Genomic DNA, 57,671 nt, shown 5'->3' with positions numbered 1-57,671 from the left:
GCGATATTCTTCGATAGTACTTACGGCAGCAGTTATCCTTCGGCAGGTCCGGGACAGTTTAAGGATATCACGGTAAAAAATATTACCTGTGAAAACATCAAAACCTACGGTATCTACATTAACGGATTACCAGAATCCCAACACACCAATCTTTCCCTGAGCAACATTTCTATAGACGGCGCCAGGAAAGGCGGAGCTTACATCAGGAATTGCACAAACAGCACATTTGACGCGGTGAATATCAAAAATAGCGGGCCGGCATGGAATATTGATTCCAATTCAACTTCCGGCCTTAAGTTTACAGACTGTAACCCAATGCCGTAAGCTTTTAAATTTAAAACAATATCCGTCAAAAGGCTGCCCATTAATGGCAGCCTTTTTTATGTATATTATGCAAAAAAAAAGATGAAATTGCGCAATTTTTTATGTTTACTGTTTTCACATAAAAAAATTTGTTATGATGGCATCAGTTTTTTTACGGAGTATTGGCGTGAAAAGAACATTTTTTCTGGCGATACTTGTTTTGATTCCATTATTTTACACTGCCGCGGCAATGGCGACAGAGGCACCAGCCGGGGTTTTTGATGTTCGCCAATACGGCGCCAAAGGCGACGGCATAACAGTTGATACCGAAGCAATTCAGAAAGCGATAGATGACTGCGGCAAAGCCGGCGGCGGAATTGTCAGGCTTCCGGCCGGAGTATATTTAAGCAAACCGATTTCTCTTCGCAGCAAAACCACATTGCAGCTCGACGAGGGCGCCAAGCTGAAAGCAACGGACGACCCGCAGGATTTCCTTCGCCCCGGACGGACGCTGGAAAAAGCCGGCGGCAGCAGTGATTTTACGCCATTCGTCGGCGGTAAAAATTTGACCAATATCGCCATCACCGGCAAGGGAACTATCGACGGCTCGGGCGTGCGATGGTGGATACCCGCTGAGGAAGCCCGAAAAATTAAACCGGGTTATACTTCGCCCCGTCCCCGTTTAATCGTACTGGAAGGCTGCAAAAACGTAAAGATTCTCGGCGTTACGATTTGCAATTCGCCGAGTTTCCATCTTGTTCCCAAAAACTGTGACAATGTACTCATCGAAGGCGTGACTATCCGTTCGCCGTCAATCGCGCCGAATACAGACGCCATTGACCCGAGCGTCAGCCGTAATGTTCGCATTTCCAAATGTGTCATCGATGTCGGCGACGATAACATCGCGATAAAATCCGGCCGGCCGGACCCGGCGCACCCAAACGCAGCCTGTGAAAACATCACCGTTTCGGACTGCACGTTCCTTCACGGTCACGGCATGTCCATCGGCAGTGAAACTGCAGGCGGGGTTCGTAATCTTCTCGTTGAACGATGCAGGTTCGAGAATTTAGCCAGCGGCATCCGAATCAAATCCGCACGCGGTAAAGGCGGACTGGTGGAAAATCTCACTTACCGCGATATCACTATGAAAAACGTAAGAGTTCCGATTGATATTTCCTCCTATTACGAGGGTTCCAAAGACGATGCGCCTCAGCCTGTCAATGCTTTAACACCTGTCTTTCGCAATATCCGGATTAAGAATATAAATGCCCTCGGCCCGTATGGCGAAGCTGAGATTGTCGACCGCATTACTGATTTTGTCTATTATTATTACGCATATCACGCTTTTCTTGAGTCTCACAATGGCGGCCTGATTATAGGGCTGCCTGAGTGCGCGGTATCGGATGTCGTGATGGAAAATGTCAATATCTCCGCCAGTTCAGGTATGACAATTCAGAATGCCAAAAACATTAAACTAAAAAATGTAAATATCGAACCACAAAAAGGACCTCCGTTCATATTGAACAACACAGAAGTTGAAGGACTGGAGTAAAGAAGCGAAACATACTAAGATGATATTAAAAGACAATTTTAACCTTTTATGATATGTATATCTCTCGAATAAATTTTGTAAAAAAAGCCTTTTTGAGAACAGAAAATTGCGAAATAATACAAATTTCTATTATTTTCAATGCCGCTGGTGTTTTTGAACCGATATTTTTGGTATAATAACGTATAAGTCTAAGAAGAATTAAGGTTGTTGCTTAATTTAAAAGGTGCCGGTGATGAAAAAGAAACTTTGGTTAACAGGACTTGTTTTAGTCAGCCTGTTCTGTTTTGTATCATCTGCCTTCGCCGCAGACGGCTGGGCTTCGGTATCCGACACGAGCGGTACACCATACAATCTTACGGGCGGCGCCGCGGGAAGTACCGTCACTGTAACAACTGCTGCGTCATTTAACAGTTATGCCATATCTTCCACACCGTATGTCATACAGATTTCCGGGACTATTGATTTATCTTCCATTTCTAATCATACCGTGTATGTTAAATCGAACAAAACGATTGTCGGCATCGGAACATCTCCGACGATTTACGGACATTTGGATATTAAAAATGGGGTGAGCAATATCATTATTAGCCGTCTTAACATCAATTATAACGCTAATGAAGGCTCTGAAGACCCATGGACCGATGGCATCACAATCCAGGATGCTTCACACCATATCTGGATAAACCATTGTAATATCTATAACTCACCTGACGGCCTGATTGACATCGGCAACGCTTCCGACTTTGTCACAGTATCATGGTGCAAGTTCTACTACGAAACAGGAATCTATAATACTGACCACCACTTTACCAATCTAATAGGCTCATCTGACACCGAATATGGCGACAGAGGCAAACTGCATATTACTTTTCATCACAACTGGTGGGCTGAAAGATGCAGGGGAAGAATGCCCCGCGTCCGTTTCGGCCAGGTTCACATCTATAATAACTATTACGGCTGCACCGGAAATGATTATTGCATCCATCCCGGCAAAGAAGCGCAACTGCGCATCGAATCTAATTATTTCTACCAGGTCGATGAACCAATTGACGAACCAAACGCATCCGCATTGGTATATTCAATGGGAAATTTCACTTCCGGCTGTACTGGTATTCACTACATACCTAACAGTGAAGTTTTTACTCCGCCGTATTCCTATAATCTAAATCCTGGAAACCTGATTAAAAACATTGTTATGGCAGGTGCCGGTGCAGATGGTATCGAACCTGATATAACACCGCCCGCAGTACCGACAGGTTTGACAGCAGAGGCAAACGAAACCAAAGTGATACTTGATTGGGACGATAATACCGAAAGCGACCTGGCAGGTTACAACATATATCATTCCTTAACTCCAGGGACCGGATACAGCAAATTGAACGGCACTACACTTCTGACTGATTCGAACTTTGTGGATATTTATATTATCTATGGAAGAAAATTTTATTACGTTGTTACAGCCGTCGATACATCTTCGAATGCGTCCGTATATTCAAATGAAGTTTCTGCAATACCCAGAATTTACGGTGATTTTGTAATCGACCAGACCGTCAACACAAAAGACATTGGCTACTTCTCTGACCTGTGGCTGGTAAACGATTGCGACGCAACTGCCGATATGGATATCGACGATGACTGCACGGTTAATTTTCTCGAATTCGCAGCGATGGCAGAAAACTGGCTAATGCAATATAATCCATAGCTTACTTATTTTTCATCGTAAATATATGTTCTGCCTTTAACGGTCTTTGTTTCAACAATTTTATCACTATAACGGATTGTCAAATCATTTCCGAGAAGAGACTTTATTTCCGCCTGAATAAGTTTCCCGTTTTTCCATTCGATATTTACTTCAAAGCCGCCGCGTGCACGAAGACCTTTTACAGAGCCGCTCGGCAGTGCAGACGGCAGAGCGGGCAATAAATAAATTTCGCCTGAAAGATTTTTGCCATCAATCTTCGAGTAAGACTGCATCAGCATTTCGGTAATTCCGCTTGCCCCGCCGAAGTTGCCGTCAATCTGAAACGGCGGATGAGCATCGAACATATTCGGATATGTGCCGGTTGAAATAAGATTTGTCAGCATTTTAAAGGCGTGGTCGCCGTCCTGCAGTCTTGCCCAGAAATTAACCTTCCACGCCATCGACCAGCCTGTGCCGCCGTCGCCGCGTATCTCAAGAGATTTGCGGGCCGCCGCGAAAAGTTCGGGCGTTTGGTCTTTGCTTATCTGGCTGCTCGGGAAAAGGCCGTACAAATGCGAAACGTGGCGATGATGTTCTTCGGGGCCGTCAACGTCTTCGAGCCATTCCTGCAACTGGCCGTGTTTGCCAATCTGCATCGGAGCGAGTTTGCCGACTTCATCCTCGAGAACTTTTCGAAAACCTTCGTCGATGCCGAGTATCCGCGAAGCCCTGATGCAGTTATTGAACAGGTCGCGAATAATCTGCATATCCATAGTCGGGCCCGCGCAGATGCTTATATCGTCGAAAATTTTATTTTCAGGCGACATCGAAGGACAGGTAACGAGCCAGTGATATCTCGGATGTTCGACGAGTGTATCGACAACAAATTGCGCCGCCCCTTTCATTACCGGATAATATTTTTTAAGAAATTCCTTATCGCCTGTGTATTCGTAGTGATACCACAAATGCTGACAAAGCCACGCCCCGCCGCTGGGCCAGAAACCATAAAACGCACTGTCAATCGGCCCTGTCGCCCGCCACAAATCGGTATTATGATGACAAACCCAGCCGCCGGCGCCGTAATTTATTTCCGCGGTTCTGCGGCCTGTTACTGCAATATCCTTAATCATAGCGAATAAAGGCTCGCCGCATTCAGACAGATTTGTCGGCTCGGCCGGCCAGTAATTCATTTCCGTATTAATATTGATTGTATATTTACTCGACCATGGCGGTTTAACGCTGTCATTCCATAATCCCTGTAAGTTAGCAGGCTGGCCGCCCGGCCTCGAACATGAAATAAGCAGGTAACGGGCGAACTGAAAATACATCGCGACAAGCTGCGGGTCTCTATTTGCGGCAAAACCTTTTATTCTCACATCCGTTGCTAATTGGGCCGCATCTGTTGTGCCGAAATCAAGCCGAACGCGATTGAAAAGTTTCTGGTATTCGCTGATATGGTCGGACAGTATTTTTTCAAGAGGCCTCTTCGATGCGGCTTTAAGCTGTTTTTCCACGATTGCCTCCGGATTGCCGCTAACGTCTTTATAGTTAATATAATTTGTCGCTGACGCCAAAAACAAAGTTGCCGAATCTGCCCCTTCGATATGCAATTTATTATTTTCGAGCCTGACTTTGCCTTTTTGTGTAATGACTTTTACTCGCGAATGGCATCTCAATTTGCCATCAACACTGTTAGACGGTGCGCCGTAAACTTCAAGCGCAATAGTATCGTCTCCGATAATTTCAATTTTCTTTTTGTCCTGCATAGCATTAAAATCAGCGATGAAATTTATCATCCCCGGCTTATCAGCCGAAAGATGAATAACTGTAACCTGGTCAATCGGCGTACTGAATATCTGCCGTTTAAATGTTACATCACCAACTTTATACTCAACCGTTGTTACCGCGGTACTCAAATCGAGCCCCCTGCGATAATCCGTAACCTGCTGATGTCCGCCGAATGTGAGATTTAATAATCCTGCGGGCTGATACGCCGCCTGTTTTGGCGGAACAGCCATCATATTTTGATTGATTAAATCCTGTGCTTCTTTTGCCTTGCCTTCGAAGACAAGGTTTCTCGCCTGCGGCAGCATATCCAGGGCATTGGGATTGACAGGGTCGTAAGGCCCTTCTGCCCAGAAAGTATCCTCGTTGAACTGAATCAGTTCGTCGGCCGTTCTGCCGAAAACCATCGCTCCAATTCGGCCGTTGCCTATCGGGATTGCCTGTACCCATTCGGCGGCAGGGGTGTCGTAAAACAATATCATTGGCACTCCATCACAATCAGCGGCATTGACAAGACACAAAGGCAGGAATATTACAATCAATATCAAAACACAAGGAAAAGTTCTCATCTATATTGCTCCCGAACAATTCATTGCTCCTTAGCTCTCTTTACTTTCAATGCACTTGTATTTTTCAGGTTATATCATCATCTGTCAAGATTTTCCCGCGAAATTTGCGCGATATGACGTTCTTTTTTGCGCGGTTTTCTGGTGGACATATAATGCTTTTCCTGATATGGTCTTAGGTTTAATCAGGATACACCATTCTACGACCCGAATGAAAGGAATATCAGGATGAATATCGTTGGATTCAACATTATAGATATTTTGATAATCGTAGCATACCTGGCAATTATCACCTACATTGGAAAACGAAGCACCTCTAAAGTACACAATCAGGAAGACTTCTTTTTGGCCGGCCGCGGTGTCGGCAAAGTGTTCCAATTCTTCATGAACATGAGCACGATAACTGATGCCGGTCAGGCCGTAAATACCGCCGCTGCCGCTTTCAGCAAAGGACTCGGCGGCGTCTGGCTGCTGCTGGCTCCTATTCTTACAGGCCCTTACTACTGGTTTCTGGCAGGCTGGTTCAGGCGTGTCAGGCTCGTTACAATGGCCGAGCTTTTCGAAGAACGATTCAAAAGCAAATTTCTGGCAAGTATCTATGCTGTTGTCGGAATCTGGCTGAGTGTCATCAATATCGGTATCGCCAACAAAATATCACTCCGAACATTCCAGGCTATGACAGTCAAGCCGGCCCAAAAATATTCCGTGGAAGAAAAAGCACAGGTGGACATGTTTCGGGAATACGGCGACCTCGATAAACTCTACAAGGCTAAACAACTCGAACCTGAAAAAGTTGGAAGATATAAAACCCTCGATAATATGTACAAAAAAGACCAAATCAGCGCTTACATATCTTACACCAAAACATGGTGGTTCTACCTGATTTATATAGGATTTATGGGTGCATACGTAATAATGGGAGGACTTCAGGCGGCGGTCTGGAATACCATGCTGCAGGGAATCCTGATACTTATATTTTCAGGAATGATGATACCTATTGCGCTGGTGAAGTTGGGAGGCTGGAGCGGATTTTCCGCAAGAGTTCCCGAACATATGCTGTACTTTTTCGGCTCCGGCCTGAACGAGTTCTCTATATGGTCAATAGCGGCATATATGGTAGCCAACTATATTATCGGCATTACCGGACATCAGGGAAATATGTCGAATAACGGTTCAGCCAAGGATGAGCTGACCGCCAGAACCGGTAATATCGGCGGTTCTTACACGAAGCGTGTTCTGACTATTATGTGGGCGATGTGCGGCCTGCTTGCATATGCACTCTGCGTCAAAGGCACATTCTCAATCTCCGACCCCGATACCGCATGGGGCGTAATGAGCAACAATCTGCTTGGCGTCGGCCTGCGAGGCATTATGATAGCGGGCATTCTGGCGGCAAATATGTCAACTGTAGCCGGCGTCTCCATATATCTGTCCGCATTATTCGTTCGGCATTTGTACAAACCATTCATGCAAAACATGTCCGAGAGGCACTATGTTAATGTATCGAGAGTTTCAATTGCCGGCATCCTGCTGCTTTCTATTTATGTCGCAGTGGCAAGCGGCGGCATCCTCGATATACTTAAAATGCTTCCTTCACTGAATGTCATCTTCGGAGCGCCGATAATGCTTCTGCTGTTCTGGAAACGTCTGACGCTAAAGGCCGTATATGTACAGGTAATCATCTGCGCCCTTATATTCGGAATTCTGCCGGGATTATTACCCAAGTTCGATGCTATTAATCAATCAAAATGGCTGACTCAGCAAACCAAAGAAAAGACAGCTATACAAAATGCGCCGGCTACTGAAAAAGACGTCGAGTTGGGTCTTGCTCCCGAGGTCGGGAAAAAGATAAGAAAAGAACTTATTATTCCCGCTAAAAGTATATTCTTCGATAAGGTCGCAAGGAGCAATCCGGACGATGCAAATTCGCCAATGGCCGGCATCGGCAGGATAAACACAGAACTCGTCATAGCCAAAGCGATTGGTTTTAACCTGAAGGATATGAAACCTTCCGCCCTGCTGACGATAAGATATCTTGTCGACACGTTTCTGCCGTTTCTTATTCTGATACCGATAAGTCTCCTTACCCGCAATAAAGGACTGGAAGAAAATATAGCCCGGTTCTACGTCAAGATGAAAACCAAGGTTATCGCCGACCATGAACTGGACAAGGCCGAACTCGAGAAAAGCTATGCGGACCCGACACGTTTCGACCATACGAAACTGTTCCCGAAGTCCAGTTGGGAATTCTGCAAGTGGAACTGGGAAGATACCTGGGGCTTCTTCCTGAGCCTGGCTCTGACAGTCGGTATATTAGGAACTTTCTGGCTGTTGATTAAAATGCTTTAATCCGTTCTCCATAAGAAACCACGAGTGAAAGGTGTAAATTGGATATTTTTGGTTTCCATCCAATTGACGTGTTGACGATTGCGATTTACCTGGCAGTTATCACCTACATTGGCAAAAGAACTTCCAAAAAAATACACACCGAAGAAGACTTTTTTATGGCCGGCAGGACCGTCGGCAAAATCCTTCAGTATTTCCTTAATATGAGTACCGTCGTCGACGCCAACAGCGCGGTAAGAACCGCCAGTTTCGCCTTCAACAAAGGACTCGGCGGCGTATGGCTTATGCTGATTGGCATCTTTACCGGGCCTTATTACTGGTTTATGGCGGGCTGGTTCAGACGCGTTCGGCTGATTACTATGGCCGAGCTTTTCGAGGAACGCTTCAAAAGCAAATTCATGGCCTCTATCTATGCCTGTGTCGGTATCTGGCTGAGCGTAATTATCATCGGCGTCGGCTACAAAACCTCGCTTCGCACCTTTGAGGCAATGACAATAAAACCGGACGAAAAATATTCCGCTGCAGAAAAGCAAAAAGTAGAGCTGCATCAGGAATACCGCCAGCTCAACAATCTTTATAAGGAGAAGAAACTCACCGATGAGCAGCATTCGAGATATCAGATTCTGGACAGTATGTACAAAAAGAACCAGATAAGCGCATATATATCTTACACCGATGCCACCTGGTTTTATATTCTTTATACAGTTTTTGTAGGTATGTATGTAATAATGGGAGGTCTTGAAGCGACCATCTGGAACGACCTGATACAGGGAATTCTCATTTTCGTATTTTCGGCCATGCTGATTCCTATTGCACTGGCAAAACTCGGCGGCTGGGGAGCATTTTCAGCAAATATACCGGACCATATGTTAGAGATTTTCGGTTCAGGCTTAGATGAATTTTCCTGGAATTCCATCGCGGCGCTTACACTGGTTTCTATCATAGGCATGGCGGGCCATCAGGGAAATATGTCCAACAACGGTTCGGCAAAAGATGAACTTACCGCTCGAATCGGCAACATAGGCGGTGCTTATACTAAACGAGTTCTGACAATAATGTGGGCCTTTTGCGGCCTGCTTGCGTATGCACTCTACAAGGATTCGGTCTCCGACCCGGATGCCGCATGGGGCGTGATGAGCAATAACCTGCTCGGCGTGGGATCGCGGGGTTTTATGATAGCGGGAATTCTTGCGGCAAATATGTCCACACTGGCCGGCGTATGCGTTTACCTTTCGGCATTATTCGTTCGTCATTTGTATAAGCCATTCGTCAAAAACAAAAACGAGAAACATTACATCAACATATCGAGAATTTCCATTGTCGGCGTTCTCCTGCTCGGGATTTATGTATCTGTAAACACCAGCAGTGTTATCAATGTAATTGTTATGATGCCTTCATTAATGATTATATTCGGGGCACCGGTATTGCTGATGCTGTTTTGGAAACGCCTGACCCTGCCGGCCGTATATGCACAGGTAATAATCACCACGATACTCTTCGCAATCCTGCCGGAGGTATTAACTAAGTTCGATTCAGTCAAACAATTAAAATGGCTCACTCAGCAAACCAGCGAACAGACTGTTATACGGAATTTGCCGGCCAAACAGGAAGATGTTGAAAAGGGAATCGCGATTCAAGCAGGACAAAAAATAAAAAAGGAATTTATCATTCATCCTGTAAGTATATATTACGATTCAGTGGCGAGAAGCAATCCGGATGACGCAAACTCCCCGATGACAGGTATAGGCAGACTGCATACCGAACTTATAATCGCCAAAACAATTGGGCTGAACCTGCAGGAAATGAAACCATCTATGCTGTTGACGATACGATACCTCGTTGCTTCGTTTCTGCCGTATATTATTCTTATCCCGGTAAGTTTATTTACAAAAAATAAAGGGCTGGAAGAAAACATCGCCCGGTTCTATGTCAAAATGAAAACTCGAGTTATCGCGGACCGCCAATTAGATAATGCAGAACTTCAGAAAAGCTACGACAATCCGACAAGGTTTGACCATACTAAATTATTCCCTAACTCCGACTGGGAATTCTGCAAATGGACAAAAGAAGATTTTTGGGGTTTTATCATCAGCACCGCACTTACAATCGGCATTATGGCCGCATTCTGGGGACTGATTAGAATGATTGCGACATAACACCAGTAATACAAAAAAGTTAATAAAAAAACAACTCTAAGGAAAACTCCCGTTTCTTTCCGATATTAATATATATAAAATTATCTTAGAGCGGGAACATTCTCTTGATGCCAGCGTATTTTAATTGTACAACATAGAAGTATTCCTATGGAGTGGATATGAATAGTAGAATATTGGGGTTTTTAGTATTAGCGATTTTGAGCCAAATCAGTATTGCTGATGTCAATTCGCCCGATTCCAACAGTCTTAAAACTTTAGGGGATTACTTAACCTTCGCATCGCTTAATAACGCCGAGCTGAAATCCAAATTCGAGGAATGGAAAGCCTCTTTAGAGCAAATCCCGCAGGCCAAAGCCCTTCCCGACCCGCAGTTCAGTTATGGCAAATATGTCCGCCAGTCTGATATGCAGATGGGTCAGATGGCTTCCATTATGCAAACTTTTCCCTGGATAGGAAAAATAGAGGCACAAACGGATTCCGCTTCGGCAATGGCAAAAGCCGCGAGGCAGAGATTCGAAGCGGCAAAACTCAAACTTAACTGGCAGGTTAAAAAAGAGTTCTTTGAATTTCTATATCTAAAGGACGCCATCGATATCGCACAGCAGAATTTAGAACTGATTAAAAATTTCGAGCAGATTGCTCTTACAAAATATACCACAGCCGCAGGTACTCATCCCGATGTGATAAGGGCGCAGATTGAGCTTGCCAGACTCGATGAAATTCTCACCAGTCTTAGCGAATTTAAAAAACCCCAGACCGCCAGACTAAACGCGATACTCAACCGCCCTGCTCAGGACGGCCTCGATTGGCCGCAGACGCCTGTTATATCCAAACTCACGATTGATTACAATCAACTGATAAATTCGCTCAAAGAAAAAAATCCTGAAATTGCCGAATTAAAATGGATGATTGAATCGGCGAAAAATGAAATCAAACTCGCGCAAAAGAAATTTTATCCCGATATAGGATTGGGAGTCGAGTGGACTCAATTCGATAAAAGCGGCGGAAATAGCGGCCATGATTCCGTCGCCCTTGTTTTCCAGATGAACATTCCATTGTGGCGAGACAGCTATAAAGCCGCCGAGATGCAGGCGAAAATGAATGAAAGAAAAATTACCTGGCAAAAAATTAATACTGAAAACAATTTAACCGCTCAGGTCGCAGCGGTTTTATATGAAATAGAAGAAACCCAGAGAAAAATAAATCTCTACGGCGATATTATTCCGAAATCCGAAGAGCTTGTAAACGCATCGGAAGCGGCTTACAGGTCGGGAACGGTCGATTTTCTTTCACTTATCGATTCTCAGCGTATTCTGCTGCAATACAACCTCGACTATCGCAGGCTGCTGACGGATAATCAGCAAAAAATCGCGGAAATGGAAATGCTGGCCGGAGTCCCGCTGAATTAAAATTTCGACGACAGGAAATAAAAAAATGAAAAGAAAAACAATAATCATACTGATAATAGTTTTCCTCGCAGGTTTTTTGTCCAAGGGATTTATAAGCAGCTCAAAGAAAACCGAGACATCCGTATCCCAGCAAACCGGGCAGGCTAAAGAGCAATGGTGGACATGTTCAATGCATCCTCAAATCCATCAGCCAAATCCGGGGAAGTGCCCTCTCTGCGGAATGAATCTCGTACCCGTAAATCAGGAAAATCCTGGTGCGGCGAAAAGAGAAATCTCTTTTTCAAACGAAGCTTTAAAACTGATGGACATACAAACAACTCCTGTTGAAAGAAAATTCGTAGAAACTCAAATCAGAATGTTCGGCAAAGTCGATTACGACGAATCGAAAATAAAATATATTACGGCGTGGGTGCCCGGCAGAATCGACAGATTATATGTTGATTTTACAGGCATAGTGGTTTCAAAAGGCGACCACATGGTCTATCTTTACAGCCCCCAGCTTATCAGCGCTCAGGCTGAACTGCTGCAGGCCGCACAATCGCAAAAAAAACTCAAGCCGGACAGTTCTGAAATGATGGTTCGCTCGGCTAACGAGACACTGAACGCTACAAGGGAAAAACTGCGTCTATTGGGATTGACCAGCGAGCAAATTCAGGAAGTCGAAAAGACCGGTCGGCCGACCGACCATGTAACTATAACTTCGCCTATCGGCGGAATAGTGATTGAAAAGAACGCCAACCAGGGAATGTATATCGATACCGGAACGAAAATTTACACTATTGCCGATTTGTCGGAGGTGTGGGTCAAGCTCGACGCTTACGAATCAGATTTGGTCTGGCTCAGATACGGACAGGAAGTCGAATTCACCACCGAAGCATATCCGGGAGAAATATTCAAAGGAGTCATAAGCTTCATATCTCCTGTTTTAGACCCTCAAACCAGAACTATAAAATTAAGAGTAAATGTACAAAATCCCGATGGAAAATTAAAACCTGAAATGTTCGTCCGCGCCGTCGTGAGGTCGAAAGTCGCTATGGGCGGCAATATTATGGACCCCAATATGGTGGGAAAATGGATTTGCCCGATGCATCCATCGGTCGTAAAGGAAACAAGCGGACAATGTGATATATGCGGAATGAATTTGGTCAAAACTGAAACCCTCGGTTATGTAAGTGCGCAGAACCCTGAATTTGCACCGCTGGTAATTCCCGCGACCGCACCGCTTATAACCGGAAAAAGAGCTGTTGTATATGTCAGATCGCCCGACCCAAACAAACCTTCGTTCGAAGGCAGAGAAGTCGTTTTAGGCCCTCGGGCAGGCGATTACTATATCGTTAAAGAAGGCCTGTCGCAGGGCGAGTCTGTCGTTACAAACGGCAATTTCAAGATTGACGCCGACCTTCAGATACAAGCCAAACCAAGTATGATGAGCCCGGAAGGTATGGAAAAACCAATGCCCGCCGGTCATCAGCATTAATTTTTGAAAGGATAGAAAAATGAACAGTAAAAAAGCACTAACGCTGTTAATAGCAGTTTGTCTGCTCGTAATAGTCGGCTGCCAGAAGAAAACGGAACCTGTCGCTCCGCCCGCACCGGCAACAGAAGCTAATACAATTGCCTCGGCGGAAATTGAACAAACAATGTGTCCTGTAATGGAAGGCCCCATCGACAAGGATATATTCGTCGAATATCAGGGCAAAAAAGTTTATTTCTGCTGTGCGCAATGCAAGGGAGAATTTGAGAAAGACCCGGAAAAATATATCGCAAAACTGCCGCAGTTTAAAAAATAAAATCTTACGAGACGATACATAATGAACGAGACTAACCCAAAGCCGACCGGAATAATTGCCGGTGTTATTCGCTTCTGTCTGGAAAACAAGCTCGTAGTCGCCCTTCTTGCCGCGTTTATAATCCTCTGGGGGCTGCACGTTGCTCCTTTCGATTGGAAACTTGGGTTTTTGCCCAGAGATCCTGTCGCTGTAGATGCGATTCCTGATATAGGCGAGAACCAGCAGATAGTATTTACCGATTGGCCCGGCCGTTCGCCCAAAGATGTCGACGACCAGATTACATATCCGCTGACTACCGCTCTTATGGGCGTGCCCGGCGTAAAAACCGTCCGCAGCTATTCGATGTTCGGCTTTTCGAGCATCTATATAATCTTTAATGAGAAGATAGTTTTTTACTGGTCGAGGAGCAGGGTTCTCGAAAAACTGAATTCACTGCCCGCAAACACTTTGCCGCAGGGCGTTCAGCCTATGCTCGGGCCGGACGCGACGGCACTGGGTCAGATTTTCTGGTACACTCTCGAAGGACAGGATGAAAAAGGCAACCCGACAGGCGGATGGGACCTTGAAGAACTTAGAACCGCTCAGGATTGGCTCGTCCGTTACGCTCTGCTCGGCGCCGAAGGAATAAGCGAAGAGGCCTCCATCGGCGGATTCGTAAAAGAATATCAAATCGATGCCGACCCTGACGCGATGAGAGCCTATAAAGTTTCACTTGAAGATATTTTTATGGCGGTTAAAGCTTCCAATGTCGATGTCGGTGCACGAACCATAGAGATAAACAAAGTCGAATATATAATTCGAGGACTCGGCTTCATAAAGAAACTTTCAGATATCGAAAACACAGTCATAAAAGTCAATGACCGTGTACCCATATATGTCAAAAACATAGCAAAAGTTTCTTACGGCCCGGCCCTTCGCAGGGGCGCGCTCGATAAAGCCGGCGGCGAAGCTGTCGGAGGCGTCGTTGTCGTAAGGTACGGTTTCAATCCTCTCCAGGCCATCAAAAACGTAAAAGCAAAAATTGCGGAAATTGCACCCGGCCTGCCAAAAAAAACACTCGCCGACGGAACGGTATCACAAATCAGGGTTGTGCCATACTACGACCGTACAGGCCTTATTTACGAAACGCTTGGAACTCTCGAAACGGCCGTCAGACAGGAAGTGTTGATAACTATTATTGTCGTTATCATAATGCTTATGCACCTTCGCAGTTCGATACTGATAAGTTCGATGATGCCGCTGGCGGTGCTGATGTGCTTTATCGCGATGAAAACTTTCGGCGTCGACGCCAATATCGTTTCCCTTTCCGGCATCGCAATCGCAATCGGCACAATCGTCGATATGGGCATAATTATATGTGAAAATATTTTGAATCATCTTAATGAAGCCAAACCAGAAGACAATAAGCTGGAAGTTGTTTTTAACGCTTCATACGAAGTCGGCAGCGCAGTTCTTACCGCCGTAGCCACTACCGTTGTCGGTTTCCTGCCGGTCTTTTTTATGACCGGCTCTGAGGGCAAACTCTTCAAGCCTTTGGCCTTTACCAAAACATTCGCCCTTATATCTTCAATCATTATCGCCCTGACCATTATCCCGTCCGCTGCGCATATACTATTCACGAAAAAGGCCCGGATAAAACAGTGGGCCCGTTACCTATTGGCCGGCTGTGTCGTAGCCGCCGGCATCGCGGCAGGTTTTGTGATTGGATTTTGGCTCGGTCTGGTTATTGTCGTCATCGGAATTTATTATCTCGTCAAAGGACGCCAAAGTTCGCAAACACAATCTTCCAAAAGCGTCCTCATCGCCAATGTTTTCGCGATAGCGCTGGTGGGCATAATTCTTACATTAGACTGGCTGCCGCTGGGGCCGGCAAAAGGTACGATTTTAAACATTATTTTTGTAGTTGTTCTAATCGGCGGTTTGCTTTTGTTCTTCCATTTCTTCCAAAAATACTATCCTTTAATTCTCAACTGGTGCCTTGAAAATAAATTAAAATTTTTATCGGTTCCGCTGCTTATAATAATTCTCGGCGGATTTATCTGGTCGGGCCTGGGCAAGGAATTTATGCCGTCGCTGGATGAAGGCTCGTTTCTATATATGCCAACCACTATGCCGCACGCATCTCTGGGCGAGGCTCTGGATATAATTCAAAAACAGGATGTCGCCATTAATTCCATTCCGGAAATTGACACCGTCGTCGGTAAAATAGGCAGAGCGGAATCCCCTCTCGACCCTGCTCCTGTTTCAATGATTGAAACTGTTATTAACTATAAATCCGAGTACATCCTCGACAAGGACGGCAGGAGAATCAGTTTCAGATACGATAAAAAAACAAAACAATTCGCACGTGATAAGGACGGCAATCTTATACCTGATAGAAACGGAAGGCCGTATCGACAGTGGCGAGACAATATAAAATCGCCTGATGATATCTGGCACGAAATCGTAAATGCCGCTCAAGTCCCCGGCACGACAAGTGCGCCCAAACTTCAGCCGATTGCCGCGCGTATAGTTATGCTGCAAAGCGGTATGCGTGCTCCGATGGGCATTAAAGTCAAAGGGCCTGACCTGGACACTATTGAAAAAGTCGGCTTTGACATCGAAAATCTTCTCAAAGAAGTCCCTTCCGTCGAAGCATCGACCGTCATCGCCGACAGAATCGTCGGAAAACCTTATCTGGAAATTAACATAGACCGCCGGGCGATTGCAAGGTACGGCATTTCCATTCGCCAGGTTCAGGATGTTATCGAAGTGGCAATAGGCGGCGATATGCTTACGACTACCGTCGAAGGCAGAGAGAGATATCCGGTTCGCGTCAGGTATATGCGAGAACTTCGCGATTCGATAGAAACACTCGGCAGGATTCTCGTGCCCGCAGCCAACGGCGCGCAAATCCCGCTTATCCAGCTTGCGGACATACAATACGTCCGCGGCCCGCAGGAAATAAAAAGCGAGGATACCTTTCTTACCGGTTATGTTTTGTTCGATAAAAAGCCGCAATACGCCGAAGTCGATGTTGTTGAGCAGTGCAAAAAATTTCTCAAAGATAAAATTGATGCCGGACAATTAATTATCCCAAAAGGCGTCAGCTACAATTTCGCAGGTACTTATGAAAGTCAGATACGTGCCCAGAAAACTCTGTCAGTGGTCGTGCCTCTGGCTCTTTTTGTAATTTTCCTGATTCTTTATCTGCAGTTCAAATCCGTTATGACAAGTATGCTTGTCTTCTCCGGCATTATAGTCGCATGGGGAGGCGGTTTTTTGATGATATGGTGCTACAATCAGAGCTGGTTCCTGAACTTCAGCGTTTTCGGCCAGTCGCTGCGTGAACTTTTCCAGATTCATCCGATTAATATGAGCGTAGCTATATGGGTTGGGTTTTTGGCATTATTCGGCATAGCTTCAGACGATGGCGTAGTAATGTGTACTTACATTGAGCAGTCTTTCAAAAAATTGAAACCTGAAAATATCAGGGATATCCGACAGGCCGTAATAAAGGCAGGCAATCGCAGAATCCGGCCATGTCTTATGACAACGGCCACTACCATACTCGCCCTGCTGCCAGTGCTGACATCGACAGGCCGAGGAGCCGATATTATGATTCCCATGGCGATTCCATCCTTTGGCGGAATGAGCATCGAGATTCTTACTATGCTGATTGTGCCGGTTCTGTACTGCATGCTAAAAGAAAAAAATCTCAAATCAAAATAACTTTGAAAATTTACTAAAAATGGCACCAACTCATTAAAACAATGAGAAATAAGGGAACAGTACGCAATTATGCAATTTTATTACGCAAAATGTAGTATCATGTCCTATGGCAAAAGTGTTATACTTAATTTAAATTGCTGATTAATATCACTGGAGGCTTGTGATGAGAAGAGTCCCTGTCCTGATTGGGCTCATTATAATCCTGTTCTGCTTTGCATTTGACGTTATAGCTTCAGTGCCGGCGTTTCCCGGCGCCCAGGGCTGGGGGGCTGTGGCAACAGGCGGCAGAGGCGGCGTTGTTTATGAAGTTACAAATCTTAACGATTCCGGCGCCGGTTCGCTGCGAGATGCGCTGAATCACAATACGCCTCGTACAATAGTCTTCCGTGTCTCGGGAACAATTCACCTGAATTCAAAACTTAATTTATATTACGGCAATGTAACAATCGCAGGACAGACCGCACCGGGCGACGGAATATGTATAGCAAACGGCACATTATATGCAGGCTATGACAATGTGATTATCAGATATATCCGCTGCCGGCTTGGAGACCAATGGCCTGATGGAACAGATAACAACGACGATGACGCGACGTGGGGACGATACGGCGACAGAATAATTTTCGACCATGTGACGGCAAGTTGGTCTGTTGATGAAACGTTTTCTTACTATGTCAACACAAACTTCACCGCACAGTGGTGCCTGATGTCGGAGAGCCTGTACGCATCTCATCATGAAAAAGGAAATCACGGCTACGGCGGAATATGGGGCAATACGAACAGTTCATGGCATCATAATCTGCTGGCGCACCATACATCGCGTAATCCGCGGGTTGACGGGGAAATAACAAACAATGTCGATATGCGCAATAATGTGATATACAACTGGGGCTTCAACAGTTGCTATGGCGGTGAAAAAGCAACAGTTAATATAGTCAACTGCTATTATAAGTATGGGCCTGCGACAGGCAGCGGTGTTAAGGACCGTATTGTTCAACCCAGTCTGCGAAAAGATGCCAATGGCGTCGTCACTGTTCCGCACGTTTACGGGCAATGGTTTATCACCGGCAATTATGTTGACGGATACCCCTCCGTAACAGCGGATAACTGGCTTGGAGTTGACCCGGACGGCGGCAGTGCCGAAAGAAGTCTTTGTAAATCAACGACGCCTTTCTCTGTTGCGACTACATATCCTGTAACAGAGCAAACCGCGCAGAATGCTTACTATTACGTGCTTAGAGATGTCGGATGCAATCTCGTGCGAGATTCAATCGATACACGTATTTTAAATGAAGTATCGACTCGTACTGCAAATTACGGCGGCGCGTATGGCGTGAATAAAGGAATTATAGATTCGCAAACAACAGTTGGCGGCTGGCCGAGTTTAAATTCTCTCCCCGCCCCTGCCGACAGTGACCATGATGGTATGCCTGACGAGTGGGAAATCCAGCACGGCCTGAATCCCAATGATGCAATAGACCGAAACGGCGACTACAACAGCGACGGCTACACCAATCTGGAAAAATATATCAACAGCCTATGTCCAGACCCTTATGCACCAAAACCAAATCCGCTTGTCTGGGCACAGGCACCTTACGTAAGCGGCGCTTATACTATTACAATGACCGCAGATGCGGCGACCGACCTAACCGGCGTGGAATATTATTTCGCAAATATTACCGACCCTAATCACAATTCAGGCTGGCAAGACAGTACAGAATTTATCGATACAGGTTTAGCTGATGGCATTACATATACTTATCAGGTAAAAGCACGTAACAAGAACATCAGCCAAAATGAAACATTCTGGTCAAACGAGGCATCGGCTGCAGCTTCGAGATATATTTGTTCCAGCACGATAGCTTCGGACTTCGATGACAATTGCCAGGTTGACTTTTTCGATTATGTCATTCTTTCGGATATATGGACTGGCGATTGGCTCAATATTCTCCAGTTCGCGGAAGACTGGCTAACCTGCAATCGCACCCCTGCCGCAGAATGCTGGCAATAAAAATAAAAACATAAATTTATCAGAAGCGTTTTACAATACTGAAATACGCTTTTACGATTACACAAGATTATTTTCGCGCAAAGAAAAGCGTATTTTTGCGCAAATCCTTTTTAAATAAGCATTTAACATTGATTTTATAGTAAATTTATGGTAAAATAAGCAAAATAAGTAGATTCCTTGTTTTAAAGGCAACGGCAATGAAAAGAGCATACTTTTTGGCGGGGTTTGTCACAATTTTATTTTCCTTTACCTTTTCGGTTCAGGCGTATGATAGCGCGCCTATCGGTTGGGCCAGCGAAAGCGGCGGTACTACAGGCGGAGCAGGCGGCACTACAGTCACAGTTGACAACGTCACGGACTTTATTTACTACGTACAGGGCACCAACCAAGATCCGTATATCATTTATGTAAGCGGCAATATCAATCTGGGCGGTTCGAATATCCGCGTCCGGGGCAACAAGACAATCATCGGCCTGCCTGGATCGCATATCACCGGCAATCTGAAGTGCTACAATAGCGAAGAAAGCAATAACATCTTCAGGTTTCTGGACATGGACAACGAAGCCGGGGCCGGCGATGGGGACTGCATCAGCATTGACGGCGTCCAGCACATCTGGGTCGACCACTGCACGTTTACCGATGGAGGCGACGGCAATATCGATATCAAGAACGGCGCCGACTATGTCACCGTCTCATGGTGTATATTCCAGTACACATACGACAGCGGTCACAATTTCAGCAACTTAGTCGGACATTCCGACGACAATGGCGGCACGGATATGAACCATCTCCTTGTCACTTTTCACCATAACTGGTATTCGACCTTGAGTCACGAGCGTATGCCTTCCGTACGTTTCGGAAAGGCTCATATATATAACACCTATTTCGACTGTCCGGGCAATAATTACTGCATCCGCACTCGTTTGTACGCGCAGTGTCTTGTAGAAAACAATTATTTCAAAGACGTTCAGAATCCATGGCAGCGATATGTTACTTCGGCAGGAGGCGACCCGGGCTTGCTGTACGCATCCGGCAACATTCTTGATAATGTTACATGGGTTGTGGGAGACGATTCGGATGTCGTACTTATTGACGGCACCGACACGGTTTTCACGCCGCCGTATTCATATACGCTTGATAATGCCGAAGATATTCCGGCATTGGTTCAATATGGCGCCGGCGTCGACGGTCAGGACGGTTATCCGCCGCACTGGTATTTCGGCTATTACGGCGACTTCGACCGCAGCGGATTCGTAGATATGAATGACTTTGCAGTATTTGCCAATTACTGGGGCATTTCTGACTGCGAGCAGCTTTGGAACGTTGATTATAACGGCGACTGCAAAGTAGATTTTTATGAACTCGGTTGGATGTCTGAAAACTGGCTTTATATAGCGCCTGATATTACACCGCCGGATGCACCGACAGGCCTGGGAGCATCGGCAGGAGATGCAATAGTTTCGCTCGACTGGGACGACAATGCCGAAGAAGATTTGGCAGGCTATAATATTTATCGTTCGACAACTTCAGGCAGCGGATATACAAAATTAAACGGTTCGCTTCTGATAAATTCGGATTACACAGATAACAGTGTTACAAATAACACAACATACTACTATGTCGTTACTGCGGCTGATACGAATTCAAACGAATCCGATTATTCAAGCGAAGTTCTCGCGTATCCGAGCGCAGGAAGTTCGAGCGTTACCATACAGGAAAATACCGCAGGCTTCTGTAATGTGGAAGGAATCATCGATAATAAACACGCAGGATATACAGGCACAGGTTTTTGCGACACTACAAATGCCGCCGGCACAGGAATTGACTGGAGCGTGAATATCCTTACAGGCGGAACATATACTTTCACCTGGCGATATGCACACGGTAAAACTGACGACAGGTCTGCAAGACTGATTATAAACGGTTCAACAGTAATTTCGAGTATTACATTCCCGCCGACAGGCGCGTTTACAACATGGAGTACCGTATCTGCAGATGTAAGTTTAACTGCCGGAGTAAAGAGCGTAAGGCTTGAAGGTATAACCAGTAATTCTCTTGCCAATATCGATTACATAAATATAGCCGGTGAAAATTTTATGCCGGCAGGCTGCCCATAAAAGATAAATAAAATTGTAACCTGAAAAGCCTGTTTTGAAGGTTTAAGCCGGGAAAAGCCGTTATTAAAGCGTGCGTTTTACCCGATATAATGTAGTACTCTTGTTTCGTAATGTGCGTTTTTGATATAATATTATTAGAGTAGAGGCGGGGGTTCGTGGCAGGGTGATGAAATATATTATTTTTTCGGAGGTTGGAGTGATGAAAAAAACATTTATTTTTAGTAGTTTTATAGTTTTATCTTTATGCCTTATATCTAATGTCCTCGCAGCAACAGCAGACGGCTGGGCATCAATGGCCAGTCCTTATTATAGTGGCACAACAGGCGGAACAGGCGGAACCGTCGTTACCGTCAATAACTATGCAGACCTTTTATATTATGCCGTTACCGTAGGAACCACACCTTATATAATTCAGGTTTCGGGCACTATCGACATTGGTTATAACCTTGCAGTCCGGGCAAACAAAACCCTCATAGGTATAGGCGAAAATCCGACGCTCAAGGGAGACTTCGGTTTTGACAATGATGAGGGGAACATAATTCTTGAGAACCTGAATTTTACCAATCCCAATGATGCCGGTGAGGGAGACGGTGTGAGCTTAAAGCAGAATATAAACAATGTTTTTATCACCAAGTGCACTTTCTATCAATGCTTTGACGGCTGTCTCGACATATCCAACAATTCCGACTTTGTTACCGTCTCATGGTGCAAGTTCTACTATACTTCTGATACCGGCCATAACTTCGTTAATCTTATCGGAAGCAGCGATGACCAACCCGACGATGCAGCTAATCTTCGCGTCACAATGCATCATAACTGGTGGACCACTATGTGCAAGGAAAGAATGCCCCGCGTACGTTACGGCCAGGTACATGTTTACAATAATTACTACAGCAATCTTATGGCCGGCGGTTACTGTGTTGGCGTGGGCTGCGGGTCCCGTATTCGTGTCGAGAGCAACTACTTCAATGCCGTACCCAATCCTTGGGCAAATTACTATAGCAGTAAACCCACTTATCCCGTTGGACACATAGGCTGGAATACCGGCAATATATTTTATAACTGCACACAGCCGAGCTGGGCAACAAATGAATACTCCACAATTTTTACACCGCCTTATTCTTATACACTTGACGATGCCGCGGATTTACCTGCTATGGTTCAGGCATACGCAGGAGCGGGAACTCCTTATCCGCCGCACTGGCTTTATACCGTTTACGGCGATTTCGACCGTAATGACGTAGTGGATATATATGACCTTGCGACATTTGCCAATTACTGGCTGGGAACCGATTGTGCGGCGATTGCCGATGCGGATTTCTATGCCGATTGCATAGTAAACTTCCGTGAATTCACACTGCTGGCGGAAAACTGGCTGGTGCAATAATAAGAGTATTATAAAATCAGTTGAGGACAAATATGAAAATCAGCTTGGCGCTGGCGGCAATAGTTCTGATATTTGCGGCAAATTCTTACGGTGAAACAAGAGCATTTCCCGGCGCTGAAGGCTGGGGTGCTTATGCCTTAGGAGGAAGAGGCGGCGATGTTTATCATGTTACCAATCTAAACGACAGCGGCGCAGGCTCTCTGCGAGAAGGAATATCAACCGCAGGCGGAACATCGAGCACGCCGCGGACTATTGTTTTCGATGTTTCCGGAACTATACAGCTTGCATCGACGCTTTCAGTCAGTAAATCCTATATTACCATAGCGGGACAAACCACGCCGGGAGACGGAATTTGCCTTCGCGACCATTATTTAAAAATTGGTGCAAGTAATATTATCGTACGATACCTGCGTTGTCGGCTTGGCGACGAGAGCCTGACCGAAGACGACGCCATCTCAATAACTAGTGGGTCTAATATAATTATGGACCATATATCGGCAAGCTGGAGTGTTGACGAGGTTTTCTCGTGCTCAACATCACAGCCAACTCTCAGCAATGTTACCGTACAGTGGAGCATAATATCCGAGGCGCTTTGGCACAGCATACACGATAAAGGCACTCACAGTTATGGTGCGTTGATTCGCGGCTGTTATGACGCTAAATACAGTTATCATCATAATCTTTTCGCCCACAATTATTCGCGAAATCCTCGTCCCGGAAATTATGACAGTACAGTATCTGACGGAAATCCTTACTGGGACGACCCCTGCGGCCTGTTGTTCGATTATCGCAATAATGTTATGTATAACTGGGGTGCCGAAAGGCCGGGCTACGATGCAGACCTTGACAGTGTTTGCAGATATAACTATGTGGGAAATTATGCAAAACCCGGATATAACGGCACTGCCGGATATTTATACAGCGCAGCCTGTACTTATTTCAAAGGTTATTACGCTGGTAATTATTTTAATGGAAGTTATTTAGCTGACGATTGGACAAAGGTCGAATTCAACACATCAAAAGGCGGCTGGACTGCCGCACAAAAAGCCGCTTACAAACAAAGTCAGCCATTTCCTACAGGCCCAATTCAGACCGATACGGCACTGGTCGCATATCAAAGAGTTATTAATCATGTTGGTGCAAGTCTGCCTGTAAGAGATTCGGTCGATACGAGAGTTGTCAATGATGTGATATATGGAACCGGCCAGATAATAGATACACAAGGTCAGGTCGGGGGATGGCCGACTCTTAATTCGGCACCTGCGCCATTAGATACCGACCAGGACGGTATGCCGGATGTATGGGAAACAGCAAACAGCTTAAATTACAATTATGCGGCCGACAGAAACGGTTACGACCTTGACCCGGAATATACAAATCTTGAAGTTTATCTGAATAGTCTTATTCCTGTTGGGACTTATACAGAAGATACGGCAGCGCCGACTCCAAATCCAATGACTTGGCAATTAGTTCCAGAATCAGCCGGTGCAACACAAATCACAATGACCTCAGCAACCGGAACCGACGCAAGCGGAGTAGAATATTATTTCGCAAATCTGACGGTCACAGACGGCAGTCACGATTCGGGCTGGCAATCAGGTATGGTCTATACAGACACCGGCCTTTCAACGGGAGCAACATATACTTATACGGTTAAGGCACGCGACATGAGCAGTTATCACAATGAAACAGACTGGTCAGTTCAGGCGTCTGCAACAACACAGGCCGATAAAACCGCCCCGCTACCGAACCCGATGATATTTGCGATTGCTCCAAATGCGACCAACTCAAATACCATAACAATGACCGCAACCGCAGCCAGCGATGTCAGCGGCGTTGAATATTATTTCGAATGTACGGCCGGAGGCGGAAATGATTCCGACTGGCAGGACAGTACTGTATATACAGACACTGGCCTACTTGCCGTTACTCAATATGGTTATCGAGTCAAGGCACGAGATAAAAGTCCTCTGCAAAATGAAACAGTGTGGTCTAATACAGGATATGCTGTTACACCTGCCCCAACAGTTGTAAATCCGCCTGCCGCTTACTGGATGTTTAATGAAACAAGCGGCACAACTGCTCATAATGTAAACGGCAATCCGACGCTTGCGGGCACCTTGCAGGGAACTACCCTTCCAACATGGACAACAGGTTACTTCGGCAACTGCCTGACATTCGCAGCCGGCGGCGGAAAAGTCTATGCGCCGAGCAGTTCGGCAATTGATTTCGGCGATGAGGATTTGTCTGTCTCGCTTTGGGCAATACAACCGACATCCTTCAGCGGCCAATATGAGCTTTTCATTAAAGGCACAATCGGCGGCGGTGCTTTCCCCGGTTCAGGTATACGTTATGAACTGTATCGCAAAGATTCCAACTTCCGTTTCGCGATTGACGACAATGCAACAAAATCTGAGTTATCGCTTGCCACTACAAGCTTCTGTACCGGCAATTGGGTGCATATAGTGGCGGTTCGCGATACAGTCGCCAATCAGATAAGGCTTTATGCCGATGGAGTCCTGAAAGGTTCCGCAAACGACAGCACCGGCAGTATCAGCCAGACTGAACCGCTGTATATAGCCGATGGAGTTTTCACTCCCGGCTCGATAGATGATGTTCGTGTTTATCGTTATGCTCTTTCGCAGGAACAAATCACTGAGATATATAATGGCGCAGGCGTTGCCAATTATTTCTGTACCAACCAGCTTGCATCAGATTTTGATGAAAATTGTCAGGTGGATTTATTTGATTATGCGATTCTATCGGATGGATGGACAGGCGATTGGTTCGAGATTCTGCAATTCGCGGATGATTGGCTGATTTGCAATCGAGTCCCTGCCGAAGAATGCTGGCAGTAAGAAAACAAATTCTATAGGTTTTGGGTATTGGCAAAAATGTTTTTATATATAAAATATTCCGTATAAAAGTTATAAAATTCGCTTTTTTACATATAGTATCGTTAATTTGCGTAAAAATTCTTCGTTCTACTCTTGTTTTAGAGTCCAAATCCTTGGTATAATTATAATACCTTGACGGCACGTGATAGAGTGCCGCTGGGAGAAAAAACTTTTATGAAAAAGAACCGGTTCTGACCGGTATTAACCAACAAACGGCCGCGAGAACCACAACAACTAAGAGGAAAAAGGAGAAAAAAATGGAAATATCAAACTCAAAAAGAGTGTTTGTATTATGCTTAGCAGGTTTTTTATCTACCGTGATGATTAGTGTATCGAAAACGTGGGCAGCGGATACTCCCACGGAAATACGGTTCATTGTCAGCCATGCCGATTGCGGCGGGACAGGGACATTTGAGTTTTTTGTGAGTGAGGCATCGGTCGGGGTTTATCCGAGCACACAGGACTGTTACTGCAATAGCAGCCCGCTTGTAGTGACATTGAACGACCCGGTTACGCTTAGTTTGATCGGACCGGTTGACTGCACGTCCATCAGTATGACTTTAGACGATCCCAATTTTGGATTAGCACTGGGTTATGTCCGGGTAGAGATCGACCGTACGGAAAGCGGCACCGAAACTTTCTGCTTAGTTGATTACACAACTGGCGGAACTTGTGTGGATCGAGACCTTTGTTATGGATATGATTTTCCCGGGGCATCTTCATACTCAAACCTCGTTATCTGCACATACCCGCTGGGGATAACACCTGCCGATGGACTTAGCAGTATCGGTTATCAGGGAGGGCCGTTCACGCCGGCCGGCAAAGACTATACTCTTACGAATTTAGGAACAAATTCGCTCGACTGGGCCGCGGAAGTAAATGTGCCCTGGCTGGATGTATCGTCGGGTTCCGGGACGCTCGAACCGAATCAGAACGTAGTAGTAACCGTCTCAATTAACGCCAATGCCAACAATCTCGCTATTGGCAGCTATGATACAGGAGTAAATTTCACTAATCTGACATCTGACGTCAGCCGTATGCGGCCTGTTACGCTATCAGTCAAGAATCAGTTTCCAGACGGCTTTGGCGGCGATGCTACAGGCGGAGCAGGTGGGCCTACCGTTACCGTTGATAATGCCGCAGATCTTCGAAACTACATCTGGGCATGGGGGAACAACCCTCTTATCATACAGGTCTCAGGCACCCTCAACTTTGCCGATGTTAATGGCATAAATTATATCACAATCACGTCAAACAAAACTATCAAAGGCTTAGACGCAAGTTCGACCATTATAGGAAACCTCAGCTTTAGCTATGGTGCGTCCAATGTAATTATCGAAGGATTAAATATAACCAACCCCAACGGCATTGGCGGCGGAGACGGCATCTCGGTACAATATTCAACTAATATCTTCATTACCCAGTGCACTTTCTACGACTGCGCTGACGGCTGCCTGGATATAACCAATGCGGCTGACTATGTTACTGTTTCGTGGTGCAAATTTTACTATACCTCCAATACCGGACACAATTTTGTAAATCTATTCAGTGCCAGTGATGATGCTACAGGAGACAGAGGCAAACTCCACATTACCTTCCATCATAACTGGTGGTCAACTCTGTGCAATGAGAGAATGCCTCGTGGACGTTTCGGTCGGGTTCACGTCTATAACAACTACTACGGCTGCCCCGGCAACAGTTACTGTATTGGTGTAGGTTTGGAATCCCAGATTCGGGTCGAGAATAACTATTTTGAGAACGTAGCGACCGCATGGAGAAATCCCGCTACAATTCCGGGAATGATTGGTTGGAATACTGGTAATATATTTGTGAACACTGCAATTCCTGTATCGCTTCCGAACGACTATGCCACTATCTTTACACCGCCATACGCTTATACTCTTGATGCTGGTGAAAATGTCAAGAACTTCGTGATGACCGGCGCGGGAACACATCCAGATGGGGATATCACGCCTCCAAATCCAAACCCGATGACCTTTGCGACAGTACCTTACGCGACAAGTGATAAGTCTATCACGATGGTCGCAACAACGGCCTCCGATGGCAACGGCGTCGAATATTACTTCATCTGCACAGTAGGCGGCGGACATAATTCCGGCTGGCAGAACAGCACAACTTACACCGATACCAGCCTGCTGCCAATTAGATCATACACTTACACGGTAAAAGCCCGCGATAAGAGCAACAACCAAAATGAGACCGCTGCATCCGGTCCGGCCTCGGCAACAACCCTCGCCGACAGTACGGCTCCGACACCCAATCCAATGACATTTGATATCGCACCATACGCAGGAAGCGATTCAGTGGTCGCTATGATTGCGACTACAGCATTCGACCTCAGCGGCGTTCAATACTACTTCACCTGCACGGAAGGCAACGGACACGATTCCGGCTGGCAGAATGACACAATCTACATCGATACCGGCCTGACAGAAAATACCACATACGCCTATACTGTGAAAGCTCGCGATAATAGCCCCCAGCATAACGAGACGGCAGTGTCCAGCCCTGAAACAGTAACAACATTGCTGGACACAACGCCTCCTGCTCCTGATCCGATGACATGGGCAATTGAACCCAATGCTATCGATATCGATTCCATCATAATGAGAGCGACCACCGCAACGGACATCTCCGGTGTCGAGTATTACTTTGCCAATATAACAGACCCGAACCATGACTCCGGCTGGCAGGATGATGCCAATTACACCGATACAGAACTTATAAATAATACGAATTACACTTACAGCGTCATAGCCCGCGACAAGAGCTTTAGTCAAAATGAGACTGCCTGGTCCAGCGAGGCAAACGCTACAACTGTTCGATTCAATTGTCTGGGCCAGATAGCATCTGACTTTGACAAAGATTGTAAGGTGGATTTCGTGGATTATTCTTTGATGATAGACTACTGGCACCGGCCGCAGCCGCTCAATAACAACATTGCCGTCAACGGCACGTTCGATACAGATATAATACCCGGTTGGCAGATGTTCGACCTGCCTTCGGCTGAGGGTACTTTAATGGTCTTATATGACGGCGAAAACGGCAACCCTGTCGGCTCAGTCGTGGTTGGAAATGAGCCGACCACTATAGGGACCAGCGGCCACTACTTTTACCAGGTGCTGTCGGTAGATACGGGCAAGCAGTACAAACTCTCTGCCGAGTGGATGGGTGATATTTCCAGCTTCGAGGCACCAGACCCAGACCCTTGCAACCATGGAAATTGGGCAGATGTGCTGGTGGCATTCGAGACCAATGCCGACGCCAATACGTGGACGATATGGACAAACCCGAACGCGGTTATGTACAGGAAAGCCTTCGGTGTTATTACTCAGAACATAGACCCCTCCGGCACATGGCCCTGGGAGCCAATAACGGCATCGCAGACAAATGGACCTGCTGACGGTGTATTCACGGCTAACGGCGACTATATGGTGGTCGCGTTCAGTGAAGGCTGCCTGCCGGGTTCCGGTTATGGCTACTTTTGGGTTGATAACTTGAAGGTGGAAGGACCCGAATGTTCGCCGAGAGACCTCGATAATGATTGCGATCTTGACTGGCTGGATATAGAACAATTCGCAATGGACTGGCTGACCTGCGATCGTGACCCTGTCGATGAATGCTGGCAGTAATACACTGAAACCAGATATTTACAGATTATCTGTCAACACGTGCTGTGCCGCCTGCCATCGTTTTTTCGACATCGGCCAGACTGACCGTCGTTGTATCTCCCGGAGTAGTCATCGCTAAAGCCCCGTGCGCCGCGCCGTATTCAACAGCCTGCTGAGGAGTTTTGCCTTCCATTAGGCCGTAAATCAGGCCTGAAGCGAAACTGTCGCCGCCGCCGACGCGGTCGTAAATCTCAAGATTCTCGCGATGCGGCGCCTCGTAAAAACTGCCGTCCATATAAAGTATGGCGCCCCAGTCGTTTATGCTCGCTGTTTTTGCGTTTCGCAAAGTCGTCGCTACCGCCTTAAAATTTGGAAATTGTTTTACCGCTTCAAGAATCATCTTCTTGAAATTCGAGGGGTCGAGTTTGGAAAGATGTTTATCCATACCCGGCACTTCCAATCCGAGACAGGCGGTAAAATCCTCTTCGTTTCCCATCATAACATCGATATACGGCGCAAGTTTACGGTTGATTTCCTGTGCTTTTTTCTGGCCGCCGATTGATTTCCAAAGGCTCGGCCGGTAATTGAGGTCATAAGAAATAATTGTTCCATATTTCCTGGCGGTCGTTATCGCTTCGATAATTACATCCGCCGTCGTTTCTGAAAGTGCCGCAAAGATTCCGCCTGTATGAAACCACTGAACGCCTGCCCTGCCGAAAATATCTTCCCAGTCTATATCACCTTTCTTCATCTGCGATGCCGCCGAAAGCCCCCTGTCGCTGCAGCCTTTTGCCGCTCTTATGCCAAAGCCGCGTTCGGTAAAATTCAGACCGACACGGGTCTGTCTGCCGACGCCGTCAAAAGGAACCCACTTAATATGTTCCAGATGTACGCCGCCCTGCAGCATCAAATCCTCAAGCAGTCTGCCGATTGCGTTATCAGGTATCGCGGTTACAACCGCGGCGCGTTTGTTGAAACAGCGGCGAAGGCCTCTTGCAACGTTATACTCGCCGCCGCCTTCCCAGACCTTAAACTCTCTTGTTGTGTGGATTCTATTATCGCCGGGGTCGAGACGAATCATCACCTCGCCAAGCGAAAGAATATCATACCTGCAGCTTAGAGACGGTTTAAGGTCAAGCGTTGACATTTTATTTCCCTTCCCTGATTTGCTTAATCAATTCGATTGCATCCTTTACTTTTTTCGTTATGCCTTTGAAGTCTTTTGCCGCGACAAGTTCTTTGGTAATTAATTTCGACCCCATACCCGCACAGGCAATGCCCGCACCGAACCACTCAGACAAACTTTCTTTTGTCGGCGAAACTCCGCCGGTAGCCATAAATTCCGTCCACGGGCATGGGCCTTTAACGGCTTTTACAAACGCAGGGCCGCCAAGAGTATCGGCCGGGAAAATTTTAACAATCTCAACACCGAAAGTATGAGCTTTTTGAATTTCTGTAACAGTGCCGCAGCCGGGCAAATATGGAATCTTTCTGCCGTTGCAAAGTTTCGCTGTTTCTTCATCGAAAATCGGAGCGACCAGAAAATCTGTCCCTGCTGAAATATACATTGCCGCTGTGGCAGAATCGCAAATTGAGCCTGTGCCTAAAATAATGTCAGGCCTTTGACTGTCGCGGTATTCGGCGAGTTTTATAAACAAATTAATCGCCCTGTCGCCGCGATTGGTAAATTCGACACAAACAGAGCCTCCATCGGCGCAAGCTGTTACGATATTTTTAGTTGTTTCAAAATCTGAATTGTAAAATATCGGAACTATACCAGTCCGTTTCATTGCCGTTAAAACTTCAAGCCTTGAATGTTTTGACATAATAAAAACCTTTCAATTGTAGATTTTACCTTCTCTGTAATCAGTCCATGCCGGCTCGAAAGCTTTTCTGTCTTTGGGGGCATGTCTAACCGGAACAAATTTACATTCGAACTGGCCGGTATCTTCATTAAATTGTATCCTGATTATTGTATTTCTCAAGTCCTTATTTTCAGGCTTAAATTTCAACGGTTTGCCCGTGTCAGGGTCTTTGATGTCAGGATGAATCCCGATGCCGTCATCGCTTGAAACCAGATGCGAACCTCGTGAACCGCTCCCTGCCCTCAAAAGCTCGACTATCGCCTTTAGATAAGCGATACTTGAAAAAGCCAGATGCCGGGCCTGTATCGCGGGGATAATATCCATCGGCTCATTAATTTTCAGACCGTTATTTCGTATCCGCTCGTAAAGTTCAATCGCATCGATAAGTGCTTTTTCAGCATTTTTCTGTTTTCTGATATGCCCGCCGAAAGTCGTCATTTGATGCTGTATCCGGGAAATTACCTGCTGCGGGATAAAATCAGAATTCGGATTGCAAAGTCCGGATAATCTATCGATTGCGTTTTTAATTTGAAGCTCATCTACAAAATCATCTGAAATTTTATCGCCATATACGTTTGCGATGTATTCAGCCGCTCTTGCCGCTCCGACCTGACCGGCGTTAAGCGCAGAACCGCCGGGCCGTTTAATTCCGTGTGAGCCTGCCATTTCACCAATAACAAAAGTTCGCTTTATATTCGACTCCCACCACTTATTTATCGCAAAACCGCCGTTGTTATGCTGCGCACAAACTGAAATTTCCAGCGGCTCCGAATATAAATCTATATCGTGTTCTTTGTAAATATCTATTGCAGGGGTATTCATATGCTCGAGCCGTTCTATCGGCAGTTTCTGCATTGCGCCGGTTGCCTTTAAATAATTCAGAGCCTCCGGTTCAAGGTCTTCGATTTTAAATTCAGACATATTTTCACTGCCGACGGGATTACGCAGAAAATCCATAAATACCCGTCTGCCCTTTTGATTTTCATTAAAGACAAGGATATCAATCAGCGACGACTGCAGATTTTCAATTCTCTGCGGGTCGAAAGGCCACTGATAACCTTTTAAAAATATGTTTGTCGCCATTTTACTCATCGTCGGGAAAAACGGTGTCAGGAATTCACGTTCATCACCGCCGTTTGCGTCTGTGCTGAATATTCGCGGTATAACCTGCATATATGTGCCGGAGACATTCCAGCGGAATTTGGTGCTGGCAAGACCGAACTGAGATTCGGTAAGATTCTCGCCGGCAAGGCCGGCGTTAAAAGCTAAACCGTGAATGCCGACCTGACCGCGGGGATATACGCTGGTTTCATATAATTCGCCCGGGCCGCCAGCGGCAAGAACGAGATTATCACAATAAAAAACATTAATGCCGAAATCATCCTTTGAAAGAGATTTGCTGTCTATTGTAACTATGCCGATAATCCTGTCTTCTGACTTGAGAAATTCGACCATTTCCTTATTGTCGAAAATTTCAATGCCATATCTGCGAACAATCTTTTCAAGACATCGGCTCATAAATTTGCTTGTCTTTGGGCCTGCGGAAGTCGCTCTTTCATACGGGTCGTGGTCGGTTTTGTAACCGATATATGTCCCCATCGCATTATGCGGAAACGGAACGCCTGCCTCGACAAGATTATAAAAACCTCGAATCGAGCCGATGGCCTCTGCCAGAGCTAAATCACCGTGACAGCAGCCCGCCGCAGTAAGAGAAGCCGCAAAACTTTCGGCACTGTCGGCAATATCGGGACTTGTGCCCATCTTGTAATATGTCTGTTTGTCAGAGCCGCTCATTCGTGAAGCGCCAAGAGGCAGCCCGCGTGTAACCACTGCGATTTTCGATGCGGCTTCCTTGACGCCTTTGCTGTCAAAAAATTCGTAAAGTTTTTTGGCACAATTCATTCCCGCAGCACCGGCACCAACTATAATAGTGTTGTACCTGTATATCCTCACTTTTTGATTCCCAATCTGCCTCTGACCCATATTTTCTCCTTATAATCTTCTCAAATGGAACCCACCGTCAACATTTATTACCTGTCCGGTTGAAAAATCCAATCGCCCTTCGGCAATTGCACCGACCGCTTTTGCTATGTCTTCAGGCTGACCCCAGCGTTTTATAGGCGTAATACCTTCGGCTATCAGCTTGTCATATTTTTCCTTAACAACGCTTGTCATATCCGTCATTATTATGCCGGGCCGAATCTCGAAAACACCGATACCGAATTCCGCAAGTCTGTCTGCGTAAAGCATCGTCATCATACTGACGCCTGCCTTGCTTAAACAATATTCCCCTCTTGCAGGGCTGCTCGTATATGATGACATAGACGCGGTATTAACAATCCGAAATTTCCTGTCGGGAAATTGCTTCCTCTGCTCAATCATCCAGTTGGCAGCGAGCTGAGTAAGAAAATACGGCCCTTTAAGATTGACATTCATAACCCTGTCATAGCTTTCTTCGGATGCTTCGAGAATATCAGTTCTCTTTGCCGGAGCAACGCCTGCATTATTGACAAGCATATCGCATCGGCCGAATTTGGCCTTTGTGAATTCGACAAGTTTTTTCCTGTCGTCGGCTTTACTTATATCGCCTCGCACTATCTGACAGCCCTTTATTGCTTCAGCGGTTTGCAGAGCAGCAGAATCATCGGGTTTGCCGTCTTTGAAATCGAAATAGTTTATTACGATATTAAAACCTAATTCCGCAAGCTCTTTGGCAACTGCTTTGCCAATCCCTCTGCTTGCTCCGGTTACTATGGCCGCAGGTTTTTCGCTCATTTTTTACCTCTCAAATATTCATTTATTTCCATTGCCGCTTTCATACCATCCGCAACGGCAGCGACAACAGTTGATGCGCCTCTAATTAAATCGCCGCCGACAAAAACATTTTCACGGCTTGTCACAAAACTATTGGGCATTGTTTTGATAAGGCCGTTGTCGATTTCAACGCCCGGCAGAAACCTGTCGATAAACTCCGCTGAAGTCTGACCTATCGATTCGGCAACTATATCCATACTAAGCTTATAAGCATTCTTTTCATCAGGTACCGGCCTGCGTCTGCCAGATTTATCCGGCTCAGCAAGTTTTACCGGGCAAACCTTAACACCCGTAAGCCTGCCATTCTCCGATTCATAGCCGAGCTGATGCGTAAGAATAAGAAAATTAACACCCTGCTCTATAGCCCTGTCACGCTCCGCAGTCCACGCCGGCATTTGCTCGAAAGACCTGCGATAAATTACATAGACATCTTCGGCGCCAAGCTGTTTTGCTGTTATTGCCGCGTCCATTGCCGTGTTTCCGCCGCCGATGACCGCAACACGTTTACCAGCAATATCCGGCCCAGCCGACTGTTTTGCCATATTTAAAAATTCCAGTGCGTCATACAGGCCTTTAAGTTTTTCATTCGATGAGCTTATACCTTTCGGCAAACCAAATCCTATAAATGCAGCATCGAAACTCTGGACCATAATATTATCAAGGTTGAAATTTTCGTTTATCTCCGTATTCAATCGCAGTTCCATTCGTGATTGCGGAACATCTTTAAATACAGCGGCAATTTCATTTTTTAAGGCACTGCCCTGTCGCTCAGAAGGTATGACTGATTCAATCATTCCGCCTAAATCTTTCGCCTTGTCGAAAATTGTTACTTTATGCCCGGATTCGAGAAGTACCGCTGCGGCGGAAAGGCCCGCAGGTCCTGCACCGATTATCGCGATATTTTTGCCGGTAAATTCCACCGGGACTTTTATTTTCGACCAGCCGTTTTTATTGGCCTGCTCGGCAAGATATCTTTGAATATCGGCTATCGGCAAAGCGCTGTCACCGATAAATTTTTGCAGGCAGCCGCCCTGGCATTGCTGTTCAACGGGACACAGCCACGCACAAATCTCCGGCAGAATATTCGATTTGCGGATTGTCTGGTATGCGCCCTTTTCGTCGCCGTCGAGAAATTGTTTGATGAACAAAGGTATATCAATTCCCGCGGGACAGGCAAGCTGACAGGTCGGTTCCTCGCATTGCAGACAGCTTTGCGCAAGTCTTTGCAGATTAGCTTTGTCGCTCATTCTGCCGTGCCTGAATATCGGGCCGTAAATTTTACTATCGCGGATTACACAGCCGGCAGTTTGTCCGTCTCGCATTAATTGAGTACACCCGCTGCAGCCTATGCAAACTTTACTTTTATCGAGTTTGCCTTTTGTCAGAATATCTTTTGCGAAATCAGGATACGCAAAAGCCATTCGTCCGGCACCGATGATTTTAGACTTGCCGGCTTTTTTACTCGCCGCCGCGACATTCCCCATAATCTGCCGCAGCCAGCTGTAGCCTGTTCCGACAATCGTGACATCAGGAAACTGGCTTTGAATTTCACCTGCGAGATTAATCAGCCTTTCGACACCTTTCAACGGATGCTCAGGTTCATCATAAGCGCCTTTGATAGGCTGATTGAACGGTCTGCCGACGTGCGGATTATAATACGGATTGGCGATTGTAAAGTTTATCATCTTTACGCCGCGGCCGCTCAGCAATGTAAGCAATTTCTTAGGTTCCGTTAAATCCGGCTTTGTATAATCCTTTTCGTTCACGCCCCAGCCGAATGGAAATGGTATCGCGTCATAAAATCCGAGCCTTACAGCGACTTGTTTATCATCGCCCAATTCAGAATGAATCCTGTCAATTACTTCGAGCAAAAAGCCCGTTCGGTTTTCAAATGAGCCGCCGTATTTGCCCTTCCTGTTCCTGCTCGCCAAAAGTTCGTTTATCAAATAGCCGTGACAGGATTTTATATCAACCGCATTGAACCCAGCCTCGAATGCGAGTTTGGCGGCTTTTACATAACCGGCAATAAGATTATCGAGATATTCATCCGTAACTATGCAATCATCGGTTACCCTGCTTTGCTTATTAGCAGTAGGGTCCGGTTCTGGAACAAGCGAATCACGATAAGGGTCACGCTGAGGAATAAGCGGCTTTGCGATGCCTTCAGGTTTGCTGTATCTTCCGGAATGAGTAAGCTGGGCGACAATGACAGGTTTATGTTCACTGCCAATACTTTCTCTTGCCGAGTCCCGCATCATTTTTACCATTTGAGCGAACGCATCTTTGCTGTCTTCGTTGAGCCAAAGCTGCCTCGGATTCGCTCTGCCTTCAGAAGTAACCGCGATTGCCTCTGCCCACAACAAACCGGCTCCGCCTGAGGCGAATCTTTTATATCTTCTGAAAGTCAGCGGCCCCGGCCTGCCATACGAATCGCCGTCAGCACCTTCCATCGGGTGAACAGAAAGAGAATTGGGAATAAACAGCCCACCGGCCCTTACCGGCTGAGCGAGAATCGAAACATCCTCTATCGCATCAATGCGACAGTCTATCTGACTGCATAAAGATTTGAACTGCGCAATATCTGTAAGTCTGTATTTCCAAGTATTCATAATAATAGTCTAAGTATTACTCAAATATATGTCTATGCGAATACGGCATTTAGTGATTTGCGTTTCAGGCAATTTAAGCTTGATTTCCACAAAACTATATGTATAATAAGAAGTTATGATAAATGAAAATAGCACAAAAACCAATTTACCTGATTACGGCGTACTGATTGAAAGCAGGCAAAAACGTCTTGCTTCGGTCAATATCGCCCATAAACACGACAATCCAAGTATATTATTTGTCGTTTACGGTCAGGGTGTGCTGGAATTTGATGATAAAAGTTTCAGCGTTGAATCAAATTCGGTAATAATCCTCCCAAAAGACAAGAGTCATAAATTATCAGACAAACCAAGAAAACAAATGACAATACTTTCGGTTTATTTCGATATACAAAAAACTGGATTAAACAAACATATTGTTGATTACCTTTTGGAGTCGGCCGAGCCTTTTATTCTGCCTTTATATTATTCTGAAAATATAAAAAGATACCTGCGGCAGATGCTCTATGAACAAAACACAAAACCGCCGGGATATAAACTATCAATAACGCAAAACCTCAGTCTTGCGATCCTGCAAATTTACAGGGCGATATTGAAGCGAAGTAAACAAAAAATTTCTTCAAATCCTCCCGGCAGCAGCGAAAGAGTAAAATCCGTAATCGATTTCATCTCCCAAAACTGTCACGAGCAGTACAGCCTTGCAGATGCCGCAAGATTGGGGAAAGTATCGCAGAGACAATTTACTAATCTGTGCAGAAACCTGACCGGCATAAGTTTTATAAAATTTCTAAATTCCGTAAGATGCAAAAAGGCCGCCCAGCTCCTGAAACAAACCAATATGTCGGCAGCCGCTGTCGCGTTTGAAGTAGGTTACGAGGATTTATCCACTTTCTATCGGGCATTCAAGGGAATATACAAATCGTCCCCCATACGATTTAAAACCAGCGTTGAAAAACAAACCGACATCAATCAAAACGGGCAACTGTAGGAAATTTTTTATAACCTTTTAAATCGAATTTTGTCGACTTTTTCGCCCACTTTGCGCCCACTTCAGAAAACAGTTTGCCGTTTTCATGAGCATCTTTCAAAACACGGTCTATATCTTTTATCGTCGTCTTAATAGTATCGCCTTTAGGTTCGCTGTGTTCGGAATATATCAGATATTCCTTGTCAATCGAATGCGGGTATCCCCCACAGGACTCGAACGCTCCATTTACAACCAGCGTAAACGGCCTGCAGGTCTCAAGACTTACAGGATAAGGCTCTCGGCTCTCATAACACTGGGCCAGTTTTGTGAGCATATGAACACGTTTTTCACTGGGGTCATCTATTGCGTCAATTTCGCCATTTGCCGATGTTATAGTCGCTTTGCAGAAAGCACTATATTCTATCTTCGCTTTTTCGCACTCAATAACAACAGATGTGTCCGTTTTCGCATCGGAACAAAGCGAAGTGTTAAACAGCACTTCAACACCATTATCTGTTATAACTCTCAGGCTGCTGGTGTCTTCGCTTTCAATGTCATGGCCATGATAAAGCTCTGCCTGAACACTTACAGGCTCTGCCATTGCGCCCGGCTTGTTGGAAGCAAGGTATAATTCGTCGGCCAGCATATGAGCGAGCGGATTATTAATCGTTCCATCAAGAATCCATTCGCCATTTATATGAAGTTTACCCGCCCAATCACTGCGAGTATAATATGTATCGAATCTCGGCCAGCCTGCCATGCCTCTTACCCGCCTTACCTGACCGTAACGGCCCTGGACAATTCGCTTTTTCAACTCCTGTACAATCGGCGAATAAAGATATTGAAATGCAACAGGAATTCTTTTGCCCTTTTTAGTTACATATTTTGTCAATTCGTCCAGCTCTTGTATGATGGCCACAGGAGGTTTTTCGAGAAAAACATCAAAACCTGCGTCTATGCACTTTTTGGTTAGATTAAAATGCGTATTAATCGGCGTTGGAATATATATTACATCCGCTACCCCTTTAACATTTGCGATCAGTTGGTCGACATCATCGTAAATCGGAATATCCTTTTCCTGACAAGCGGTTCTTCCAATGGCATTTCTCTTCGGATTACTTGTAACAGCAACCAATTCTATCTTGTCTGGTATCTCCCATATCCACTTAATCAAATTGTACGCATATCCGCCTGCGCCTATCATCGCCAACTTAATCATGAAATACTCCGTTAAAAATCAAGTCCAGTTCTCACTTTAATCCCCTCTATCTGGTTCTTATACGCCACACTTTAAATATATTCTTGTCCACACGACAAATCTATCGCCCTTTTAATAGAACTCTATAGTATAACCGGAGTTAACACAAACTACAAACAGATACTTTAATACATTAGTTTTTAATGTATTGCCTACATCTGATGTCGATTAATATTCCTGCTTAAAACCCTTGTTTTTTTTGTAAATATGCGGTGAAAAATGGCATAACTGCTGCAAAAAAAATATGTTACAAATACAAATTATGTCTAAAAACAATAAAGATTATTTTGACTTTTAATGAGTACAACATGAATTAAGTATCATAATTTGAACAGCAATTCAGGATTCGGCATATCACCAATAGAAAGTGGAAACTTTGGATGAGGCCATTAATTGATACGGGATATTCTCTAATCGAATGAAATGACTTATGTCTTCGTTTTATTGTTCTTTCGAGTGAATAAATCATAAAGTATAGGCATTACAACAAGCGTTAGAATACCGGAGACAAGCAGGCCGCCTACAGATGCTATACCAACACCATTTCGCATCTCAGAGCCTATTCCTCTTCCTATCGCCAGCGGCAGCATACCAAGAACCGCGGCAAGAGTAACCATTGCTACCGGTCTGAATCTTTCGCAGGCTGCGCTAATCATCGCTTTGTGAATTGGAACTCCTTCTTTAACATGAACGTTGAACTGGTCCATAATCAAAATGGCTATGTTAACGACAATACCAATCATCATAACCATTCCCATCATAACGAACATTGACATACTTTCGCCGGTAAGTGCCAATGCACAGATAGTTCCGATAAGTCCCAGCGGCAGTGTTACGAGAATCAGCCACGGCTGCTTGAACGATTCGAGTATAGCCGCTATCGTAAGGTAGCACAGCAATATTGCGATAATGCCGGCTTCTCCAAACGCGATTACTGCTTCACCCATCATCTCGGCTGTACCTCCGAAATAATAACTATAGCCGGGAGGCAATTTCCCACTCTCGTCAAGTTGCTTACCAAGTTCGGCAACCGCAACGCCAAGCGGTTTTGTAGCAGCAGGACTCGCCAGCAGTTTGGAAATACGCTGCTTATCTTTTCTGGTAATTTGAATAGGAGCGATTTTTTGCTGAATATCGCCAAGACTGGCCAATATCAACGGTTTTCCCGCATCGCCGGGAAACATAAATTGTCCGACTTGTTCTTTCCCCTGTTTTTTATCAAATTTAACAACGATGTCATAATTTCGAGCGTTCTTTTTAAATGTGCCGCATTCGATTCCTTCGATATTGGCTCTAAGGGCGGTACCGAGACTTGTCGCAGCAAAACCAAGATCGTAAAGAGCGGCTCTTTTGGGCAGAACTCTCAATTCCGGTTTGCCGGGCCGAACCGTTGTGTCTGTATCGAGATAGCCTTTATCAGAATCCGCCATTTCTTTTGCCATCAGCGCCAGTTTATCGAGTTCGGCAAGTTCCGGCCCTGAAATTTCGAGTTCTATATCCTGCGACTGTCCGCCGACAATAGAGGCCTGCGTAACTGTGATAATACATTCCGGATAGTCCGACAGTCTTTGCCTTGTTAATTCCATAAGCTGCCTGATTGTCATTTGGCGTTCTGTTCGTTCGGAAAATTTAAGCAGCAGTTGCGAAAGATAAACGCCTTCTGATGCCTGGCCGATTCTGCCTTCGACTCTGCCTATGGCTGTTAGAACATGTTTCAGTTCGGGCAGGTCTTTTAATCTTTGTTCAACCTCATTAACGCGTTTTACTGTCAGGTTCAGGTCGTATCTTGTCGGATACTCAAGTTTGACATATACCTGACCGCGATCCGGATTCTGGAAAAAGCCGAAACCAACTTTTTTTGCAAGTTTTAAAGAATAAACGAACATAACTATCGTTGCTAAAACAATAATAATTGCCATAGGCCGATGGTTTTCATTAAATGTCAGCAGTCTTCTATAGGTTCCAGTTACCCCATCCAGGAAACGGTTAAAGCCGCCTTCCATTTTCATAAGGATAGTTTTCTTGTCCGGCTGGGCAGGCTTGAGAATTATGGAACAAAGCAGCGGAGTCAGTGTAAATGATATGAACAGAGAAACGACATTCATAATGAGCATCGTCAAAGCCAGCGGCTTCATAAAAAGTCCGATTCTGCTGCCCATCATCGCGATTGGGAAAAGCACAACAACATTTGTGCCCGCGCTTGCGGCAACAGCAATAAGAACCTCTGCAGTTCCCAGCCTTGCGGCTTCTTTGGGATCTTTTGTTTTGTTAAGTCTGTCAACAATAGCCTCCATAACAACAATTGAATTGGTAACCAGAATACCGATAGACAAACCTATCGCAAGCAGAGTTGAGATATTAAGCGTATATCCGAGAAACTGAATAAAAAACAAACCGATAATTATGGTAAGCGGCATTGTTACGGCGATAATAAATGTTGAACGGATATTATAAAGGAAAAAGAACAGAATCAGAGCAGTGAGAACTATGCCCTGCAATATATCAGTCCAGGTACTTTTAATAGTCGCCTTGATAAAACTACCATCATCGTTAAACCAGACAATTTTCATTCCGCCCGGCAGTTCCTTGTTGAGTTTATCAATTGCCGCTCTGACCTGGTCGACAACTCTGACAGCATTCGCCTCGGCTTTTTTAATAATTTTTATATATATAGCCGGCTTTCCATCGACAAAGGCTTTTTGACGCACTTCCTTTGTGCTCATTTCAACTTTTCCGACATCTTTGACATAACAGCGTTGTCCGTTTTCGCCGGTTATTTGCAGTGATTCGATGTCAGCTATGTTATAGTAATCAGCGTCAACTTTAACATCGTATTCGATACCGTTTTCCTGAATACGTCCGGACGGGATTAATTTTATGCCTTCTCTGACGGCTTTAATAATATCAAGACTCGACAAGCCTTTTGCAGCAAGTCTGTCTCTATCGAGAACAATATGCACCTGTCGTATATTTCCGCCGACAAGTTCTGCATCTGCTACACCTGATATAACAGTCAGCCTGTCTCTCAATTCATTGTCCGCATAATCATATAATTCATCAAGCGGCGATTCGCCTGTAAGCGCCAGATAAACTATAGGCTGTGCGTTAATATCGAACTTCAGAATTTTCGGGTCCTCGACATCTTCGGGGAAATCCGCTTTAATCAAATCGAGTTTTTCGCGTACATCTGTCGCTGCGATATCAACATTTACCTTAAGGTCAAATTCAAGCATAGTCTGGCAGACGTTTTCCATACAGGAAGAGCTGACATGTTTAAGACCATCGATGGTAACAACCTGGTCCTCAATTCTTTTGGCGACATCTGTTTCAATTTGTTCCGGACTTGCCCCGGGATAAACTGTTGTTATCGTGATAAATGGGACATCTATCTTGGGCATGAGTTCCAGACCCATCTTGCGATAGGCATTAAAGCCAAGCAGCGACAAGCCTATAATCAAACAGCTTATCGCAATGGGTCTTCTTATGGAAGCGTCAGAAAGAAACATTATTCATTCCCCCTCTGAACTGAAACCATTTTACCCTCATCGAGCATATTTTGCCCCATCGTTACAACCGTACTTTGCTCGTTGAGTTCACTGCTTGTAACTTCTGTCCAGCCGTCGTTTTCAATGCCTTTTTCAATCGGAACTTTATGCGCTTTTTCTCCGCTGACGATAAAGACGATAAATTGATTATCTCGGCTCATAATAGCTTCTGTCGGAACTGCCAATCCTTTTTTGGTTTCGAGAATTACGCTGATTTCAGCCATTGTACCTGCCGCGATAGTTTGCGCAGGGTTTTCAAGGATACATTTAACTTCAAAGGTTCGCAGTTTCGGATTTATCGTGGGACTTTTATAATATACTTCATGTTCGCCCATGTTTTGACCGGAAACATTGACCTGCATTTTAGTCTGGCCGGCAGTAACCTCTGCATAGTATTGCGCAGGTATGTAAGCACTTACTTCAATTAAATTCGGGTCATCGATACGTAGAGCGGGTTCGCCTGGCTTTCCCATCTCTCCGGATTCTTTAAATCGACGGCTTATTTCCCCGCTTATAGGTGCGTATATAACCGTATCTTCGAGATTCTTTTCCGATATGGCGATATCCGCCTTTGTTTTTTCTATATTCGCTTCCGCCAGGTCAACACTGGCTTTTACCGATTTGACCGCGGCTTTAAGCTGTTTATATCGTGACTGCTGCTGTTCAAAAACATCAGCGGTAACAACCTTCTTCTCATATAGTCTTTTGAACCGATTATAATCAAGTTCGGCCTTGTTGAAATCAGCCTGAGTTTTTTCAAGATTTGCGGTAGCCTGTTGTTTAGCCGACTTGGCCACTGTAAGTAAACGTTTCTGGATTTCGACAGCTTGTTGAAGTCTTATCGAATCCGTCCTGAATAGTTTGCTCTCGTTTGCGACGACAGTATTCCCTTCATCGACGAAAAATTGTTCGATGGTTCCTTCGATTCGCGGTGACACCACTGCAAAATTTTTGGATTCGAGATTCCCCTGCACCTTGACTAATCTTTCAAACGTTCTTGTTTTTATTACAGTCGCAACTACAGGAGTTTTTTGTTCGATATCCTGTGTTTGTGCCTGTATCGGCACAGGATTAATAATCTTTTTTGCAAAATACAGGGTAACCAGCACTGTAGCAGCAATCAGTATGACAAGGCCGATTATTTGTTTAATGGTGATATTTTTCATTTTTGTTTTTCCTTACTCGGTACTTCCGCAGTTCCCATCACATTCTGAAGCGTGGCGATACAAACCTGTAAATTAAAATTACTGTTCATTAATTCCATTTGCGCATTATCTTTTTCAGCCATTATGCTGAGCATTTCCGAGCTTTGAACCAGTCCTTCTTTCCACTTTTCATTTACTTCATCAAGATGTTTTGACGCCGTGTCAAAAGATTTCTGAGCAAGCAGTGTTTCTTCTTTTGCGTTTTCAAGATTTAGATACGCCTTATAAACCTGGAGTATCAAAGTGAGAGTTTGCTGCTCTCTATCGACAAATGCGCCCTTTTTTCTTTCTTTGGCCGCTTTATATTCGTTGATATTTGCGAACCCGTTAAATATCGCGAAAGTCCCTGCCAGACCATATGTCAATGAATTCTGATAAAGCTGATAAGAGTCGGAGGTATTTGTTCGGTTCGCGAAAATTGTCAGTCTCGGCAGAAATGCCGCCAGGGCAATTTTAATTTTCTCTTCCGCAATGGCAATTTGAAGGTCGGCAATATGAAGCTGCGGATTTTCGAGCAGCGCCCTGCATACGAGGTCTTCCAGTGGTTCGGCCGGCGCCTGCAGCGATTCTTTAATTTCCAATGAGATATCCGTCAAAGGCGACAGCCCCATCGAAACAAGCAAATCAGCCTGGGCTTGTTTTATCGCGTATTTTATTCGGCTTAGTTCTGTTCGGCGTAACAGAACGACTAACTGAGCCTGTTCATACTGCCATTGCGTAACCAGTCCTTCCTTGAAAAGCTCACCGATTTCTTTTTCAAGTTCGTCGGCCGCATTGAGTTGACTTTGCATGGCCTGCTGAGCCTGCTGTAATGTTAAGCAATGATAATAATCGACCGTAACTTCCAGCACAGTCATTTGTTCGGTATATTTTGTGACTAATCGAGCGACCTCTTCGCCCCTCTTGTGCATCGCATATAAAAACCATGTTGACGGGTCGAATATAGACATCTCCATCTGCCATGTAATATTTTTTATCGTCTGGTCATGCGTAGCCATTGTAGTTGTGCCTGTCTTCACCATTGGCTGCCGGTTCCATCTTGTGGAATCATAAGAAAGGTTTATGACAGGAAGAAAATTGGAAAAAGATATTTTCCGCTCAAGGGTCGCAATTCGCTGCTGAATTTGTGCCGCTTTCACCTGCAGGCCATTTTCCAGTGCGGTTCGGACGCAGTCGTTAAGGTCAAAAACTGTTTTTTTAGACAATATGTCATTTGTCTCCGCAGCCAAATCACGCTGGTAGTCTTTCGTATGCTTTTCTCTGACCGCCCTGCCGTCAAAACTGCTGCAGCCTGCAAAACAAGCTAAAAACAGAAGCATAACAAATGGTATATTTTTTATTTTATTAACCATTACTACGATTCTCCGTTAGCAATAGCGAATCAACAAATAAATGTTCGATTTTCGCCAATCCCTGTTCCATTTTTGCTTTTGTAAAATCTTCTGAATATTCAAAAACAAGTGACTGGATTGCAGCCACAATAGAGAGCGATGCAATCAGGGCATCTACATCGCGGAAAATTTTATTCTGAATCCCTGCATTAATTATGTCTTCCAGTTTTTCGCGAATAAGTATCTTAACCTTGTCGGCCTGCTCATATCCGCTATTACGCGACACTGTCAAATGCCCGCGTTCCGAAACATACAGTTTTATAAATTCAATATTTTCTTCAACAAGTTTACCGTGTAATTTTATAAAGGTTCTGACTTTCACATCTTCCCGTCCTTCAGCATCGAGAAACGGCCAAAGTATCTGATATATTTTTTCCGCACAGTCATTTGACAATTCAGCGAAAAGCTGTTCTTTGCTCTGGAAAAAATTATACAGAGTTCCTACTCCAAACTCAGCCTGGGCAGCAATATCCTGCATCGAAACATTATGGAAACCCTTCTCTGAGAATAGTTTCAGCGATGCCTTTAGGATTTCGCGCCTATGCCTGATTTTTTCTTTTTCTTTTCTCGTAAGTGTCATATTGTCCATAATTATGACTCCTAAATTTTCCATCTTGACCATATTAACACAAAAGAACTACTATTCATATTATGAATAACAATTCATATAAAGTCAAGAGATATCTGTTCTTTTGAATACATCGTCATTATACCCCTGTCAATTAACGCTAACTCATTATTGATAAGGGTTTTGTAAGTTTTTATTAGAAATCGTCCGATAAAAAAGTGGAAGTCGTGATATTAAATTACCCTTTCAAGTATTAATCAATCACAGCGGGTATGTCCGTGGCGGTTTGTACTTGTCGTGTTTGTTATAATTGTGCTATAATTTCCTGGGTTTTCAAATGGTATCATTAATAAGACATGTTCTTCTATTTACCTCGGATTAGGATAAAAAATGATAAATAACAACGGTTCGCAGCAAAAGAGCAATTTAAGGTTAATGCTGCGAGCCTTAAAGCATAGAAATTACAGACTCTTTTTTGCGGGTCAGGGTGTATCGGTTATTGGCACCTGGATGCAGATGGCGGCAATTGGATGGCTGGTGTACAGACTTACCGGCTCAGAATTTTATCTCGGACTTGTTTCTTTTTGTGGCCAGATTCCCATTTTATTGGGTTCGCTCATTGGCGGGGATTTTGCCGATCGCTGGCCGCGTCGAAAAATTATAATCATAACTCAAATCCTTGCGATGTTTCAGGCTTTTATGCTTGCGCTTATTGTCGCAACGCATACCGTAACAACAACTCGGGTTATCCTGCTTTCTATTTTTCTTGGGATAGTTAATGCGTTCGATATGCCGACGCGGCAGGCTTTTGTAGTGGAAATGGTTGACGATAAGAACGATTTGCCGAATGCTATCGCTCTTAATTCACTCATCTTTAATATTGCGAGACAAATCGGCCCTATGGTAGCAGGCTTTTTGATAGCCAGAGTCGGTGAAGCATCTTGTTTCTTTATTAATGCGGTAAGTTTCATAGCTGTTATTTGGTCCCTTATCGCTATGAGACTGCCCCGCTCAGGTGAAGCAAAACACAACGGTGCAATGCTTGCCGGCATTAAAGATGGACTGTCTTATTCGTTTAATTTTATGCCTATACGGTCTATTCTTTTATATACGGCAGGAATGAGTCTTGTTGCAATGCCGTATGGTATTTTAATGCCCGTTTTCGCCAAAAGCATACTTCATGGAGGACCACAAACTTATGGTTTACTTTTGTGGTCAACCGGAATCGGCGCTTTCATCGGGGCCTTATTTCTTGCAAGGCGAAAATCCGTACATGGCCTCGACACTGTCGTTGTTATCGCTGCAGGCGTTTTCGCAGCAGGTGTTATTGGTTTTTCGTTTTCGACAAATCTATGGCTGTCGCTTTTACTGATTGCCATGCCGGGATTTGGATTAATGGTGCAGATGGCCTCCGTTAATACGATTATTCAATCTTTAGTTGACGATAATATGCGGGGTCGGGTATTAAGTCTTCATGTAATGTCATTTATAGGCATATCACCTTTCGGCAGTCTGTTGGCGGGAATCTCAGCCCATTATATCGGCACACCTCATACTTTACTGATAAGCGGAATTTTGACTATTGTAATAATGATTATTTTCGCCAAAAAGCTTCCAGCTATTCGGCAGCAGATGCACCCGATATATGTCCGCAAAGGAATTATTCCGGAAATTGCCGCAGGTCTCAGCACTGCAGCACAATTTTCCGCGCATACAAAGGATTGAAACTGGGATTAAAATATATCCTCGTAAACTTCTACACCGTTTACCATTTTACAGATATGAACGGCATATTTTTTTGAAAATTCAGGATAAAGCCTCGGATATTCTGCCGCAACAGCAGCTTTTAGTTTATCAACGCTATTTGCCATAACAATAGCCCCGGATGCTCCTTTATCGCCGCCGCCGAGCATTCTTTCCCCCAATACCCCCGGAACTGTTCGAGCAATATCGCACATAGCTTCAAGTTCAGGACCGGAAATTTTATATTCATCTCTCAGTCCTATCCCATCTTCTCGAAATATTGAACCTATGGTCTTAATATCACCGGCTTTCCATGCATCTAATAATTTATAAAATCTTTTTTGTGCCTTATAGATATACTTCAGCCTGTCGCAATAGTCCGGATTTGAACCGGTAAACTTATCAAGAATCTGCTGATACATCTTTTCTTCTCTCACATCAGCAAGGCAGGTTATCCCAAAGCCTGCTCTTTTGATTAATTCGACAAACGCTTCGCATTCGGCCCGTCTTATCTTATAAGTTGATTTATCAAGCCCCGGCCTGTCTGTGCCTGTATCCATCACCACGAGCCTCAATTCCTCGCTGCCGGAGCCAAGTGGGATATAGTTTATGCTTTGCTTTTTCGGATTGAAATATGTTCCCATTCCCTCTTTGGCGAACAATATCATTATTTGATCCAGTTGCCCGCAAGGCGAACCTATATACTCATTCTCTACGGTCTGTGCCATACTGACTATATCAAACGGGTTATCAATCTTTATTTGGTTTACATCAAGAATTGAAAGCAGCAAATTCAGTGTCAAAGAAGCGCTTCGAGACATTCCTCCGCCGGGAATATTGCCGTAAATAACTCCATCAATTCCGGTTTTTAAATCAAATCCCCGTTTATGAAGTATATAATCCACGCCATAAGGAAATCTTGCCCACGTATTGGAAATCTCAGGGGTTCGCGGAGCGGGTATATTATTATGCTGAAATTCAATTACACCGGCCTGTGGAAAATTGCCACTGTAAATTCTTGTTCGATTGCTTCCGTTGGGTTTATAGGCAAACCATATAAATCTGTCTGTGCCGACGCCGAACAGTTCCGTTCCGTTATAATCCCCGTGTTCAACACCAAAGCAGAAACGTGATGAGGTCTGCCTGACTTTTGCGCCTTTGATGTCAATGCCTGATTTTTCCGATATCTCCCTAAGTTTGGCAATGACATTGTCTTCCATTTTTACCGTTTCTTCTCCTGCGTCAATGGTTTAACGCATACCAAACGTTACATTTCTTCCGGTCTCACCCGGCTCGAATACGTGTGCTTTGGATATGTCAACATACATAGTAACCTGATGGTCAATATCTATAGCTGTATGCGGGTCAAGATTAGCAATGAACTTTTGGCCTGATGCGCTGACCAGGTATACATCTTTTCTGTCGCCAAGCGGTTCAATTATATTGACTTTCGATTTGATGCCGTTATCAGTCTGTCCTGCTAATGGTTCGACCGTCAAATGCTCAGGCCTGACGCCCAATACCATTTCTTTGTCAACATAAGATTTAAATTTATCACCGGCACTTTTCAGTACAATTGCATCGCCGTCACTCATCACAAACGCCGCCTTGCCGTCTTTGACACGAATCCTGCCGTTAAAGAAATTCATCGGAGGAGTACCCAGAAAACCGGCCACAAAACGGTTGACAGGCTTGTCATAAACTTCCATCGGCGGTGCCACCTGCTGTATTTCCCCGTTATACATAACACATATCCTGTCGCCGAGCGTCATTGCTTCAGCCTGGTCGTGTGTTACATAGATTGAGGTAGTATTGAGCCTGCGATGTAATGCTTTTAATTCGACGCGGGTTGTTACACGAAGTTTCGCGTCGAGATTGCTCAATGGCTCATCGAATAAAAATGCTGCCGGATTACGAACTATTGCTCGTCCCAGTGCGACACGCTGACGCTGACCGCCGGAAAGAGCTTTGGGTTTTTTATCAAGCTGATTACTTATATCGAGCATTTCCGCAGCTTCTGCGACACGCTTTTTTATTTCAGCCTTGGGATATTTGCGAAGTTTCAGACTAAAAGCCAGGTTTTGAAATACTGTCATATGAGGATATAGTGCATAGTTTTGAAAAACCATAGCGATATCCCGGTCTTTAGGCGGAACGTCATTAACAACTCGATCGCCAATAGCAATAGTTCCATCAGTGATTTCTTCAAGCCCTGCTATCATTCGCAGTGTTGTAGTTTTACCGCAGCCGGATGGCCCTACTATTACCATGAATTCTTTGTCGATAATATCAAGATTGGCGTCTTTGACCGCTACAAAGCCGTTATCGTAGATTTTTTTGACATCTTTAAGAAAAACTTTTGCCATAATATCACCTTAACATATTAATATGGAACTGCTAAAAGTAACAATCCGGATATTCGCTTTGTTTTTAAGGTTTTAATCTTTAATTATTATAGCATAAGGATTAAAAAAAACAACCATTTCAATAGTCTATTCCACTGAAATTGGCCCTGTTTCAGCGAGAGTATAATCGGTTCAGTGGTAACGCCATCGCTGACTAATGAAGCTTGCCATGTGATTGCCTGTTTACACTGTACAGGATGGAAAAAGAAAAATGCTACGCCCTCTCAGACGTAGCATTTTAATTATAAGTTTCCCATTATCCGCCATCTTCGGCGTTTATTCATACGCTGCAGGTTGTTCTCCCGTAGCGTTACTGCACTTAAACTATTGCTCCAAATACATCCAAACAACTGTAGCAGCTCTCGGATTGTTTACCATCAGTTTCGATGCATATTTACGCATAGCGAATTCGATAGCTTTGTCTCTTGACCAGCCAAATTCTTTATTCAGAATATTTACATAGGCGGACATAGCGCCAAACCATTCTCTGGCAACGGCATAACGAGTACCATCGTCAGCATGTTCGGACAAGACAGACACAATCAATACCATTTGTTCATAAGTCAGCTCTTTGGACGATGAACCCGGAGCAAGTTCGTTAACTACGTCGCTCAAGGCCGCAAGCCGTGTCCCATCAGCATCGCTCAGGGTTTTTGCAAGTTCGTTAAGAGCTTCGCACATTTCACACAGTTGTTCATGTGTTGCATCTGTTGACTGAGCAATAGTATCTTCTATCAAATAAACCTGAGTTTCCTTCAAGCCAAGTTCATTAGCCGTCCATATCTTCAGCTCATTGCAATCTACCATTACTTCATTATGGTCCTTTGGCAGATAGAATACCGGTGGCGGAATCGGAACCGGGTCGATAAACTGGAGTACCCAGGCATCTTTCTCGCCGCCTCGTAACACATAGTGGTCGCCACCGAACCACGAAGGCAACAGGCCGTCTGCAAACGAATCAACATCCGGCTCTGGTATTGTGCCGAGGTTCCAGGCGTCTTGAATTGTTTCGGTAATTCTGGAACTTACCTCTAATACCTGTCCATCCCCTGCGACAAATCCAGGAGAAGCTTTGAATGTACTTCCATACGTTATCGTATCGTACGCATCGATAACTACCGCTGCATTTTCTGCGAGAGTATAGACCGATGCGTTCATCACTACATTTTCGCCTGTTTGAGAGACTGGGTTGTAAAGACCCGTGTCATGTCCGGGCTGATAACTGCTGAGGTAAATTGCCAAATCAAACGGCTCGCCCGGGAACATGCCGGAACTTTCCGATAACAGGTTATCCAAGAAGTTGATGCCGTCGCGGTCGTCAACTGTACCAGAACCGTATGCTGCATATGTTCCATCAGCGTTCAACGTGGCATGCGAACTCAATTCGAGGGTTTCAGTTTCACTGACAAGTACAATAGCTGCCCTCTGATTGGCGACTTCGCCGGCTTCGATATAAGGCAGAAGAACTCCATATTCATTGGAACCTGTCGTATCGGAATAGCCGCTTATCGTAACATAATCGAGTGTGGTATGGCCGTACGTATATATTGTACCAGCAGTCGATTTCACAACCGACACACCACCATTTGTAGCAGTCAGGACACCAACTGTTCCACTACCAAAAGTATGTGCTGCGTCAAACGGATTGCCGCCTGCATGGACACCAAGCACTATGTCTCTGACAAGGTCGGAACCTTCAAGCAGGATATTGCCATAAGCTTTTGCCTGTATGGACTTCCACTGGTCTGCGGCATTTTCGTTTTTACCGCCAAGAGTTATACCATAGGCATCAGTGTAGGTTACACCATAAGCCAGGTCTATTACCGACACCCAACCCTCGGTGCTGGACAGCATAAGATGTGTGTTTTTCTGATTGGTAAATGTAAAGATTGACAGGTCTATTGTTTCTGCCTGTATCATTGTCAGAGTACTTGCACCAGCCGTGATAGTACTGCCGGCCTCATGTGTCATACCGCCATAAGTACATTCGAGAACAATGCTGCCGTTCGTAGCCTCTACATCCCGCAATATAAGGTCTTCATCGGCACTACCATTAGCTCCCGACTCAGTTATTATTATATCGCCGTTCTCAGTTTGAGCTGCCAGATAATCCACATCGGTGTCAATCTGGCCTGTTGCAGACGCAACTCCGATACCGGCATCCGCCGTCAGGTCCGTAGCGTCAGCCACAATCTTTGTAGTATTGACGCCATCGTCCAGAATCGTACCGGCCGAATTAATGTATACCGTATCGTCTGTAATGGTCGTCGTACCCGCATCGGTCGCTGTCAGGGTACCAACCGTTATATTGCCTGCAATTGTAGTATCTACTAATATATTGCCGGCACCGCCAGCAGTAATCGTCACGGTCGTGATATTCCCGCCCTCAGAACTAATGTCTATATTACCGCTGACAGTTGTCGCGCTTGTTACTGTCAATGTTCCGGTTGTTCCGGCAACACCGAACTGGTCAAACGTAATATTAGCGTTAGTGCCTAAGGTTGTGAAATTGGTCAGTTCAGTCGCTGTAGCCAGATAGTTGTCTAAATCTATATGAGCGGCATTGCCTGTCGTATCCGCGTCTATCGTCGTCGCTGCCGTCTCAATCGCTTCAGTTGTTCCGATGCCTCTTGCCGCATCAAGATTAAGTTCACTGGCTATCAAATCTATCACATCATCTGCACCTGACCCTGTCTCATCATCATCTATCGCACCGACCGAATCAATCTCTATATAATCGCCTTCTGCCTTCACAACACCAAGAAGGATATCGCCAAGGATACCACTAACACTATCATCGGTTGTATACAAATACACATCCCCATCATTCGCTGCGCTGGTGCTGGCAGTTACCGCCACCGCCGTCAAATCGCCCTCGTCAACGGTTACATCAATATCGCCGCTGACCGTTGTAGCCGATGTGACCGTCAAATCGCCGCCGCCGTCCTGATAGAAGGTAATATGGGCATCTGTACCGGCAGTCGAAGTAATCAATGCAACTTCATCATTCGCTACCGAGGTATTATAAATATCTATAGTAGCATCATCGCCGGTTGTATATGCCTCTATCGTAGAAGATGAGTCGCCTCTGGTAATCTGAGTGTCAAGCCAACTATCGGGATCGCCAATGGTTCCAGTAGCTCTCAGTACTATATCACCGGCTTCTATATCTACATTTCCATCATCGCCGGCCTCAGCATCCGTTATCGAGCCGTTCTGGGCAATCAGCGTAACCTTGCCGCCGCTGCCGACCGTGCCGGCATCTACATCGATGTTGCCGACAACAATGCTTGTCGCAGCAGTCAGAGTTACATCGTCATCGCTGGTATCAATATTTGTAGCTGTTATAGACCCGGCTGTCGTCTGTACCGTTACCGCGCCATTTACATTAACCGGGTTCATTATCAGTGTGGCAGATTCCAGTATGTAACTGGCACCGCTTACACCTGTCGCCATCGTAAGTGTGGTTATCGTCGTGTCAATATAATCTGTAACTGTTCCGACCGTCGTTGCTTCCATTATATGGAGAACATCAGCCAGAATGTTGTTAGTGCCGCCATTTTCATCTGTGATGGCACCGGCAGCCGTCAAAGTTACCTCATCGTCTGCAGCGGTAACAACACCAAGCTTTATATCGCCGCTATCGGTTGTCGTCAGTGCAACATCATAACCAGCACCACCGGCCGTTACTACTGTCGCTGTCAAATCGGCATCATCGACAGTTATGGTTATATGGCCACCAGTTGTCGTTACCGATTGTGCTATCAAATCGCTGCCGCCGGTCTGATTAAATACAATATCCGCACCTACACCCACGGTAGAAGCCGTCAAGGTAGTAGTAGATGCCGGCGTACTAAGAACATTATCTATATAGATATCAGCATCAGGATCAGGTTCCACAGTGTAGGCCTCTATCGTCGTCGCTGACGTCTCGAGGGCATTAGTTACTAATCCAATACCGCGATATCCATAAAGGTAAATCGAAGCGGAAGCGATATCCGTAAGCGTATCACTGTCCGCATCTCTGATAAATCCTCCTGCCGCATATAGCGTAGTCGTTCCGGCAGCCGCATCAACCGAGTGTACTGTAATCATCGCCGGACTAAGTGCATAAACAGCAAAGTCTTCGTCATCCGCAAGGTCAATATCTACAGTTCCGAGTCTGATATCATCACCTTGAGCATCGTTCTCCAGAACAAACGTACTGCCGTCAACACCGGAGATATTCAGCGTTGTTACATCCGTATCCAGCCAATCATTGCCGTAATCTGTCGGGTCACCGCCGGCGTCAGTACCTATCGCCGTTGCGCCGGTAATATTCAGCGTTGTCGTAGTAATATCTGTATTTTCATCGGTAGTATCGGTTATAGTTCCGGTAGCTACCGCTCCGGCAGTTGCCTTTAATGTAACATACTCAAGACTGCCGACCGGCGTAGTAATATCGCCGTCCTGTACTATATCGCCGGCATCTATTGTTACGTAACTGTCAGTGCCGGTAGTTGTTACCGTCGCATTATTCGTTACAGTGCCGGTTGCTTCTATTTTTATAAACTCAACAGCCTCAAGACCGTCGCCATCTATCGTTACATCTACAGGGTCAATATGTATCCAGCCGCCGGCATTTACTATACTGTCATCATCATCGGTATCCGCCATAACCACATTGCCCTCAACGGTTATCTTGATATCGCCGTTGCCGCCGACTTCGGCCGTCGTTATATAACCTTCTATATCATTGCCGGCATTACCAATCAGCAAATCGCCGCCGGCAGTAATCGTAATGTCGCTGTAATCTGCCTGTACCGTTCCATTAGCAGCTACGCCGATTTCGACATCATCATCAGCACCTTCACCAGCCGTTATCGTTATGTCGCTATCTTCAGCGCCGGTAGTGGTTATCGTCGAATTGTTCGTTACACTGCCGTCTGTCGCTATCGTTATCCAACTGTCATGGCCGCTCGTTTCTATCGTTGCACTGGCAGCATTAGTTACATCATCAGTGGCTGTTATCTCTATATAACTGTAATTACCTGCGGTCTCTATATCACCAGCGTTAGTCACCACATCAGCAGACGTTATCTCTATGTAACTGTCATTACCACTAGTATATATAGTCGAACCGGCCGTGTTAAATAATCCATCGGTAGCCGTTATCTTTATATAACTATCACCACCGATAGTCTGTATAGTATCATTGTTAGTAACCTCATCGGCAGCAGTTATCTCTATGTAATTGTCATAACCGGCACCGGTGCCTATCGTCCCGTTGTTTGTCACCGCGCCTGCCGAAGTTATCGTTATAAACCCATCCGCAGCCGTAGCAGTTGTCCCTACCGTAACATCACCCGCGATTGTGGTATCTATCGAAACATTACCGGCACCGCCTGCCGTAACGGTAGCGGCCGTGATATTTCCGCCCTCAGAACTGATGTCTATATTACCGCTGACAGTTGTCGCGCTTGTTACTACCAATGTTCCGGTAGTTCCGGCAACACCGAACTGGTCGAACGTAATATTTGCATTAGTACCTAAGGTTGAGATGCCGGTTAATGTTGTTGTTGTAGCAAGATAGTTGTCCAAATCTATATGTGCAGCATTGCCTGTCGTATCCGCGTCTATCGTCGTCGCAGCCGTCTCGATTTCTTCAGTTGTTCCTATTCCTGTAGCCGCATCAAGATTAAGTTCACTGGCTATCAGGTCTATAGTACTATCTGAACCTGACCCGACTTCATCATCATCTATTGCACCGGCGGAATTGATAGTTATCAAATCGCCTGCTGCCGTTACAACGCCGAGCAGAATATCGCCGCTGGTAGTTGTATCCAAAGACACATCGCCATCATCGCCGGCCGTTATCGTCAATACTGTCATATCAGCAACAGCAACACTTATATCTATATCGCCATTGACCGTAGTGGCAGATGTTACCGTCAAATCGCCGCCGCCGGCCTGGTCAAATGTAATATTCGCATTGGCTCCGGTTGTAGAAGCTATAAACTCGGCATCCGCCGTCGATGTATTGTCCAAATCTATATGCGCCGCATCGCCGGTCGTATACGCCTCTATCAGCGAACTGGTTACCTGCGTGTCAAGGGCTCCTGCAGCTACACTGCCTATAGTCCCTGTTGCATTCAATACTATATTACCGGCCTGAATATCAATATTAGTGTCTTCGCCGGCCTCTGCGTCCACTATCGTGCCGCTCTGAGCCGTCAGTGTTACCGTACCGCCATCGCCAACCGTACCGCCGTCAGCATCTATACTGCCAACTATAATACCGGTCGCAGCCGTCAGGGTAACATCGTCGTCACTGGTTATTACACTCGTCGCCGTTATAGGCCCGGCCGTAGTCGCTATCGTTACCGCGCCGCCCACGTTAACAGGATTCAATACGAGTGTATCAACTTCCTGTATGAAACTGGCTCCGCTTACTCCGCTCATCTCAAGCGTCGTTATCGTCGTGTCTATATAATCGCCCGCCGTTCCTACCGTAGTTGCGCCGAGGATGTGAAGAACATCGGCCAGTATATTATTGGTACCGACGTTCTCATCCGTTATAGCGCCGGCCGATGTCAATGTAACATCGTCCGCCGCCGCCGTAACTACGCCAAGCTTTATATCGCCGCCGGTCGTAGTGCTCAAATTAACATTACCATCGTCGCCGGCCGTTATCACGGTGGCCGTCAAATCGCCGTCATCCACTGATACCGTTATATCGCCATCAGCAGTAGTGGCAGATGTCACCGTCAAATCGCCGCCGCCGGTCTGGGAGAACGTAATAACCGCCTCATCGCCAACCGTCGTAAAGCCGGTAAGTGTAGCCGCCGTGGTTGTAATGTTGCTCAATATAATACTCGCAGCGCCGGCTCCAGTCGTATCAGCATCTATAGTCGTGCCGGACAACTCGAGCTTCTGTGTGGCGCCTATCCCGTCAACTGCGTCAAGATTAATGCTCGCCGCAGTTATGTCCGTCTCTTCATCAGCAGATGCATCGTTTATCGTCGTCGCTGCCGTCAGGGTCGCCGTCCCGCCGCCGGCATTTATTACGCCAACCGTTATCGCGCCCACAGTCGATGTCAGCGTAACATCGTCATCGCTGGTTATTACAGATGTGGCCGCTATGTCGCCAAGCAGCGCCTGGACATTCACAAGACCATTCACATTCACAGCACCGAGAGTTATACCGTCATCCTCTACTATATAACTGGCGCCGTCAACATTACTCATATTCAATGTGTCTACATTCGTGTCAAAACCGGCATCAGCGCCAGTCCCGGTGCCTACAGATGTCGCATCCGTTATTGTCAATGTACCGGCCGTTACTCCAGCAACATCGCCGGGGGCCGTTATCGAACCATCGGCATCAAGTGTTACTGTCGCTCCGTCAACAGCAATATCAACCACTATTATATTGCCCGCAGATGTCAGTAATACATCGTCGTCCGAAGTGTCAACATTCGTAGCCGTTATGTTCCCGGCCGTCGTCTGGACACTTAAATATCCACCCGTATTTACCGCAAGAAGGTCTATTCCGGCCGCCTCGAGGAAATACGCCGCTCCGGTAACGCCCGACAGATTCAATGTGTCTATGTCTGTATCGATAACACTGTCAAAGGCGCCTATCGTCGTGGCGCCGGTTATGTTAAGAACTGCCGCCGTAATGTTATTCAGCCCGGCATTGTTATCCAGAATAGAGCCGACGCTGTCCAGCGTAACATCATCCGCCGCGGCATTAACCGCGCCAAGCCTTATGTTCCCGCTGGTAGTTGTATCCAGCAGGATATTACCATCGTCTCCGGCCGTTATCAGCGTGGCCGTCAAATCGCCGCTGTCTACACTTATATCTATATCGCCATTGACCGTAGTGGCAGATGTTACCGTCAAATCGCCGCCGCCGGCCTGGTCAAATGTAATATTCGCATTGGCTCCGGTTGTAGAAGCTATAAACTCGGCATCCGCCG

General features: G+C 45.5%; 30 protein-coding genes (1 of these 30 running past the window's edge). 16 read left to right on the top strand and 14 right to left on the bottom strand.

The features are described from left to right. The 3 genes from WC496_09505 to WC496_09495 form a co-directional block, all read left to right on the top strand. Positions 1-324 carry the final stretch of a glycoside hydrolase family 28 protein gene (locus WC496_09505; GenBank protein MFA5293256.1) on the top strand. Its footprint begins 1,311 nt before the window's first position, so only the last 324 of its 1,635 coding nucleotides appear in the window; the start codon falls outside the window, past its left edge; it ends in the stop codon at positions 322-324. Positions 325-490: 166 nt separating this feature from the next. Continuing rightward, a complete protein-coding gene (locus WC496_09500) occupies positions 491-1,855 on the top strand; it encodes a glycoside hydrolase family 28 protein (GenBank protein ID MFA5293255.1) in 1,365 nt (454 codons plus the stop codon). Between the two features lie 232 nt (positions 1,856-2,087). Continuing rightward, positions 2,088-3,557, top strand: coding sequence for a hypothetical protein (locus tag WC496_09495; GenBank protein MFA5293254.1), 1,470 nt, complete (start codon positions 2,088-2,090; stop codon positions 3,555-3,557). Positions 3,558-3,562: 5 nt separating this feature from the next. Here the strand turns inward: WC496_09495 and WC496_09490 are convergent, their stop codons facing one another. Continuing rightward, the gene (locus WC496_09490) at positions 3,563-5,890 is read right to left on the bottom strand and encodes a glycoside hydrolase family 95 protein (GenBank protein ID MFA5293253.1); all 2,328 of its coding nucleotides are present in this window, start codon (positions 5,888-5,890) and stop codon (positions 3,563-3,565) included. 225 nt (positions 5,891-6,115) lie between these two features. On the opposite strand from WC496_09490, the gene WC496_09485 reads away from it, so the two are divergent. The 11 genes from WC496_09485 to WC496_09435 all read left to right on the top strand — a co-directional run bounded on the left by WC496_09485 (position 6,116) and on the right by WC496_09435 (position 29,364). Then, entirely contained in the window at positions 6,116-8,236 is a 2,121-nt protein-coding gene (locus WC496_09485; GenBank protein ID MFA5293252.1) for a sodium:solute symporter family protein, read from the top strand. A gap of 38 nt (positions 8,237-8,274) precedes the next feature. Continuing rightward, positions 8,275-10,389 (top strand): sodium:solute symporter family protein, encoded by a 2,115-nt coding sequence (locus tag WC496_09480; GenBank protein ID MFA5293251.1) that lies wholly within the window; start codon positions 8,275-8,277, stop codon positions 10,387-10,389. 158 nt (positions 10,390-10,547) lie between these two features. Then, a complete protein-coding gene (locus WC496_09475; GenBank protein ID MFA5293250.1) occupies positions 10,548-11,798 on the top strand; it encodes a TolC family protein in 1,251 nt (416 codons plus the stop codon). A 25-nt stretch (positions 11,799-11,823) separates the two neighbouring features. Beyond that, positions 11,824-13,275: an efflux RND transporter periplasmic adaptor subunit gene (locus WC496_09470; GenBank protein MFA5293249.1), complete on the top strand. Its 1,452-nt coding sequence runs from the start codon at positions 11,824-11,826 to the stop codon at positions 13,273-13,275. A 19-nt stretch (positions 13,276-13,294) separates the two neighbouring features. Next, positions 13,295-13,588, top strand: coding sequence for a YHS domain-containing protein (locus tag WC496_09465; protein MFA5293248.1), 294 nt, complete (start codon positions 13,295-13,297; stop codon positions 13,586-13,588). A 21-nt stretch (positions 13,589-13,609) separates the two neighbouring features. Further along, positions 13,610-17,299: an efflux RND transporter permease subunit gene (locus tag WC496_09460; protein MFA5293247.1), complete on the top strand. Its 3,690-nt coding sequence runs from the start codon at positions 13,610-13,612 to the stop codon at positions 17,297-17,299. Positions 17,300-17,462: 163 nt separating this feature from the next. Next, positions 17,463-19,310, top strand: coding sequence for a pectate lyase (locus tag WC496_09455; GenBank protein ID MFA5293246.1), 1,848 nt, complete (start codon positions 17,463-17,465; stop codon positions 19,308-19,310). A gap of 197 nt (positions 19,311-19,507) precedes the next feature. After that, entirely contained in the window at positions 19,508-21,427 is a 1,920-nt protein-coding gene (locus tag WC496_09450) for a carbohydrate-binding protein (GenBank protein MFA5293245.1), read from the top strand. Positions 21,428-21,626: 199 nt separating this feature from the next. Next, positions 21,627-22,814, top strand: coding sequence for a hypothetical protein (locus tag WC496_09445; protein MFA5293244.1), 1,188 nt, complete (start codon positions 21,627-21,629; stop codon positions 22,812-22,814). Positions 22,815-22,846: 32 nt separating this feature from the next. Then, positions 22,847-25,672 carry a LamG-like jellyroll fold domain-containing protein gene (locus WC496_09440; protein ID MFA5293243.1) on the top strand — a complete coding sequence of 942 codons (2,826 nt, stop codon included), beginning with the start codon at positions 22,847-22,849 and terminating at the stop codon, positions 25,670-25,672. Positions 25,673-25,968: 296 nt separating this feature from the next. Continuing rightward, positions 25,969-29,364 carry a hypothetical protein gene (locus WC496_09435; protein ID MFA5293242.1) on the top strand — a complete coding sequence of 1,132 codons (3,396 nt, stop codon included), beginning with the start codon at positions 25,969-25,971 and terminating at the stop codon, positions 29,362-29,364. 25 nt (positions 29,365-29,389) lie between these two features. Here the strand turns inward: WC496_09435 and WC496_09430 are convergent, their stop codons facing one another. From WC496_09430 to WC496_09410, 5 genes are read right to left on the bottom strand one after another with little or no spacing between them, the layout of a single operon-like run. Beyond that, positions 29,390-30,490, bottom strand: a complete 1,101-nt coding sequence (locus WC496_09430) for a sugar kinase (protein MFA5293241.1) — start codon at positions 30,488-30,490, stop codon at positions 29,390-29,392. A 1-nt stretch (position 30,491) separates the two neighbouring features. Further along, positions 30,492-31,169, bottom strand: coding sequence for a bifunctional 4-hydroxy-2-oxoglutarate aldolase/2-dehydro-3-deoxy-phosphogluconate aldolase (locus WC496_09425; protein ID MFA5293240.1), 678 nt, complete (start codon positions 31,167-31,169; stop codon positions 30,492-30,494). Between the two features lie 12 nt (positions 31,170-31,181). Next, positions 31,182-33,191: an FAD-binding protein gene (locus tag WC496_09420; GenBank protein ID MFA5293239.1), complete on the bottom strand. Its 2,010-nt coding sequence runs from the start codon at positions 33,189-33,191 to the stop codon at positions 31,182-31,184. A 9-nt stretch (positions 33,192-33,200) separates the two neighbouring features. After that, a complete protein-coding gene (locus WC496_09415; protein MFA5293238.1) occupies positions 33,201-33,983 on the bottom strand; it encodes a 3-ketoacyl-ACP reductase in 783 nt (260 codons plus the stop codon). Continuing rightward, entirely contained in the window at positions 33,980-36,631 is a 2,652-nt protein-coding gene (locus tag WC496_09410) for an FAD-dependent oxidoreductase (GenBank protein MFA5293237.1), read from the bottom strand. The genes WC496_09415 and WC496_09410 overlap by 4 nt, the downstream gene beginning before the upstream one ends. A gap of 115 nt (positions 36,632-36,746) precedes the next feature. On the opposite strand from WC496_09410, the gene WC496_09405 reads away from it, so the two are divergent. Further along, complete coding sequence (locus tag WC496_09405) at positions 36,747-37,616, top strand: helix-turn-helix domain-containing protein (protein MFA5293236.1); 870 nt, start codon at positions 36,747-36,749, stop codon at positions 37,614-37,616. Here WC496_09405 and WC496_09400 read toward each other — a convergent pair. The 5 genes from WC496_09400 to WC496_09380 all read right to left on the bottom strand — a co-directional run bounded on the left by WC496_09400 (position 37,594) and on the right by WC496_09380 (position 45,583). Then, entirely contained in the window at positions 37,594-38,814 is a 1,221-nt protein-coding gene (locus tag WC496_09400) for a Gfo/Idh/MocA family oxidoreductase (protein ID MFA5293235.1), read from the bottom strand. The two genes, WC496_09405 and WC496_09400, sit on opposite strands and share 23 nt — an antisense overlap. 467 nt (positions 38,815-39,281) lie before the next feature. Further along, the gene (locus tag WC496_09395) at positions 39,282-42,359 is read right to left on the bottom strand and encodes an efflux RND transporter permease subunit (GenBank protein ID MFA5293234.1); all 3,078 of its coding nucleotides are present in this window, start codon (positions 42,357-42,359) and stop codon (positions 39,282-39,284) included. Continuing rightward, complete coding sequence (locus WC496_09390) at positions 42,359-43,564, bottom strand: efflux RND transporter periplasmic adaptor subunit (protein ID MFA5293233.1); 1,206 nt, start codon at positions 43,562-43,564, stop codon at positions 42,359-42,361. The genes WC496_09395 and WC496_09390 overlap by 1 nt, the downstream gene beginning before the upstream one ends. Further along, complete coding sequence (locus tag WC496_09385) at positions 43,561-44,955, bottom strand: TolC family protein (GenBank protein ID MFA5293232.1); 1,395 nt, start codon at positions 44,953-44,955, stop codon at positions 43,561-43,563. Before WC496_09385 ends, WC496_09390 begins: the two co-directional genes overlap by 4 nt. Then, on the bottom strand, positions 44,948-45,583 hold the full coding sequence (locus WC496_09380) for a TetR/AcrR family transcriptional regulator (GenBank protein ID MFA5293231.1): 636 nt from the start codon (positions 45,581-45,583) through the stop codon (positions 44,948-44,950). Before WC496_09380 ends, WC496_09385 begins: the two co-directional genes overlap by 8 nt. A 369-nt stretch (positions 45,584-45,952) precedes the next feature. Here WC496_09380 and WC496_09375 point away from each other — a divergent pair, with 369 nt between their 5' ends. After that, entirely contained in the window at positions 45,953-47,287 is a 1,335-nt protein-coding gene (locus WC496_09375; protein ID MFA5293230.1) for an MFS transporter, read from the top strand. Between the two features lie 8 nt (positions 47,288-47,295). Here WC496_09375 and WC496_09370 read toward each other — a convergent pair whose 3' ends face one another. From WC496_09370 to WC496_09360, 3 genes are all read right to left on the bottom strand, one after another. Then, a complete protein-coding gene (locus WC496_09370) occupies positions 47,296-48,525 on the bottom strand; it encodes a hypothetical protein (protein ID MFA5293229.1) in 1,230 nt (409 codons plus the stop codon). Positions 48,526-48,555: 30 nt separating this feature from the next. Next, positions 48,556-49,671, bottom strand: coding sequence for a sn-glycerol-3-phosphate ABC transporter ATP-binding protein UgpC (ugpC, locus tag WC496_09365; GenBank protein MFA5293228.1), 1,116 nt, complete (start codon positions 49,669-49,671; stop codon positions 48,556-48,558). 363 nt (positions 49,672-50,034) lie between these two features. Then, the coding region (locus WC496_09360; protein MFA5293227.1) for a hypothetical protein at positions 50,035-57,671 on the bottom strand (7,637 nt) is incomplete at its 5' end.

The organism is Phycisphaerae bacterium (genome assembly GCA_041652575.1).
In the GTDB taxonomy this organism is placed as follows: domain Bacteria; phylum Planctomycetota; class Phycisphaerae; order Sedimentisphaerales; family UBA12454; genus UBA12454.
The sequence above is the reverse complement of the archived record's forward strand: the minus strand, read 5'-3'. Positions and strand labels throughout refer to the sequence as shown.

Coding starts and splice junctions, on each gene's coding strand:
- WC496_09495 (MFA5293254.1), top strand. CDS start 2,088: ATGAAAAAGAAACTTTGGTTAACAGGACTTGTTTTAGTCAGCCTGTTC.
- WC496_09490 (MFA5293253.1), bottom strand. CDS start 5,890: ATGAGAACTTTTCCTTGTGTTTTGATATTGATTGTAATATTCCTGCCT.
- WC496_09485 (MFA5293252.1), top strand. CDS start 6,116: ATGAATATCGTTGGATTCAACATTATAGATATTTTGATAATCGTAGCA.
- WC496_09475 (MFA5293250.1), top strand. CDS start 10,548: ATGAATAGTAGAATATTGGGGTTTTTAGTATTAGCGATTTTGAGCCAA.
- WC496_09470 (MFA5293249.1), top strand. CDS start 11,824: ATGAAAAGAAAAACAATAATCATACTGATAATAGTTTTCCTCGCAGGT.
- WC496_09465 (MFA5293248.1), top strand. CDS start 13,295: ATGAACAGTAAAAAAGCACTAACGCTGTTAATAGCAGTTTGTCTGCTC.
- WC496_09460 (MFA5293247.1), top strand. CDS start 13,610: ATGAACGAGACTAACCCAAAGCCGACCGGAATAATTGCCGGTGTTATT.
- WC496_09455 (MFA5293246.1), top strand. CDS start 17,463: ATGAGAAGAGTCCCTGTCCTGATTGGGCTCATTATAATCCTGTTCTGC.
- WC496_09450 (MFA5293245.1), top strand. CDS start 19,508: ATGAAAAGAGCATACTTTTTGGCGGGGTTTGTCACAATTTTATTTTCC.
- WC496_09445 (MFA5293244.1), top strand. CDS start 21,627: ATGAAAAAAACATTTATTTTTAGTAGTTTTATAGTTTTATCTTTATGC.
- WC496_09440 (MFA5293243.1), top strand. CDS start 22,847: ATGAAAATCAGCTTGGCGCTGGCGGCAATAGTTCTGATATTTGCGGCA.
- WC496_09435 (MFA5293242.1), top strand. CDS start 25,969: ATGGAAATATCAAACTCAAAAAGAGTGTTTGTATTATGCTTAGCAGGT.
- WC496_09430 (MFA5293241.1), bottom strand. CDS start 30,490: ATGTCAACGCTTGACCTTAAACCGTCTCTAAGCTGCAGGTATGATATT.
- WC496_09425 (MFA5293240.1), bottom strand. CDS start 31,169: ATGTCAAAACATTCAAGGCTTGAAGTTTTAACGGCAATGAAACGGACT.
- WC496_09420 (MFA5293239.1), bottom strand. CDS start 33,191: ATGGGTCAGAGGCAGATTGGGAATCAAAAAGTGAGGATATACAGGTAC.
- WC496_09415 (MFA5293238.1), bottom strand. CDS start 33,983: ATGAGCGAAAAACCTGCGGCCATAGTAACCGGAGCAAGCAGAGGGATT.
- WC496_09410 (MFA5293237.1), bottom strand. CDS start 36,631: ATGAATACTTGGAAATACAGACTTACAGATATTGCGCAGTTCAAATCT.
- WC496_09405 (MFA5293236.1), top strand. CDS start 36,747: ATGATAAATGAAAATAGCACAAAAACCAATTTACCTGATTACGGCGTA.
- WC496_09400 (MFA5293235.1), bottom strand. CDS start 38,814: ATGATTAAGTTGGCGATGATAGGCGCAGGCGGATATGCGTACAATTTG.
- WC496_09395 (MFA5293234.1), bottom strand. CDS start 42,359: ATGTTTCTTTCTGACGCTTCCATAAGAAGACCCATTGCGATAAGCTGT.
- WC496_09390 (MFA5293233.1), bottom strand. CDS start 43,564: ATGAAAAATATCACCATTAAACAAATAATCGGCCTTGTCATACTGATT.
- WC496_09385 (MFA5293232.1), bottom strand. CDS start 44,955: ATGGTTAATAAAATAAAAAATATACCATTTGTTATGCTTCTGTTTTTA.
- WC496_09380 (MFA5293231.1), bottom strand. CDS start 45,583: ATGGACAATATGACACTTACGAGAAAAGAAAAAGAAAAAATCAGGCAT.
- WC496_09375 (MFA5293230.1), top strand. CDS start 45,953: ATGATAAATAACAACGGTTCGCAGCAAAAGAGCAATTTAAGGTTAATG.
- WC496_09370 (MFA5293229.1), bottom strand. CDS start 48,525: ATGGAAGACAATGTCATTGCCAAACTTAGGGAGATATCGGAAAAATCA.
- ugpC (MFA5293228.1), bottom strand. CDS start 49,671: ATGGCAAAAGTTTTTCTTAAAGATGTCAAAAAAATCTACGATAACGGC.